The sequence below is a fragment of the Oceanobacter kriegii DSM 6294 genome (assembly GCF_000422845.1).
Classification (GTDB): Bacteria; Pseudomonadota; Gammaproteobacteria; order Pseudomonadales; family Oceanobacteraceae; genus Oceanobacter; species Oceanobacter kriegii.
The window spans coordinates 1-57671 of the sequence record NZ_AUGV01000021.1 but is presented as its reverse complement, the minus strand read 5'-3'; the positions used below and the strand labels follow the sequence as shown (position 1 = coordinate 57671).

Genomic DNA, 57671 nt, shown 5'->3' with positions numbered 1-57671 from the left:
AAGACCTGGCCTCGTTTGCCGGTATCTCCCGCCGCCAGCTGGAGCGCTTGTTCCACAACTATCTGGACTGCACCCCGTCGCGTTACTACCTGAAACTGCGTCTGGAACGCGCCAAGCAGCTGCTGAAGCAAACCACCATGCCGGTGATCGAAATCTCCACCGCTTGTGGCTTTGTATCCACACCGCACTTCAGCCGTTGTTACCGCAAATACATGGGGGTTTCCCCACGTGAAGAACGCATGGGCACCTGGAACGACAACGCCGACAACCGCTTTGCCGCTGCCGCCATGGACCAACAGCCATTTGGCGTACTGGACGACAACCAGGGTCGCAACTCACTGATGGCCGCGCGCTTTGAACCCAGCTTTGGCTCCGTGAAACTGGAGCCATCGCTGAACTGATCGAATTCGATTCTGACACTATCACGGCTTGCCCCCTGGCCTCTGGTCAGGGGGCTTTTTTGTGCTTGCCATCTGATGCTGTGATGTTGAAGCGCTGCGCGTTGACGGCAAGAATATCTGGCGGGAAGGAGCCTACAGCTCCATGACCATCTCGTGCCACGACATTCCCCCATGCTCGGACGGGGAAGGTTTCACGTAGCGATAACCAAAGTGCTTGTACAAGTCGACGTGACGTTCCTTGCACATCAGATGAATGGTTTCTTTACCCAATCCACGCATCTGCTCAATGAACCGACGCATCAGCAAGCTTGAGTAGCCCTTGCCCTGGTGGGCAGGGTCAAGTACCACCGACATGATCACCACGTTCGGGGCGGCCGCGTCGTGGCCGATGAGCTCTTTGAAGTCTTCGTCGGACATCACGACGTCATGGGCACAACCGCTGTTGATGAAACCTGCGATTTGCTGATCCAGCTCCATGATCAGGAAGCCCTCTGGATAGTGCGCGATCCGGGTTGCAATCTTCTCATGGGTTGCTGCCTCGTCGCCCTCATAAGCGTTGGCTTCAATATCAAAGCAGCGATCACAATCGGAGGGTACTGCTTGCCGGAAAGTGGGTACGGTCATATGGATCAATCCTGTTGCTGCGCCATCAGACGGGTGTGGAGGCGCTTTCAGTGTAAGTCTACGGGTATTTAAACGTGCATAATCTGCATTCTTTTCATGGGGGGCTGAATGTTATGCACTTGAATCTACGCCGAATAGATCTGAATTTGCTGCTGGTGTTCGATTCGCTGTATCGGAACCGCAGTGTTACCGCCGCTGCGGAAGAACTCGCAATGAGTCCATCAGCCTGTAGTCATGCACTTTCCAGATTGCGTCAGGCCCTCTCGGATGAATTATTCGTACGCTACGGTAGCGCCATGCAGCCTACCGTTCAGGCAGAGCAGCTGGTGGGGTCTGTAAGCGAAGCGCTGCGGATTCTGTCATCGGGACTGGGGGCATCAGGGCCATTTACCCCTGCTACGAGTAAGCAGACCTTCACATTTGCAGCATCGGACATCACGTCTCTGGCAGTACTGCCGAAACTTACAGCCAGGCTGGAGCAACTGGCTCCTCACCTTCAGCTCAGGGTAATCAGTTCAAGTCATAGGGATTCACTGGATGACCTGGCTTCCGGGCGAGCTCAATTCGTGTTGGGCTTTGCTGATGATTACAGCGGCTCGTATGAGGGAGTCGAGGCTCTGGAAGGGTTTTCAGATGATTATGTAGTCGTCGCGAGCAGCGCCCATCCAGATATAGGGTCAACATTGTCGCTGGAAGAGTACCTTAAATCCCAACATGTCGTTGTTGTTCCTTGGAGTGATGCTGGCAGCGTGATTGATGCGGCGCTAGCCCGGCAAGGGCTAGGCCGCGATGTTGCTGTGCAAGTGCCAGGCCTTGCAGTGGCGCCGCTACTTGTGGACAACTCAAGGCTTCTTCTAACGCTGCCTCGTCTTGTCGCAGCTGTTTCATGATTCACGGTTTGTTACACATGAGACCCCATTTTCATCGCCGGGCTACGTCCTGAAGATATTGTTTCATGCACGTTATGCGAGCTCTCCGGGGCACCGATGGATGCGTGAGCAGCTGGGTATATTGCTCGGGAATATGGACTCCACGAGATCATAAGATCACCCTGCTATCACTGTTTTCACACACTGACCTCTGGGCACTGACCAGAGATCCCGGGAGGGATACAAGGCGGTCAGACGCTGCGATGCTGAGGTGCGGAGTTGGATGGCACTCGCTGCGCTCGTTTATCCAACCTACGATTGTTTTTTTGCATCGTGTCCAAGTGCTCTGAGTAGGGCGATAAAGACGCGAAGCGACTGCCATCTGACGTTGTGGTGTGGAAGGGAATTCAGTCCTGAAGAAGTCCATCGAGAGCAAGCTCTCTCCCACAATGTTGCCCAGGCCTCAGACTTCAGACTTCAGACTTCAGACTTCAGACTTCAGACTCCAGACTCCAGACTCCAGACTCCAGACTCCAGACTCCAGACTCCAGACTCCAGACTCCAGACTCCAGACTTCCCCAACACGCGGCGCAGAGGGTAAGAGACGGGTCGTTATCAGTCATACCGGGTGCGGCCAATGGTCCAGAATGGATGTTGTAGCGGTTGGTCTGGTGGTGGTCACCAGACCCGGTTCTCCAGAGAACCAATCCTGTCCTCCGGCGGCTCTTGCCGGTTGGCAGTTGACTCGTAAGAGTTCATCTTGTCTGTTTGGGGCTCCCTTTGGGAGCCCCTTTTTTATGTTTTTCTTTTGCTCTCTCACTACCCTGAAGACGGCTGGCGGAGCCGGAATGCTGCGAGTCGTAAACAGGCAGTTAGTGTTGGCAGCGGCTCCGTAGACTGGGACGGTATCTTGTACCGCGATCTGCCGGTAAACGACCGGTTCAGAGGGAAATCATCATGAACGAAGCCCAGAAGCTCCACCAAGAATCCATCATTATTGACGGCCTGATCATCGCCAAATGGAATCGCGACCTGTTTGAAGATTTCAAAAAAGGCGGCCTCACCGCGGCCAACTGCACGGTGTCGGTGTGGGAGAACTTCCAGAAAACCGTCGATAACATCGTCGATATGAACAACCTGATCGAAGCCAACAGCGATCTGGTGATGAAGGTAAAAACCACCGACGATATCCTCAAGGCCAAGGAGCTGGGCAAAACCGGCATCATGATGGGTTTCCAGAACGCCCATGCCTACGAAGACCAGATTGGTTACGTGCAGGTGTTCAAGGACCTCGGCGTGGGTGTGGTGCAGATGTGCTACAACACCCAGAATCTGGTGGGCACCGGTTGCTACGAGCGTGACGGCGGTCTGTCCGATTTCGGTCGTGAAATCGTCGCTGAAATGAACCGTGTGGGCGTCATGTGTGACCTGTCCCATGTGGGTTCAAAGACTTCGGAAGAAGTGATTCTGGAATCCAAAAAGCCGGTTTGCTATTCCCACTGTCTGCCGTCGGGCCTGAAAGAACATCCGCGTAACAAGTCGGATGAAGAACTGAAGTTCATCGCCGACCACGGCGGCTTTGTCGGCGTTACCATGTTTGCGCCGTTCCTGAAAAAAGGCATCGAATCCACCGTTGACGATTACGCTGAAGCGATCGAATACATCGTTAACATCTGCGGTATCGACTCGGTGGGTATTGGCACCGACTTCACTCAGGGCCACGACCAGCAGTTCTTTGAATGGCTGACTCACGACAAGGGGTATGCCCGCCGTCTGACCAACTTCGGCAAGATCATCAACCCGGAAGGCATTCGCACCGTGGGTGAATTCCCGAACCTGACCGAAACCCTGCTGAAACGCGGTTTCAGCGCCAACGATGTGTCGAAAATCATGGGCGGCAACTGGGTACGCGTATTGAAGGACGTGTGGGGCGAGTAAAACCGCTGCCATACACCTGAACCCAAAACAAAACGGGCCGCTGATTAGCGGCCCGTTTTGGTTGGTGCTGTATGCGGATTACTTGCCGGCATTCAGGGCCGTTTCAGGTACGTCCGACTCCCATTGCTGGTAAATAGCGGCCAATTCGCCGCTGGCCAGTAGCGCTTTCATGCGCTCGTTATAGAGCTCGATCAGGGTCTTCGATAACTCGCTGTTGGCGAAGGCAACGTACACATCGGTGCCTTCCGGCATTTCATTGGCGTCGTAGTCGTCCTCGGCAAAACCGGTTTCTTCTAACGCCAGTTCAATTTCATCCCACTCGTCGATCAGGTAATCGATCTTGCCTTCGTTCAGGTACTCCAGCCCCTGTGCTGTGGTGCGGAACTCAATCAGCTCGAAGTCGCGGTCTTCAATGGGGATCACCTCGTAATCCTTGATCCAGCCAACCCGGTGGCCGGTCAGACTGGCGCGGCCGTTGAACCCGGGTAGCGACGGGTTCTTGCTGAGCACCCACATGTACTCCACATCGATGGGGTAGTCCGGGAACAGCAGGTCCTCTTCGGTATCCCGGTACTCGCCAACAATGGCGTTGTACATGTTGTACTGGGTCACCATCTTCATGGCCCGGTTCCACGGCACATTGGTGTCTTTTACACGGATATCCAGCGGCTCGTAAATCGCCTTCAGTACCTGCCAATACAGCCCGGTGCCATCGGCGTTGGTGTAATCGGGCCATTCCGGTGCCACCACGGTAAACAGCTTGACGTTCTCCCGACTGAACACGTCCTTGGGTGTATCGGCCTGACTGGTTGCTGCACACAACAGTGATAGCCACAGCGCTGCCATGGGCAGCAGAATCGATCGGGTGTTACGTGTTAACCGCATGATGACGTCCTCTTCGGCGTTCAGTACCAGCTGGAAAAATACGTGATAGTTCAATCATTAATGTCAGCATAAACGGATTTATCCAGCGCAAACAGGGATATACATCCGATCTGTGACAATTGAACCTGTTTTGAGTTTAGGCGTATGTGTGGCGGCTGGTGTGTTTAGTACGCGGCAAAAGAGGCAACAGCTGAAAATGGGGAGGCTGTTGCCGAAGGCCTGACTCATGCAGGCGTAGGGAGGCAGGTTAGTAAGGGACCGCTCAGGCAGGTTTTCGCATGGCAATACCGCGCCCGGCCCGGTCTGGTTTGGGGAACGATTCGTGCCGTTTTTGCAGGGCCTTCACCTGTTCGGCAATCACGTTGTCAAACGGCGCTGGTCGATGGGTCTTCATGTCCATATGCAGTAGCAGGGTTTCAAATTCAGCCAACAGGTCACCGCTGCTGGTGTGTAGCATCTGGAAGAAAACCCGGAGCTTTTTGTTATCGCTGTCCAGTAGTTGGGCGACTACCGTCAAGGGCTCACCCTCGGTAATTTCTTGCAGGTAATGCACCATGCTTTGCAGGGTGTAAACCGACACATCGTGTTGTTCTCTGTAAGAGGCATCCAGGCCCAGATGATCGATCAATGCGTCAATGGCCTGGCTGAAGACCACCACATAACAGGCGTCGTTCATATGTCGGTTATAGTCAACCCATTGCGGGGCAACCTGTGTTTGGATCAGGGGTAGAAGGTGTGTCGTCGCCATGATTAAGTGCCTGTGCAGAGTGATTCAGAGGGTAAGCATGGCAAAGCTGAATCGCTGGAATTTGCACAAATCCGAATATCCTTGGACCGGAGCTTTATGTTTGAAGATATCCCGTTACCCGACCAACCCTACCGGATCTCATTTTTGTTGGTGCCTAATTGCTCGCTGTTTGGTTTAACGGCCATGCTGGCGCCATTGCGTCATGCCAATCGTTTGTCGGGGCGCACGCTTTACTGCTGGGAGTTACTGTCTGAATCCGGTGGCGAAGTGCCAACTGCAGATGGTCTGGCGTTAACCGCGGATCGTGCCATTGGTGAGGTCGAGTCCTGCCGCAATCTGATCGTGTGTTCCGGTGAAAAACCGCAGAACGGCTACTCCAGTGCTGTGTGTGGTTTCTTGCGCCGATTGGCTAATCACGGCACCAGTATCGGCAGTCAGGATACCGGAGCGATTTTGTTGGCAGAGGCGGGTGTGCTGGATGGTTATCAGAGCACGGTTCATTGGGAAAACCTGGATATGGCGCGTGAGCATTATCCCGGCGTAAGTTTTTTGGCAGAACTGTTTGTGATTGATCGCCGACGCTTTGCATGCTCAGGGGCGATGGCCGGGCTGGATATGATGCTGTATCTGGTTGAACGGCAGCACGGCCGGCAATTGGCGACGGCCGTCGCAGATGCCCTGATTTGTTCCCGAGCGCGTCCACACAACGACAGCCAATTGAGCGATTTGCAATATCAGCTCGACAGTCGCAATCCCAACCTGATCAATGCGGTTACCTTGATGCGGGAAAATATTGAAGACCCGCTGACCATTGCCCAATTGGCGTTGTTGGTTGACGTCTCCGAGCGTGAACTGGAACGCCTGTTCAAACGCTATTTGCAGCACACGCCCAATGCTTTTTATCGCAACTTGCGGTTGGAACGAGCGCGCAGCATGTTGCAACAAAGTCGTCTTAGCGTCACGGAGGTTGCCATGGCGTGCGGCTTTGCCTCCCTGTCTCACTTTACCCGCTGTTATCAGAAACAATACCAACGCCGCCCATCGGACGAGCGTTAGTTGCGGTGATTTGCTGTCACTGCTCCTGTCATACGCACACTTTGACTCGATGGTGCCATTTGAGCCAATCCGACGAAATCGCTCATTTCCAATGTGGACAAGTCGGATTTGGGCTAATGGGCATCGGTTAATGCCGAAATCTCCCATGTGTGATGGCGGAAGGTAGAGCTCTGGCCCGATACCGGCCTATCACTATCATCCGTTTGAGAGAGTTCCAGATGAACCCGGAAACCATCATTACCTGTGCTGTTACCGGCGCAGGTGACACCGCCAGCCGCAGTCCTCATGTACCGGTTACGCCACAGCAAATTGCTGATGCGGCGATTGAGGCCTGGAACGCAGGGGCAGCCATTGCTCACATCCATGTTCGAGATCCCGAAACCAGTCAATGCTCCCGACGAGTCGACTTGTATGCCGAAGTGTGTGAAATCCTGCGCGGCTCCAGCTGTGATGTGATCATCAACCTGACCGCGGGCATGGGTGGGGATCTTTATCTGGGCCCGGATCATGCCCCGACAGACTTTAGCGCCGAGACCGATCTGGTGGGCGCTACTGAACGGCTGTTGCATATCGAGGCCCTGAAGCCGGAAATCTGCACGCTGGATTGCGGCTCTCTGAACTTTGGCGACAGCAATCTGGTGTATGTCTCAACGCCGGATATGTTGCGCGCGGGCGCGGCTCGTATTCGGGATCTGGGCGTTACCGTGGAATTGGAAATTTTCGATACCGGCAACCTTTGGTTTGCCCTTCAAATGCGCAAGGAAGGACTGATTGACGACTCTGCCATGTACCAGCTGTGCATGGGCATTCCGTGGGGAGCGCCACCACAACTGAGCCTGCTGAAAGGCATGGTCGATATGCTTCCAGATAACGCGCACTGGACCTCATTTGCATTGGGCCGTCAGCAAATGCCGTGGGCTGCACAATCGATGTTGTTGGGTGGCCATGTGCGGGTTGGCCTTGAGGACAACCTGTACCTAAGTAAGGGTGTACTGGCGACCAACGGTCAGCTGGTGGAGAAGGCCGCTAACGTTGCCCGTGAGTTAGGCAGCAAGGTGCTGTCGCCTGCGGAAGCACGTCAGAAACTCGGTTTGCGAGGAGATCAGTGATGAATATTCAGGTGACTTATCCCGATTTTGCAGACGTAAAAACCGCGGGTGTGATCGGCACCGGGGTGATTGGTGGTGCCTGGGTGTTGCACTTCCTGCGCATGGGGCTCGATGTTGTCGCGTATGACCCGGGCCCGTCGGCGGAGCAAAAGATGTTGGCCATGATCGATAAGATCTGGCCAACCATGATCAAACTGGGTTTGCGCGATGGCGCTCGTCCTGACCGCATACGCTTTGTCGGAAGTCTCGGCGAACTGGCCGACGCTGTGGATTTTATTCAGGAGAGTACCCCGGAGCACCTCGGCCGTAAGCGCGCGTTGTTTGCAGAATTGGACAACTTGCTGGCGCCGGATGTCATTGTTATCTCCAGCACCTCCGGCTTCGCAATGACCGATATGGCGGCGGATGTGAAGGGTCATGCCGAGCGTTTTGTTGTTGGACACCCGTTCAATCCTCCCTATTTGGTGCCTTTCTGCGAAGTCTGTGGTGGAGAACAAACCGCGCAGGCGGTAGTTGACTGGACTGCCGGATTCTATGAATCGATCGGTAAAAAAGTCGCCAAAATGGAGCAAGAGTTGCCCGGCTTTATTGGTAATCGATTGCAAGAGGCACTGTGGCGTGAGGCGCTGCACATGGTCGCCAACAAGGAATGCTCGGTTGAGGATATCGATAAGGCGATTGCTTACGGCCCAGGCTTGCGTTGGGCAATTATGGGCCATTGCCTGACCTATCATCTGGGCGGCGGCCAGGGGGGAATGGCGCATCTGCTGGACCATTTTGAGGAGTCTCTGAAAGAACCCTGGACGCGATTGGAGGCACCGCCACTGACTCAGCAACTGAAGGACGACATGGTGGCTGGCTGCTTGTCGCAGGCCAATGGCGCCAGTATTGATGAATTGGTGCAGGAACGGGACGACTGCCTGATTCGCATCATGCAAACACTGGACGAGTATCGTCAGCAGCACGGTATTCAGCGTTAAACCAATACCCACCCGATGGCTGTCGGCGTGGGTATTTTTTTGACTGTCAGGGTCCCGGGACAGGATCAGGACGGAAGCACCTGAACAACAACGACATAACAGCAGGATGGTAAATACGATGAGGGGAATAGGATGAAAACAGAGAATCGATACGACAGTACCAACAAGGATTACTTGCTGGAGTACGTCAGTGATGAGCCGCTGTTTCGCGGTATGCACAAGGGCATGACGATTACTGCAAGCCTGTTGGTGTTGCTCTTTGTCGGGTTTACCGGCTTTAACTCAGAGCTGGCAGGACAGCTGTTTGGTACCGCTCGCAGCTGGATTGAATCAACCTTCGGTTGGTACTACATGATCACCGTGGTGGGGCTGATCGCCGTTTGTGCTTTCATCGTGGTCAGCCCCAAGGGCAACATCAAACTTGGCAGTAACGACTGCAAGCCGGACTATAGCCTGTTTACCTGGATGGCGATGTTGTTCTCGGCGGGTATCGGTATCGGGGTGCTGTTTTTTGGCGTGGCTGAGCCGATCTTCTATCTCGATAACAGTGGTGCTTTTGGTTACCCGAATAACCCTTATGCGGATATGGATGGCAACGTCGCTATCAATCAGGCGCGCGCCGAAGACGCCCTGAAAGTCGCGTTCTTTCACTGGGGATTTCATGGGTGGGCGGTGTACGTCATCGTTGGATTGGCGCTGGCCTATTTTTCCTTCCGCAAAAACCTGCCGCTGGCCTTGCGCTCAACCCTGTATCCGCTGATCGGAGAGCGTATTTACGGCCCAATTGGCCATGTGGTTGATTTGCTGGGCGTGCTTGGCTGCGTGTTCGGTATCGCCACGTCTCTCGGCCTTGGTGTCAGCCAAATGGCGGTAGGACTTGAGCGTCTGGCCGGTTTCGATCCGGGCCTGACAACACAGTTGACGCTGATATTCCTGATCAGTGTGGTGTCCATCTTGTCGGCGCTGTCGGGTGTTGGCAAAGGCATCAAGATTATTTCGCAGTGGAATATCGTGGTATCTGCACTGGTACTGGCGTTCTTCCTGTTCGCTGGGCCAACCGAGTGGCTGGTAAAAACCATCGCAGTGACCACTGGTGATTATCTGGTGGACTTTATCGGCATGGGACTGTGGTTCCCTGACGAGCAAGGACCCGCTGCCTGGCAAAATGGCTGGACGATTTTCTACTGGGCGTGGTGGCTGGCCTGGGCGCCGTTCGTCGGTTTGTTTATTGCCCATATCTCCCGTGGTCGTACCTTGCGAGAGTTTGTGATTGGTGTACTGATTGCGCCAACCGCCATGATTTTTATCTGGTTGGGCATTTTTGGCGGTGATGCCTTACATCAGGAACTGTTTGCTGAGGCTGGTCCAGGGACTGCGGGCATCATTGAACTGGTGCGCGCCTGGAATCTGCCAGCGGCCTTGTTCGCCAGCTCCGATGGCATTGCCGGTACGGGCGTACTGGGTTGGATCATGTCTGCCATGATGGTGTTCCTGCTGTTCAGCTGGTTTGTCACTTCCTCAGATTCCAGCACATTGGTTCTGACCACCATTTTGTCACTTGGCAATGAAAACCCGCCTCGGGCCTATCGCATTTTCTGGGGGGCGGTGATTGGCATGGTGGCCGCTGTGCTGCTGATGGCAGGTGGCCTTAAGGCACTACAAACCGCATTGATGGCAGCGGCGCTGCCGCTCAGTGTGCTGATCATTGTGATGACCATCGGTACGCTGAAATCGTTGTGGCAGGACAGCCGCTATGGTTACCCGCGTCACGGTCGTCACCGGATTGCTGAAGATGATGTGTCTGAACGGGCAAAACAGCCCGCCAGCAGCCAATCCTGACGTTGCATGAGCTTGCTCAAGATTAACCCCACTGGGCAAGTTCATCTGGACTTCCTGCTGCTGGAGCAATATGGCTTGATCACCCTTATGTCGATGATTGAGCCCATGCGAATTGCCAATCGGCTTAACGGCGATGCGTTGTTCAGTTGGCAGTGTTTGACGCCAACCGGTCAGCCCGTCGCTGCCAGTAATGGCATGACCCTGAATGACGTGGTGCATTACCGGCAACCGCTGCCTCTACGGAGTGATCCCGGTTGGCCGGACAACCTGGTCGTCGTCAGTAGCTTCAATCCCACCGGGCAGGTGGATCGGCCTTTGCGTCACTGGCTAAAACACCTGTCGGCACGCTCGGTGCCACTGGTATCAGTGGATACTGCGGCGATCGTGCTGGCCGACTCCGGAGTGGTGGGCGGACGCCGAATAACCGGACACTGGGAGTACTTCGCGGCGTTCCGGGCGTTGGGGCTGGATGTTGTCGACAGTCGGGTCGAAATGGACCGGGGCTTATTCTCGTGTGCCGGTGTGCAAGCCGCGATGGAGTTGATGCTGTTTTTGATTGAATCCCATGGCGGTGCTGCGCTGGCAGCCCAGGTAGCCGAGCAGCTGGTCGTCAACGGCACCCGCCACGGGCACGAATCCCAACGCAGCCCGCTGGCCAGCCGACGCAGTATTTTTCACCCCAGGCTGGCAAGAGCGGTCAATCTGATGGAAGCCGGTCTTGCAACTCCTTTACCCATCCAACAGATCGCGGCCCAGTGTCATGTGTCGACACGTCAATTGGAGCGCTTGTTTCAAACTGTCTTACAGACGTCGCCATCGGCATTTTTACTGCTGTTGCGGTTGCAAAATGGCCAGCGATTGCTGCTGGAAACAGACCTGTCGATACAGCGTATCGCGGAACAGTGCGGGCTCGGCTCCGGCTCCTATTTTGCGAGGCTGTATCGGCGTCAGTTTGGCTTGTCGCCGTCGATGCAACGGCAACAAGTCCGGCATCGACTGGCCGCGGGTCAGGGGCTTTGAAATCCCGGGATTCCCTAACCTCTCACCTTGGATGTTTCATTCCACTGTTTGCTGGCGTTGCAGGATGCGAATGCGCGACAGCAGCTCATCGCGATCGACATAGCATCCTTGTAGATGGCGTCCGCCAGATTTCAGGTCAAAGGCGTTGCGGGCATGCAATACCCGACGGTTGTCGAACACCAGGGTGTCGCCTGCATCGAGCCGGAAGTACAGCTGATAGCGGCTGTCCCGGGTTTTTTCAATAAAGCGTCGGTAAGCCCGATAGAACAGCTCAACATCGTTTGCAGAGACATCCAGCGGGCCCCGTAGAAAGTTGGCGACGCGAACTTCTGTCAGTTCGCCATCGGCATCGGTCTGTAGGATAGGGGCCCGGAATCGATAGTCTGAATGTCGATCCTTGTTGTAAAAATCGGCCGGGATTCGGGTCAGGGCCTGATACAACTCGGGGCTTTCCTGACGCAGGTCGGCAGCGACCCGAAAACCATCGACCAGAATCGACTCGCCCCCTTCGGCATCGTTGCGAAGGCAATGCAGAAACTGCAACCCGGGCTGCAGCTCCCGGGTCGGCAGGTCGGTGTGCAGCGGCAGTCGCACGGTGGTGTACGCCGCTGAATTGGCATCAGATCGGGATATCACATCGAACAAACGGCCAAAGTTTGTCTCCCGAATCATCCCGATCCGTTGTGCCAGATGATTCAGGCTGCCTACCTCTGTCGGGCTGTTGCGAATCATCGCAATCCCCCATTGATGCTGTGTTTGCAGCCATGTCAGTAGTGCATTGTTGTTTGTCATAACCTGCTGATAGTCGTGCTGAGGCAGATGCCGGTTGATGACCTGCCGATCCCATGTGTGCTGGACGCTGACGCGTTGTTGGCGAGCAGCGTCGGCGTAGCAATGGGCTCGTAACCAGCCCGGGTGCATCCTGCTGACATGACCATCCGACCAGCAAATAGTGAGCCGCTGTTGTTCTGCAACCGCGGTCAGGGAAACATCACGGATATGCAGGTCAGCGGGGGCGTCGCAAATTTCAAACAGCTGCTCACGGGTAACGGGTGATACACACTCACTGCACGGGCAGTTGTCCCTCAACCAGAACGTATGAAGCAGGCTGACATGCTGATCGTCCCAAATCAGGCGGACGCCTTCGGCTTCGATATGCCATTCCACGGGTAAGGACGTGATGGGATAGCTGGCAAAACTGGCCAGTTCGGAATAGGAGTTCATGGAGGCTGCTCTCGTCTGGGGGGTGAATGAACCACAAGTGTCTGTGTTTCAGGCCACGCAAGCCGCGCAGACATACGACGGATGTGCGCACAGATCCGACCTCGCCGCTGCCTGTATAAAACCCGTCGTCAGGGTTCGTACGCAGGTCTGTCATTTAGTGTTAGCTAGTCAGATACTCTGGGAGAATGCGGATGGAAGATCTTGCCGGAATTCTGATTGCCTCCGGCCAGTCGGCGGTGGAAGTCTCGTTGTTTATTTTGCTGCCGATCATGGTAGTGATGCTGAGTCTGATGCTGTGGCTGGAAAGCCGCGGTGTGGTTGCGCTGGTGGTGCGTTGGGTGTCGCCGTTGTTGTTGCCACTGGGGATTACCGGACTGGCGCTGTTTGCCATGATTCAGGAGGTGCTGGTCAGTTCAGCGGCGCCGTTGGCGACACTGGCCTTGATGGCCCGCAGCGGCGTCGCGCCACGTTATCTGGCGGCCACAACGGCGATGGTGATGGCGTTGGCGCAGGCCAATGTGGTATTCCCGCTGGCGGCTATTGGTCTGGATTTGGGTGTCACCATGGCGCTGTCGATCAGTGGCGGTGTGGTGGCTGCGATGGTGACCTATCACTTGTTAGGTCGGCATTTGAGTAACGCCGAAGCCGCGCTGTTGCCCGAGGTGAATGAACCACAGGAGCAGAACCTGATGGCGCTGATCCGTCGTGCCGGTCAGGATGCCTGGCAAATCACCATGGGCGCCATGCCTTTGCTGATTGTGACGCTGGTGGCGGTGAACCTGTTTCGTGCCACCGGTGCCATCGATTGGCTTGAGGGCCAAACCGCCTTCCTGTTTGAAGCCATCGGCTTCCCCCGCGAAACCTTGCTGCTGACCATTACCCGCTTTGTTGCTGGCGGTACCGCCATGATGGGTCTGATGATCGAGCAAGTGCAGGCCGGCGTGTTGAGCGTCCGCGACGTGAATCTGTTGGCGGGTTTGATGATTTCGCCGCTGGATCTGGCCGGGGTCGCCATCTTTGCCACGGCTGGCAAGGAAGTGGCCAAGGTGATGAAAATTGCCGTGCTTGGTGCGTTGGTGGGGGTGATCTTCCGCAGCGTTTGCCACTTCTATCTGTACTTGTGAGGGGATGTTATGGGGTCAGTTAGCTGACCCTATAACAAGCAGAAGAGAATGGTTAGCGGTCGTGGATGGCGGTTTGTTCGCTTTCTATATGAGTCATCAGCCAATCGCGGAAACGCTTGAAGGTGTCGTCGTTGGCTTTGCTGGTCAGGTGGCTCATGTAGTGGCGCTTTTGTTTCAGCACGACTTCATGGGGCACCGGACGAATCAGCTCGCCGCTGGCGATTTTGGGTGCCACGAGATGGTGCCAGCCAATGCCAATGCCCTGATGTTGCAGCACCATATTCATCAGGGTGCTGTAGTCGTTCACGTGGAACAGGTGCGGCTGGCTGCTGTTGAGGCTGGACGGCATTTCGAAAAACGAGAACCACAAATCCCAGTCGAGGTGCTCGGCTACTTGCGCCCGGCCATAAGGGCTTAGGTTTAACCGGGCGGCTTTGTAGAGTCCTTCCAGTTCGGCAATTTGCGGGTGCAGTTCAAGGTACTGTGGGGTGCACACCGGGTAGATCAGGTCGTGAAATAGCGGTACCGACTGGTAGCCATCGCGCGGGTCGGCGGACTTGTAGATAAACACGTCCGGGTACACACCGGGTTCCAGTTGCAGGAAGTCTTCGGTGGCCACCACGCTGATGTCGATGTCGGGGTGTTGCTCGAAGAAATCGGGCAATCGGGGGGCCAGCCAGAAGTTGGCAAACGCCGGGCTGCAGCAAATGGTCAGCAGCTGTTTTTTCTCATCGACGTTCTGAATTCGTTCTGCCGCCTGGGCAATATTCACAAACGACAGATAAGCGGCGTCGTAGAACAGCCGACCGGCTTTGGTCAGCTGCACGGTGCGGCCTTCGCGTTTGAACAGTTGCACGCCCAGCTGACCTTCCAGCTCCCGAATTTGCCTGCTTATTGCCGCTTGCGTCACGCACAGGGCTTCCGCCGCACGGGTGAAGCTCTGGTATTTGGCCGCTGCGGTGAAGGACTTGATCGCGCGCAGCGACGGCATTTTCAGGAAAACCTGATCGGGTTCAACGTGACGTGACATAGCCGCCTGAGAGTCAGTAACACTGCCATAAAAGGGAGAATTTCCCTGTACGCTAGTGCTGGCGGCCTTGGGCGTCAACTTTTCTGTCATGCCGACAGGTTCCTGTGGCTTGGCCAACGCAGGTGGCTGGGGGCGACACCAAAGTGCAGTTTGAAGCTGCGGCTGAAGTGTGTGGTGCTGCTGAAGCCACTGGCAACGGCAATTTCGCTGACGCTGTAGTTGGTTTTGGTCAGCAGTTGGCGAGCCCGTGCCAAACGCAGTTCCAGATAGTATTTGGCCGGACTGGTGTTCAGGTAGCGGTTGAACAGGCGTTCGACCTGACGACGGGACATGCCGGTATAACGACTGATTTCAGTCAGCTCCAGCACTTCTTCAATGTTGTTTTCCATCAGTTCGATCACCTGAATCAGCGCTTGTGGCAGTACGCCTCGGGCACCGCGCAATGGCAGATCGTTGTGTTCGATGTTGGACAGCAAAATCTCATTCACCGCGTGTTTCAGCGGTCGGCTGTGCAGCTGCTCCAGCAACTCCAGGGTAGCGTGGATCGCGGCGTCCGGGCTGATGCAGCTGAAGCTGCGATCGGCGACGGTGAAGGATTTTTGCGACAGTTGGCAGGCGGGCAGCTGTTCTTGCAGCAGCACCCGGCTGTCGGGATGAATGGCAAAGGGTTCATCGCCAAATACACCGGCATCGGCAAGGTAAAACGCGCCGTTCCAGAGGCCGCCGGTCCAGATACCTTCCAGCTGGCACTGTTGCAGCAGTTTGCGTAACCCTTCGTGGCTTCGCATCGGTGTGCGATAGCCGCCGCACACCACCAACAGGTCGACGTTATTCAGGTCGAGGCCATAGATGCTGCGATCAACCGCCAGCTCGACACCGAGGTCGCTGCATACTTTCTGGCCGTTGAGGCTGCAGGTTTCTACCTTGAACAGCTCGCGGGTGCGAGTCAGGTTGGCGGTGACCAGAACGTCGGCCGCGCCGGTAAAAGACACCATGGAAAAGTTATCCAGCAGCACAAAAACAGCCCGCGCAGGGACGTCGGCTTTGGTGTTCAGCGGCGGCGCCATGGCCGCATTGCGGTTGAATGGCACGGTCGTTGGCAGGGGTGTAGCTACCTGTGTAGCCACCTGTGTAGCTACTTGTGTATGTGTTTGCACAGGTACTTGTGTTGGGCTGGTGGTGAATGGTGGTCGGTTCATCATGGCAAATCCCATCCGCGGTTAACGGGCTGACCTGTTGTGAGTAGCGGTTATTGGTCAGCCTACAAAAAAGGGCGGCTACTGCCGCCCCTGTCAGTTGCAGGTGTGTTCTTAGTCGATGTAGCCAAACAGGCGTGGCAGGTACAGTGCCATTGGTGACCAGTAAGTGGTTACCAACATCACCGGCAATGCAGCCCAGATCATAAAGAACATGGCAGGGCGCATGACTTTGGAAATACCCACTTCACCAACCCGGCAGGTCATGAACAGGATTGGTGCCATCGGCGGGCTGTTACAGCCAATCACCACGCTGGTACCAACAATGGCAGCGAACTGCACCGGGTGAATGCCGATGTCGACCATCACAGGCAGCAGCAGTGGGCTGATGATGGCGACGACGGATACGTCATCCATAAACATGCCCAGCAGGATCAGGAACACGTTCACAATCAACAGAATCAGCAGCGGGCTGTGGAAGGTTTCCATCAGGATTTCGGTCAGTTCCTGAGGTACGCGCTCCAGTGTGAAAATGCGGCTGGCAACGAACGAGAACACCAGAATCACCATAATCACACCGGTGGTGGCGGCGGCCTGCAGCAAGCAGCGCACAGTGGTTTTCCAGTCCAGCTCACGGTACACAAAAAAGCCCACCGGGATGGCATACACAACGGCAATCGCTGCCGCTTCGGTTGGGGTGAACACACCGCCGTAAATACCGCCCAGAATAATGAATGGCAGCATCAGCGCGGGCAGGGCTTTCCAGCCGGTTTGGCCAATATCGTTAAGACGTTCGGTCAGCGACAGCTTCACCACCGCAGTGTCTTCCTGCTTGCGGATTTTCAGCCAGTTCAGCAAGCACAGCATGATGATCAGCAAAATACCCGGGCCAATGGTGGCGAGGAAGCAGGCAGCTACCGACTGACGGGTCACCACCGCGTACAGAATCATGGTGATGCTGGGTGGAATCAGTAGCCCCAGCAGCGACGAAATACCCAGCAGGGCACTGGTGTATTCACGTGGGTAGCCGTGCTTTTCCATCGGTTTGATCATGATGGTGCCGACCGAGGCAACGGCCGCAGAGGCGGTACCGGAAATGGCACCAAACACACCACAGGCGACGACCATGGAGGAGCCCATGCCGGCTTTGGATCGGCCAACCAGTGCTTCAACGAAGTTCACCAGACGGGCGGCCATGCCACCGGCTTGCATCAGGTAGCCGGTCATGACGAACAGTGGCAGAGCCAGCAGAATCAGTGAGTTGATGGACCAGAAACCGGTGGTCATCAGGGACGATACGTCCACATCGTAGACAAATGACAAAATCAGCGTCATTGCCGCAAAAGAAAATACAACGGGAACGCCGATCATCATCAGCAATACAACCGCCGCAATCGCGAGTAAGGCACCCATAACTTAACCTTCGTTCTGTACGTCGTCAGCCGCAGGGCTGTGTTGTTGGTGATTACCCTGGAAGAACTCCAGCAGCTCGGTCAGCAGGTCGCGCAGCAGGTACAGAATGAACATCAGGCTGCCGGCAAACAGGCTTGCTTGCGAGAGGTAAAGGGGAATCTGGAATACGGTTGTGGCTTGACCTTTTTTCAGGCCCCAGGCCAGCAGGTCCCACGCCCAGGTGGCAAAGAAGACCGCCATGGTGAGAGAGATCACCACTGCCAGCAGGTGAAAACCGTGAATGACTTTCGGGTTGCTGAAAATGATTTGAGTGAAGTCGGCCGACAAGTGAGAACGCTCGCGGGAGGCCAATACAGCACCCAGCATGTAGAGCCATACAGCGGCCAGCAGTACCAGTTCTTCAAGACCGAATACCGGCTGGTCGAGGACTGTACGACTGAATACACCCCATGACACCATGCTGGCAATTAACAGGCTGAATAACACCACCAAAGGGTATATCACAGCATATAAAATCCGGTCGATGGCGGATAACAGGGTCAGTAAAGCTGACATATAAATCTCCTGTTGCAGATTAAAAAGGATATCCGACTGACTTAAACGACTGATGAAATGTCAGCCGGATATCAAACTCCCGCCTGTTGGTGTTACCCGGCAATTGCCGGGGACAGGTCAGGCACCGTGAATAACCGGTTACTCGGGTACAGAGGCATTGGCGCGGATTTTATCCATCAGCTCCTTGCCCAGTTTTTCTTCCGCTTGTGGCCATACGTCGGTACGTACGCGGTCAACCCAGGCTCGCAGCTGTTCGTTGCTTGGCACGATGTATTCCATGCCTTCTTTCTGGGCCGCTGCAATCCACTTGTCGTCTTCGGCCTTGGCGTTACGGAATTGGGTTTCAATCACCTGGGACGCGGCATCGGAAATGATCTTGCGATCTTCGTCGTCCAGCTCTTCCCACTGATCCCAGTTCATCAACAAAGCGTAGGATGAGAAGTTGTGGGAGGTTTGTACAAAGTAGTCCAGCTGGTCGCGGAAGTACTCGTAGTCCCAGTAAATAACGTTGGAAGAGTCACCATCGACAACGCCGGTCTGGATCGAGGTGTATACCTCAGCCCAATCGATCGGCACTGCCTGGAAGCCCATGGCGTTCATGGTTTGTGGCAGTGGGAATACTGGCTGGGAGCGTACTTTCATGCCCTGGGCATCTTCGTAGCTGAGCGCGTACTTGCCCTTGGTGGCGACGCCGCCAAAACCTTCCGGATAAGGACCGAAGTACTTCAGGCCGATGTCCTTGTAGACAGGGCCCAGAATATTTTTCAGCCAGCCACCATCGGTGTAGGCTGCCAGAGCATCTTTCCAGCCCAGCGTCAGGTAAGGGATGTAGTTCACTGCCAGGCGCTCGTCGTAGGACGTTTGTGGCCAGGTCAGCATCATATCGATGTTACCCTTCACCAGCTGGTCGAACAGTTCCTGCTGACCGCCCAACTCTCCCTGATAGAAGATGTTGACCTTCATACGGCCGTCGGAAGCTTCCTTGATCAGGTCAGCCCACATTTGCATGGATTTGCCGGAGGCGGAATCGCGGTCGCCAGATTCCAGTGCCAGGGTGAACTTGTGCTTGTCATCACTGGCCTGGGCGTTGAAAGAAACGCTGAAACCGGCCATGGCGGCGAGCGCGATAATGCCAGCTTTTTTAGTCATTGAGTGTTTTACGATATTCATCTGCTTACCTACCATCTGGTGATTTATTATCGAGGGTGCTGATTTTAAAAATCGAATAACGAGTTTTAAAATCGGGTTTCGATTTTTATATCGTGCTTCAGGAATTAATTATTCTTGTAGTTCTTCTTTAATGTTTTTCGAGTATATGAATCTGCCCTTTGAACATCTAATAACCTTTATTTCAGGTAATTGATAACCTCAGGTTATCCATCTGTTCAGGCCAGAAAACACGCGCTTTTCAGGACGGTTATTTATTGATCGGTTGTTGTTTCATGTCTCGTATTGTCCTGAATGTCTGTTGTTCCCGTCTTGTTGGGCTGCTCCGCATCAGAGCAGCGACAAAACGCCCTGGAGATCACGTTGGGATAACGTTTACAACTCCAGCCCAGCTTGCCATTCCTTGAAGCGCATAACGCTGTTGGCGCCAACGGAAAGGAAGGGTTCTGGCGGTAAACGCTTGGGTTGTTCTACCTGCATAAAGTCGCGCAGGTAGTCGGAATTGGGCTGCCCCGAGGCCAGTTCGGCGGCCATCATGCCAGCGAGGGTGCCTTTTACGGTGCCCAAACCGTTCTGGCAACAAGCCGACCACAGTCGCTCGCGCAGCTCGCCAAAAGCGGGTACCGAATTAAGCGACAGACACAGCCGGCCACCCCACAGGTATTCCATCTCAACCCCTTTCAGCATTGGAAAACGGGCATCAAAGGATTTCTGCTGCAACCGTTTGGCGCGCGCCATATTGGCCGGGTTGGCTTCCAGTGACTGGTTCAGCGTAGCGTGATTGCGAATGATCAGGCGGTCGCCGCTGCCCTGAAAATCCGACACCTTGCGCACGGTGGTGCCAATCGGGTCGGCAGGTAAAATCCCCCAGTCGGCACTGCCACCCAGCCGCTGCAGCTCTTCTGCGCTCAGCTTGCGAGTCATGGAGGCGTAGGTGAACACGTGCATCAGCTTGCTTTTGAAGAAGCCGAACGACTCGATATGGCCGTTGACGGTCATGATGACGTTACGTGCCCGAACCCGCCCATTGGGGGTTTTCAGTACATGGGTACTGCTGCCCAGATCGATTTGCAGCACCGGCGAGTTTTCAAAAATGCGCACGCCTTTTTTGTTCACCAAACCGTCGGCCGCCTGACGAATAAAAGCAGCAGGCTGGATCATCACTGCGCCAGGAGTAAATAGGCCAGTGTGGTAGAAATTGGTACCGGTGTAGCTGTGCATCTGTTTGTGATCCATCAGCTCGAACGACTCGCCAATGGCTTCCAGATGCTGCTTGTAGTCCATCACGTGGCGCAGACCTTTCTCGGTCGACGCGGCGGTTACCTTGCCGGTTGGGGCGACGGTGCCCGGGGCAAAGTCGTACTCCTTCGCCATCTCGCAGGCAAACCGGATCGCCATGCGATTAAGGCGGATGTTCTTCATGTCTTCGTCATGGCCACCGGTATAGCTTTCAGCGGTCAGCTCATGGGGCAGGTCGATCATAAAGCCGCTGTTGCGTCCGGCTGGGCCTTTGGCCAGTTCGGAGGCTTCCAGAATCACGATGGAATCGTCGTTGACCAGTTGGCTCAGGCGATGGGCTGCGGCCATGCCTGCAAAGCCACCACCGACGATGGCCCAGTCGACCGTCAGGTCGGTGTCCAGTGCCGGATAGGGGCTGCGCTGTGGCAGCAGGCTGTTCCATCCCGCAGGGCCGGGATCTTTTGGCAAACGGCGGGCCTTGATTGTTGTTTTGTTCATCTTCAGTTGGCCAGAAAGGGTTGCTGCCGAACTGGCGTTCGGCAGCAACAAACCGCGGTTCAGAGTGGTTGTGATAAGCGGCGGCTTAGCCTTCGCTCAGGTCCACCCAGATGGTTTTCAGCTCGGTGTATTGGTCGTGGGCGTGAATGGAGTTGTCACGACCGCCAAAACCGGACTGCTTGTAACCGCCGAATGGCGTGGTGATGTCGCCTTCGCCGAAGCAGTTAACCGTCACAGTGCCAGCACGAACAGCTTGCGCTGCACGCAGCGACTTACGAGCGTTAGCGGTAAACACAGAAGCTGCCAAACCGTATTCGGTGTCGTTGGCGACAGCGATGGCTTCGTCGTAGTCCTTGACGCTGATAACGGACAGAATTGGGCCGAAGATTTCTTCCTGGGCAATCTTGTCGCTGTTGTTCACGCCAGCCACAACGGTCGGCTGGATGTAGCAGCCTTCGGAAGTGTCACCACCCAGAACGATGTCGTAGCCTTCTTCACGGGCCAGATCCAGATAGCTGGCAACCTTGGTGAAGTGGCCTTTGTCGACCATCGCACCCAGGGCATTTTCCGGGTTCAGTGGGTCGCCGACGGTCCAGTCTTTGGCGAAGTGTTTGATGCGCTCCAGCAGTTCGTCCTTGATGCCTTCCTGAACGATCAGGCGGGAACCGGCAGAGCAGTTTTCACCCATGTTCCAGAACGCGGCGGCACACACTTGCTCGGCCACTTCGTCCAGACGCTCGGCGTCGTCCAGGACGATGCACGGGTTTTTACCACCCAGCTCCAGTACCACTTTTTTCAGGTTGGATTCGGCGGCGTAGTTGAGGAAACGACGGCCTGTGGCGGTAGAGCCAGTGAAGGTCACCATGTCGACGTCCATGTGCAGGCCAATCGGCTCACCGACTTCACGGCCGCTGCCGGAAACTACGTTGAAGACGCCCGCTGGTACGCCGGCTTCGGCTGCCAGTTCGGCAATTTTCAGGGTGGTCAGGGTGGTTTGAGCGGCAGGTTTCAGTACCAGAGTACAGCCCGCAGCCAGACACGGTGCCATCTTCCAGGCCAGCATCAGCAGTGGGAAGTTCCATGGCAGCACCGCGCCAACCACACCAATCGGTTCACGTACGATCATCGACATGGCGTCGGAGCCAACCGGGGCAGTCTGGTCGTAGATTTTGTCGACCAGTTCGGCATGCCACTTCAGGGTGTGAACAAATTCAGGAATGTCGATGGTTTCGCAGTCGGTAATCGGCTTACCGGAATCCAGGCTTTCCATTACGGCCAGTTCGTGGGCGTTGGCTTCAACCAGATCGCACAGCTTCAGCAAAATAGCCTTACGCTCGTTCGGGTGCAGCTTGCTCCAGCGACCGTCTTCGAATGCTTCACGGGCAGCGCTAACGGCGACGTTGACGTCGTCGGCGTTACAGGCAGCGATATCGGCCAGATGGGCACCGGTCGCGGGGTTGGTGCTGGCAAAGGTTTTGCCACTGGCAGCCGGGCGGAATTCGCCGTTGATGTAGGCCAGTGATGGCAGTTGGATGTCGGCGGCCAGCGCCTTGTATTCGTCGTACGTCAGCATATCAGACATGGAAGTTATCCTTTTTCAGTGCGAGTGAGCGCCTGCACCGGCGCGATCGTGCATAACGTGAATCTTGCGAAATGGTAATTTTGTACACAGCAAGCCAGCTGAGACGCCTGTGTTGTCAGGCGGGGGAGCTCAGGCTGGCGTCAGAGGCAGACCGCGACAGGGGACGCAGTCTGCTCCGGCATCAACATCAGCCAGCGATGACCTTGGCAACGTCGGCTTTCAGCTGCTTGATGACGTCGGCCATCACTTGTTTTTCACTGTCTTGCAGACCTTGCAGAGGTGCGCGTACGGCACCGCCGTTGCGGCCATCGATGGTGACGCCACACTTGACGCTCTGGATGAACTTGCCGCCCTGCTCCAGCACGTGCATCAGCGGCATCATGGCGGCCATGATCTTGCGGCCCTTGTTGAAGTCGTTTTCAACAACACAAGCCTGATACAGGGCAACGTGTTCTTTTGGCAGGAAGTTGGAACCGGCACATACCCAGCTCTGTGCGCCCCAGGCGAAGAATTCCAGTGCCTGATCGTCCATGCCACAAGCGGTTTGCAGTTGCGGGTAATCGTTCAGCAGCATGTGCATGCGGTTGATGTCGCCGGAGCTTTCCTTGATGCCCTGGAAGTTGTCGGATTTCTCGAACACGCGTTCGAAGAACTCGGCTTCCATGTTCACACCCATGCGATCCGGGTAGTTGTACAGCATGATTGGCAGACCACCGGCGTTATCGATGCTGAGGGCAACGTCGGCCAGTTCCTGCTGGGTTGGCAAGGAGTACGGTGGCGTACCAATCAGCAGGCTGTCGGCACCATTGGCGGCACCGGCTTCGGCCAGCTTGATGGACGCACGAGGGTCCATGGAGCCAGTACCAAAGATGATTTGCAGGTCTTTGCCTACGGTTTCGCGGGCGACTTTCAGCAGCTCAACGCGTTCTTCGTGGCTTTCAACGTAGTATTCACCGGTGGTGCCACCGATCATCAGGCCGTGTACGCCGGACTCTTTCAGGTAGGCAACGTTCGCTGCGTAGGCGTCCATATCAATGGACAAATCGTCGGCGAAAGGAGTAATAACAGGAGTATAAATGCCTTTGAATAACATGCTGGCTACCTTGGTTTTATTCGAATTAATAAGGCATATCGATATGCCGGTATTTGTTCGGGCATGTTAATTACGAGCAAATGACCGCGACAAACAACTTTTTATTCGTGGAAATGACAACCTCAGGTTATGAATTGTTGGGCGGCGTGAAAAACCCCGAAAAACCGCGTGGTTACGGGACTGTTTTCGGGTTTCTGGCGCGCTGTGGTTATGCGAGTTCGGCCTGTTTTGGCTTGAATTGACCCAGTTGAGACTACCAATGTGGCCAATCGACAGATGCGCTTCAACGATTGCATTCAACATCGACGATATTGGCCTGCGCTGAGAAAAATCGATATGGGGCTGGATTTGGTCGTTAACTTGTATATGTCGATTTCTTTCTATTCCGTGTTTTTCTCAGGTATTTCTATTTCGTGTTTATAGCGCATTATATCGAGGGAGCTTGGGGCAAAAGTAGGGGCCGAAGCAGGGAGTAGTGGTGATGCCGAGTAGACGGCGTTGGGTAGAAGACGTTGATGGGAGTATTAGCTGACCTCAGCTGCGTTTGAAATTAAATCAATTTTCTTCAACAAGCGGTGCGTATATAACGTACGCCAGTTACCGGGCGCAGCTGTACACCCGGTGTTGATACTTCACAACAATACGACCAAGCATGATTGAACTGATAACGCAGAACCTTCCAACTCTTCTGGCCCTGATCGCAACGGGCATCTTCGCTGGCATTCTGGCCGGACTGCTGGGCGTGGGGGGCGGCATTGTTATCGTCCCTGTGCTGTTTTTCCTGTTCCAGGGATTCGGCGTGTCGCCGGAGTCCGCCATGGTGATTGCAACCGCCACCTCGTTGGCCACCATTGTACCGACCTCGGTCAGCTCGATTCGCTCGCACCATAAAAAGGGCAACGTCGATTTTGATCTGCTGAAGCGCTGGGCGCCGCTGATTCTGGTGGGGGTACTGGTGGGCAGCTGGCTGGTTACCCGGGTGGACGGCCACTGGTTCACGCTGCTGTTTGGTGTAATTGCGACGCTGTCGGCGCTGAATATGTTGTTTCGTACCGGTAAGGCGGCGCTGTTTCAGCAACTGCCAGGTCGTGTTGGACAAGGCGTAATGGGCACCTGTATCGGTTTCTTCAGCTCCATGGTGGGCATTGGTGGCGGTACCATTTCGGTGCCTTTGCTGACCTTGTACAACTACCCGGCGCACCGCGCCGTGGGCACAGCGGCGGCCATTGGTTTGATTATTTCCCTGCCCGGCGCATTGACCATGCTGGCGGTCGGCACAACGCCGGCAGATGCTCCGGCCGGAACCTTCGGCCTGGTTAACCTGATTGGCTTTGTCTGCATCGTACCGCTGACCACCTTGTTCGCGCCGGTGGGTGCCTCGCTGGCGGCCAGGCTGGACGCCGCCAAACTGAAAAAAGTGTTTGCCGTCGTGCTGCTGATTACCGGCGTGCGAATGCTGGCGCAGCTGGCGTTCTAAGCTCAAACCCATTGAACCCGCACCTCTAACAAGGGTTCGGGTTGCAGAACAAGCTGTCGCAACGGCAGCTATGTTCTTTTGCAGTGGTCGCTGGCATGGTTTCCTTTTGATTTGGCTACATCAGGAACCTGCATGAGCGACTACTATCTTGAAGACTTCAGCGTGGGTCAGCGTTTCGTTACCGACGCCCACCACCTCACCGAAGCCGACATCAAACGCTTCGCCAGTGAATTCGATCCGCAACCCTTTCATCTTGACGATAACGCCGCCAAGGATTCCTTGTTCGGCGGATTGGCCGCCAGTGGCTGGCACACCGCCGCACTGACCATGAAGCTGATGGTAGAGGGACCGTTCAAACCGGTGGGCGGACTGATTGGCGCGGGTGTTGAAGAAATCCGCTGGGTAAAACCCGTGCGTCCCGGCGACCAGCTAACGGTAACCACTGAAGTCATCGACATCCGCCGCTCGCGCTCCAACCCTCAACGGGGCATCCTCAAAATACGCACCACCACGCTTAATCAGCATGGCGACACGGTGCAGGAGTTCGTTGGCAATATGGTGGCGCAAAGCCGCAATGAGTAACCGTGCGGTGCTTTAATACTCTGGTAAGGCCCTGGCCAAGGGCCTTTCTGTCAAATCGTTCTCCCTGATCGAGCTGTACTCGAATAGCTGTTTTCTGCAATTGCTTCTAACAGACCTGTAATCCGCTCCCATGCTGCGGTGAACACATCACCCGCCGATGCTGCCAATTCGCTTCCGGTTCCGGCGCTGTCGTTTTTGGTAACTTCCAAAAATCCGCCCCTTCTTAGACTGCTCGCATACCCCATTCCCCCGGCACGACGCCGCGGGGTTGGTCATTGCTTACTCATTGATGCAAATGCGAGTACCGAACATGAGCTATCACGCCCCAGAAATGCCGATCCAGGTAGACGACGAAACCGGTGTATGGACGACCGACGCGTTGCCGATGCTGTACGTGCCACGTCATTTCTTCGTTAACAACCACATGGCGATTGAAGCCGAGTTGGGTGCTGAGAAGTACGCCGAGGTTCTGTACCGCGCCGGTTACAAGTCGGCCTATTACTGGTGTGAGAAAGAAGCCGAATGCCATGGCCTGAGCGGCGATGCGGTATTCGAGCATTACATGAAGCGTCTGTCCCAGCGTGGTTGGGGCCTGTTCATCACCGAAGCGCTGAATATCGAAGCCGGTACCTGCAAGGTGCGTCTGGAAAACTCCGCCTTTGTATACCAGTACGGCAAGGTTAATCGCATGGTCGATTACATGTTCACCGGCTGGTTCTCCGGTGCCATCGACCAGATCGCCAAGGCCCAGGGCTTTGCCACCAAAACCCTGTCTGCGCAAACCCAGTGCGGCGCTCAGGAAGGTTTTGAGGTGGGTTACTTCGAGAGCCGTCCGGTAGTGACTGAAGAAGATGCCGCCCTGTGGGAATCCCTGCAACCTGGCTTCTGATAACGCGCCGGTTAACCGCCCGGCCCACAAGACAAGGTAGGTTGGGCCGCGCCCAACAGTGATGGGCAAAGCCCATCCTACCCTCTCCGCGGTGATTACAGCGGAGATAAAAGAATTCAAAACCCCCGGCGTTATTAACCGTGATGGCCGGGGTCAGACGAGAGAGACGAACCCATGTCCCAGTTTGATATTTTGTTCCAGCCGCTGAACATTAATAAGCTGACCATCCGTAACCGTGTGGTATCAACCGCTCATGCCGAGGTGTACGCCACCGATGGCGGTATGACCACCGACCGTTACGTGAAGTATTACGAAGAAAAAGCCAAGGGTGGCTGTGGCTTGTGTATTTGTGGTGGTTCGTCTGTTGTGTCGATTGACAGCCCACAAAGCTGGTGGAGCTCGGTCAACCTGTCTACCGACCGTATCATTCCGCATTTCCAGAATCTGGCCGACGCTGTGCACAAGCACGGCGGCAAGATCATGATCCAGATTACCCACATGGGTCGTCGTTCCCGTTGGGACGGTGGTGACTGGCCGAACCTGATGTCGCCATCCGGCATTCGTGAGCCGGTTCACCGCGCGACCTGTAAGACCATCGAAGTGGAGGAGATCTGGCGCATCATTGGCGACTTCGCCAAGGCTGCGGTACGCGCCAAAGAAGGCGGTCTGGACGGTGTGGAACTGTCTGCCGTTCACCAGCACATGATCGACCAGTTCTGGTCCCCACGGGTGAACAAGCGTACTGACGAGTGGGGTGGTTCCTTTGAAGGCCGCATGAAGTTCGGTATGGAAGTGCTGAAAGCCGTGCGTGAAGCGGTCGGCCCGGACTTCGTTGTCGGTATGCGTATCACCGGTGATGAATTCCACCCGGACGGTCTGAACCACGAAGAAATGAAGAAAATCGCCGCCTACTACGATGCCACTGGCATGGTGGATTACTTCGGCGTGGTTGGCTCCGGTTGTGACACACACAACACCCTGGCCAACGTGATTCCGAACATGAGCTTCCCGCCAGAGCCTTTCTTGCATCTGGCCGCTGGCATCAAGGAAGTGGTGTCTGTGCCGGTGATTCACGCCCAGAACATCAAGGACCCGAACCAGGCCAAGCGGATTCTGGAAGAAGGCTACGTCGATTTTGTCGGTATGACCCGTGCGCACATTGCCGACCCGCACCTGATCGCCAAGATCAAGATGGATCAGGTGGACCAGATTCGTCAGTGCGTGGGTGCCAACTACTGCATCGACCGTCAGTACATGGGTCTGGACGTGCTGTGCATCCAGAACGCGGCGACTTCCCGTGAATACATGGGGCTGCCACACATCATTGAAAAGACCTCCGGCCCGGTGCGGAACGTGGTGATTGTTGGCGGTGGTCCGGCTGGCCTTGAGTCGGCTCGGGTTGCGGCGGAACGTGGCCACAAAGTGACCTTGCTGGAAAAAGCCGACGAGCTGGGTGGTCAGGTGACCATTGCTGCCAAGGCGCCTCAGCGTGACCAGATGGCGGGCATCACCCGTTGGCTGGCGATGGAACTGGATCGTCTGGGCGTTGATGTGCGTCTGGGCACCGCAGCGGATGCGGAACTGATTCGTAGCCTGAACCCGGACGTTTGTATTCTGGCCACTGGCGGTACGCCGTTCATCGAGCAGAACCCGCACTGGGGTGCCAAAGACGGCATGGTGGTATCGAGCTGGGACATCCTCAACGGCACCGTTGAGCCGGGCAAAAACGTCCTGATCTACGACACCATCTGTGAATTCTCCGGTATGTCTGCTGCGGATTACCTGTTGTCGAAAGGCTCCATGGTTGAGCTGGTGACAGACGACATCAAACCAGGCGTTGGCATCGGTGGTACCACCTTCCCGACTTATTACCGCTCCCTGTATGAGAAGGAAGTCATCATGACCTCCGACCTGATGCTGGAAAAGGTTTACAAGGAAGGCGACAAGTACATCGCCGTGCTGGAAAACGAATACACCGGCCAGCAGGAAGAGCGCGTGGTGGATCAAATTGTGGTCGAAAACGGCACTCGTCCAAACGAAGCCCTGTACTACGAACTGAAAGCCGAATCCCGCAACAAGGGCCAGATTGATAACGAAACCCTGTTCGCGATTCAGCCTCAGCCAGTGCTTGCTGAAGATACGTCCGACGGCAAGGGCATGGTGCTGTGGCGTCTGGGTGACTGTGTTTCCCAGCGCAATACTCACGCAGCCATCTACGACGCCCTGCGTCTGTGCATGCACCTGTAAGCCGATAACAGCGAGGATCTCAGGATGCTGGAGTCTGTCATCCCCTGGCTGTTGGCCGGGTTCATAGCCGTACTGCTGGCAGGCATGCTGCGTCGCATTCGTTTGTGGCGCGCTGGCCAGCCGGAAAAAGTCGATCTGGTGGCGGGCCTGATGGCCATGCCACGCCGCTACCTTGTTGACCTGCACCACGTAGTAGAGCGCGACAAGGTCATGTCCAACACCCACGTTGCCACCGCTGGCGGCTTCGTGGCATCCATGATCCTCATCATTCTGGTGCACGGCTTTGGCCTCGACAGCACCATTCTGGCGTGGGCACTGTTGGCGACCACCGCAATGATGTTTGTCGGTGCCACCTTTGTGTACCGTCGTCGTGTTAACCCGCCATCCCGCCTGTCCAAAGGGCCGTGGATGCGTCTGCCAAAGAGTCTGCTGACCTTTGCCGCCACCTTCTTCATTGTGACCCTGCCGGCTGCTGGTGTGCTGCCTGAAGGTTTTGGTTCCGGCGTACTGGCGTTCATTCTGCTGGCGGGCATCGTTGCCGGTCTGGGTGAAATGCTGTTCGGCATGGGTTGGGCTGGCCCAATGAAACACGCGTTCGCCGGCGCCTTGCATCTGGCGTTCCACCGTCGTTCCGAGCGCTTCGGCGGCGGCCGTTCGACTGGTCTGAAACTGCTGGATCTGGATATTTCCAAAGGTCAGACCCTGGGTGTCGCCAAGCCTGCGGACTTCAAATGGAATCAGCTGCTGGGTTTTGACGCCTGTGTACAGTGCGGTCGTTGTGAAGCCATGTGTCCGGCCTTTGCTGCCGGTCAGCCGCTGAACCCGAAAAAACTGATTCAGGATATGGTTGTCGGTCTGGCGGGCGGGACTGACGCCAAGTACGCCGGTTCTCCTTATCCCGGTAAAGACGTGGGCAACGCCACAGGCTCGCCGGTAGAAGTGATTACCGAAGGTCTGGTTAGCCAGGAAACCCTCTGGTCCTGCACCACCTGTCGCGCTTGTGTGGAAGAGTGTCCGATGATGATCGAACACGTGGATGCCATCGTCGACATGCGCCGTTTCCTGACACTGGAGCAAGGCTCTACCCCGGGCAAGGGTTCCGAAACCCTGCAAAACCTGATTGCTACCGACAACCCGAACGGCAACGATCCGCAGGCGCGTGGCTGGTGGGCGGCTGACCAGAACATTCCGCTGATGTCTGAAAAGAAAGAAGCTGATGTGTTGTTCTGGGTATCCGACGGTGCTTTCGATATGCGTAGCCAGCGCATCCTGCGTTCGTTCGTGAAGATCCTCAAAGCCGCCAACGTCGACTTCGCATTCCTTGGTGACGAAGAGCGTGACTGTGGTGACGTCGCCCGTCGTCTGGGTGATGACGCCACCTTCCAGAGCCTGGCCAAACGCAATATTGCGACCCTGAGCCAGTACAAGTTCAAGCGCATTGTGACCACCGACCCGCACGCGTTCCATTGTTTGAAGAACGAGTATCCGGACCTGATGGAAGACAGTGGGCTGCTCAAAAACGGCTGGGAAGTTCTGCACCACACCCGCTTGATCAACGAACTGGTGGCCGAAGGCAAGATCCAGCTCGACGCTCTCACTTCAGCAGGCACCGTGACTTATCACGATCCGTGCTATCTGGGCCGTTACAACGGCGAGTACGACGCCCCGCGTGACGTCCTGAAAGCCATGGGTATTGAACTGGCTGAAATGGAACGATCCGGCTTCCGCTCCCGCTGCTGCGGTGGTGGTGGTGCGGCTCCGATCACGGATATTCCGGGTGAGCGTCGTATCGCCGACATGCGGATGGACGACATTCGCGAAACCGGCGCTGATCTGGTAGCGGTTGGCTGTCAGCAGTGTACTGCGATGCTGGAAGGGGTGGTTGAACCTCGTCCAGAGGTGCAGGACATCGCCGAAATCGTGGCCGCTCAGCTGGTTGAAATCGAACAGCCGTCCGAATCGATTGCGAAGGAGGTGGCGTAATGTCTGATTTGATCAGAAAGGACCCACGTAAGGACTGGATTCTGCGTAACCGTCTGCACCCGCTGCACGAACAGGTTGCTGCCGAAATGAATGGCCCCGCAGCGGAAGTGCGTGGGCCATCGGGTCTGATCCGTCGCAACCCCCATGCGGTTGGTTTTATTGGCCCGAATGGCATCAAGCGCATCGACCGTCTGGGTGGCTCTGCTGCCGCGGCGGCCGGTGCCAAGCGTGAACAGAAAGAAGAACAGCTGCCAATTATTGCCATCGACGCACCGCAGGCTTATGTGGCTGTGGTTGTGGACATGCCAAACGGTGAACTGTCTGCCCACGATAAAGACGTGCTCGGACAGGCACGGGCATTGGCCGATGCCGCAGAAGACACCGCGGTATTGGCGGTGGTGTTCGGCCCCGTGAAAGCGGCGCTGGGTACAGAAGCCAACCCGGATCATCCATTGGGTTTGGCGGGTGTCGACCGCGTGGTGGTGTTCGACAGCGAGGCTTATCAGGGCTTTGCACCAGAACAGCAACTGGAAGCCATGCTGGCGGTAGAACGCACACTGGAACCGGCGCAATGGCTGTTCCCGGATACGCACTTGAGTGGCAACGACCGTGCTCTGCGTCTGGCGGCACGTTTGGGTGAACGCCCGATCATGCACGCCTGGCAGATCAAGAACGGCAAGGTCACCAGCCGGGGCGGCAGCGAACTGACCGACATTACTCGCGAACTGGCTTCAGCCCGCATTCTGGCACTGGCGTCTGAATGCGCCATGCCGGTTGACGAAGCCCGCTATGAAGCGCGTGTTATAGCCTCGCCTGCAGTGCCTGATGTGTTAACGCGCATTAAGGATGCAGGAGCGGTGGCCGTTGACCCAAATCAGATCAGTCTGGGCGAAGCCGAGTTTATTCTGTCGGCGGGTAACGGCATTCACGATTGGGATCAGTTCCATGAAGCAGCACGAGTGTTAGGGGCTACCGAAGGCGCCAGCCGTGTGGCGGTGGACGATGGCTTTATGCCGCGCTTCCGCCAGGTGGGTGCTACCGGAACCTGGGTAACTGCCAGAGTGTACATTGCGGTGGGCATCTCCGGTGCGGTACAGCACCTGCAAGGTATTGGCAGCTGTGAAAAAGTCATCGCCATTAACACCGATGCCGGTTGTGACATGGTGAAACGGGCGGACCTGAGCGTGATAGGCGACAGCCAGGAAATTCTGGCGGCGCTGATGGCCAAGGTACAGGCTGACGGCGCTGCCGACGGTGATGAGGGCAAGCATGATGTTGCATAGCAAGCTGAGTAGTAACCCTGCCAAAAACTACACTGTGGCGACCCTGGTGTCGGTTGGTAAACACCCGAAGTCCGGTCGTCCACGGCGCTCTGATCAGGACAGCAAAGCGCTCGAACTGGCGCTCAATATGGACAACCGTTCGGTGCACGTGATTCATGCTGGCGACAGCAGTGACCCGCTGCGCCAGTCGGTTCTGCGCGAATACCTGGGCATGGGGCTGGAGCGTATTGATGTGACCCGTCAAAACGCCAACAGCGATGCGGTACCGGCGCTGGTGGAGCGGCTCAAGATGCTGCAAGCCGATGTGGTGCTGACGGGTAGCCGGGCAGAATCCGGCGAAGGTTCGGGCATGGTGCCGTACCTGATTGCACAGGCGTTAGGTTGGCCAATGGTGCCTGCCGCTGTGGAGGTCACCGCGGCTGGCGATGGTGAGTTTGAAATTCTGCAGGCGTTGCCGCGAGGTCAGCGTCGGCTGTTAAAGGTTCGTGCGCCTTTTGTTGCCAGTGTTGATAGTGCCGCAGCGGAATCGCGTCAAACCGCCTGGGCCAGCGGTCAACGTGGTCAGTTGCAGGAAATGGCCATTGGCAGCAATCCCGATGAGGTGATGAGTCAGGTTACGGTTGAGCCAGCTCGCAAACGTCCTAAACGTATCGCCTCCGCGAAAAAGGCCAAAACTGCAGCCGATCGCTTCAAGGCGGCAACGGCCAAGTCGGCCTCCAAGGGGGGCGCGATTTTGGTGAAAGAGAGCGCAGAAGAAAAAGCGCAGGTTATTTATGATCTACTCGTAAGTCAGGGAGTTATCAACAAGAAGAAATAGTGCTCCGTGAACCTCTTCATAGAAAATGTGCGATTTATCAACACGGAAGTCACGGCTTAATAAATGGAGGAGTCCACCAAACGATCATTGATATCGGGAGTTATCACAGATGAGATTGAAGTCATTGCTGTTGGGGTTGTGCTTGTTGCCAGTCAGTTGGCTGGCCAGTGCTGATCCGGCCAGTTGCAAGACCGTACGCATGGGCATGGTTGAATGGACTGACCTGGAAGTAACCACCACAACAGCACAGGTCATGCTGGAAACCCTGGGCTACGACGTCACCATCACCACCGGCAGTGTGGGCGGTGTGTATGAAGAAATGGCCCAGAACAACGTGGATGCGTTTTTGGGGAACTGGATGCCAGCCAACGCCGGGGTGATCGGCCCGTATCTGGAATCCGGCAAGCTGGAAGTGTTGGACACCAATCTTAACGGTGCCCTGTACACGCTGGCAGTGCCCAAATACGTATACGATCAGGGGGTGACCACAGTTGCCGATATTGCCAAACACGCCGATGAGTTCGGTTACCGTATCTACGGTTTGGAAAAGGGCAACGGCGGTAACCTGTTGATTCAGGACATGATCGACAAGAACGACTTTGGCCTCGGCAAGTTTAGCGTGCTGGAAACCTCCGAGCGACTGATGCTGGCTCAGGTGAAAGGCAAAACCAAGAAAGGCCAGTGGATTGCGTTTCTGGCCTGGGCGCCACACCCGATGAACGTTAATTACGACATCGAATACCTCGATGGTGCCGATGCGTACTTTGGCCCGGACAAGGGCGCGGCCCACGTTCGAACGGTCGTTCGCAGCGGCTACACCGAGCAGTGCCCGAACGTGAATCAGCTGTTGAAAAACATGACCTTCTCTCTCGAAATGGAAGAGAAAGTGATGGATCAGGTGATGAACGGCTTTGTGCCGACCAAGCGTGCTGTCCGTATCTGGATGAACGACAACGCGGCAACGCTGACTCGTTGGCTGGATGGTGTGAAAACCTTTGATGGTCAAACGCCAAACGGCACCGAAATGGCTGAAGCACTGGCCGTTGGCTGGGGTCGTTTAAAAGATTGATCCTGTGCGGTGGACTTGTATCCACCGCTTTTATTCCCTTCTCTTTAACGTCGTTTCTTAACGTCCTGTTCTTCATCTTGTTCTTTTGGCGCCGTTTTCGGCAGGGCAGCTTCTGGCTGTTTAAGCTCATAAAAACCGGCGGCTGCCTGACTGCGACGATGCCGGGCGCAATATGTCAGCTGCGTTGCGCGTAAGTGATAAATTACGTCGTTGTATGAATACGGTGTTGCGGTAATCCCCATAGGCTGGATGGCAAACTCTGCTGCCTGAGGTAAGCCTATGAAAATCCGTGTATGGACGTTGTTGTGCGCACTGCTTCTGGCCAATACCAGTCAGGCACAAGACGACGCCAGCTGTAACACCATCCGCTTTGCCATGCTGGACTGGGCGGATCTGAAAGTAACGTCAACGGCCTCCCGAGTGTTGCTGGAAAAACTCGGCTATCAGGTTGAGCTGGATGTAAAAACCAGCATTGGTGAAGTGTATGAGTCGCTGGCCAATGATCAGAATGACCTGTTCCTGGGCAATTGGATGCCAGCGAATACCGATATGATCACGCCGTATCTGGAACAGGGCCAGCTGGAGGTGTTGCAAACCAACCTCAAACGCGGTCTCTATACCATTGCGGTACCGGAATACGTCTACGACCAGGGCGTCACCCGGGTGCAGGATCTGGGCAAGTATGCTGCGCAATTTGGCGGTCGGGTGTACGGCCTTGAGAAAGGCAATACCGGTAATGCTTTGGTTAAAAAGATGATTGCCAATCCGGCGATGGGCATGAGTCAGCTTGAGCTGATTCCGACCTCTGAGCGGCTGATGCTGGCACAAGCCAATGGGCGGATTCGCAAAGGGCAGTGGGTGGCCTTTCTGGGCTGGATTCCGCACCCGATGAATCGCAATTTTGAACTTCGCTATCTGGATGGTGCGGATGACTATTTTGGCCCGGACAAAGGCGCATCCTACGTACGTACCGTGGCACAGGATGGCTTTTCCCAACGTTGCCCAAATGCTGCTCGGCTGATGAAAAATATGGTGTTCAGCCAGGACATGGAAGAGCTGTTGATGGATCAGATCATGAATGGCTTTGTGCCACCACTACGGGCGGTGCGTATCTGGATGCACGACAACGAAGCCACCGTGACCGGCTGGCTGCAAGGTGTGGCTACTCGCACCGGAGGTCAACCAGACAGCCGCCAGATTGTGGCGGACCTGGAAGTGGGCTGGGGACGACTGACGGACTAACCGTTAACGCTGGTTCACAAAAAAGCCGCACTCGATTGCGGCTTTTTCTTTGCTGGAATTTATTTGAATAGTGAACAATTCTGTTGCGCGTTATTAAATCGGCAATTGCACACTGGTCAGCGAAACTTTTCAGGAGTAACGTGACTCATATCAGTTACACAGATTAAAAATCCCTTGCTGTTGAATGCCGGAATCTGAATCACAGAAACCCGTCCTCCAACAGCCTCAACGTCAGGAGGCGCCCATGACTCGAGTGATTCTAATGCTCAGTTTGTTACTGGGCTTCATGCTGCTTCCTGATACCAGCCCCGCAGGCTTCAACTCCGCATCCACACTGGATCTTTCCGACTACCCGATCGACCTGGCCACCGGCGAGGCCGACAAGGTACAAGGGATTGTTCCTGACGATGCGTTTGTGCCTCTGGTTATTCCACAGCACTGGCAGCCTGCGCTGGTCAGCAACACCCAGGTACTGGACACCCGTCCGGAAGCCCGACGTGCCCGTAGTCCTCCGCTGGTTTGATTCACTCCGTTTTTAACACAATCAAACCTTTAAAAATTTAACTGTTGTCGTTGGCCCTTTACTGACTTTGGCTGACAGCAGTTCTGTGAGGAGTACTCCCTATGCACAAGCTGAAACTGCACACCGTATCCAGCATCGACGAATTGGTTCAACCAGCAAAACCGATCCATATTTCCCTGCGTAGCCCGGCGCTGGCGTTCTTTACCGACTTCCTCGACAACGAGCCGCTGGTGATCGAATCGTCTGTGACTGCGGATAACGCCCGCCGCATCATGATTCGTACGCATGTCCGTCTGAAGCTGGTGCTCGATAACGACAACCGCTTTGCCGGTGTGATTACCGCGGAAGATTTGGCCGAGCAAAACGTGATTCAGAAAGCCGTCAACAACGGTAGCCTGCGAAGCGATGTGCTGGTGTCTGATCTGATGACTCGTAAAAGCGACCTGAGCGCCTTTGACATCAGCGAAGTTGAAAAATCCACCATCGGTGATGTGGTCAACTTCCTGCGCGAAGTGCACCAGCAACACTGCCTGGTGCTGGACGCCGAGAATCATCAGATTCGCGGCATCTTTTCCGCCAGTGATATTTCCCGCAAGCTGCGCCTGCCGCTGAATATTCAGGAGCAATCCAGCTTTGCGCGAGTCTTCAGCGCGGTGTCCTGAGTCAGCTGAATCGATAGCGTTGCAATTGGCAACAACACAAGCCGGGCATGTCCCGGCTTTTATGTGACTGCAATAGCAGAATAAGGATTCGTTTGAACCAAGCGACGTTAATTGTCGCATTGGCTTGTCACTATGCCGTCCGAGTCAGGATGACTCACAGGAACAAGGACGATAAGAGCAAGACGCTCTTGTGACGGACCACGCTCAGGGAGGCGGGATTCAGGAAGAAGTTGAGCAGCAAGGAAGCTGCTCTCGTTTCAAACGCCTGCGCTAATCACACTAGGGACCCTCTGAATAACTCGGTGCCCGCTCTGGATGACAGGGCGACGCTGAATCACGAAGCTGATTTGCAGGCCTGACGAGTCAAGTCAAAAATCAGCGACACAGAGTCAGCGATGCCCTGCCATCCCCGTAGGGCGCGGTCTGCAGGCCGCCAGAACGGTGTTGGCGAATTTGGAAAGGGCCAGCCATTCCGCTGCATTCGCCGCCTTGTTCTGACAACCTGCAGTACTCGCGCAGAGCTGTGCAGAGTTATTCAGAGGGTCCCTAGGGATGCAGGAGCGGCCCGACGCCTGGTCAGGCCTTTGATTGGTGATTCGACAAGGTTATTTGACTGGTTATTCGACTGGTTAGACGACAGGGCTTTCTGCGTTGTTATCACTTTGGCTGTCAGCTGCTTCTGAATCATCTGGTATCACGCCGTACAGTTTCGCCATGGTTTGCGCCTTGCTGGCGAACTCTTCTACCCAGTGCTCTGGGGCTTCAACCCGAATGTGTTCATTGAGCCCATAAACCCACCAACGGGTTTCCTGATCGTCAGGCACAATCGCTGTCAGACGGTAGCGGCCATTGTCGGCTGGCCCGTGAATTTCCTGCTGATGACTGATTGGCGTTTCCTGCAAGCGTGAGGCAATACTCTCTGAAATATCGGCGATCAGCTCGATATCACCGCTGTGCCCCCAACCAAAATTACGCAGGAAATCATCAATATCAAAGTTGCTGTTGTCCGGGCAAAGGGCGTCGGTCAAGCGTACATCGGCGATGCGGTGCAAGGCATAGATGTAAGGGGTGGTGTAGTCGTTGGCAGTGGCGACCAGATAGTGGGTGGCGCCTTTTGCAACCAGAGCCAGCGGTGTCAGATTCAGCTGTTTGGTGTCCTGATGGCTACGGCTGGCGTAGGACACCGCCAGTTGTTTGTTCTGCAACAAGGCTTCGGTAATGATCTCCCAGGTGGCTTCGCACTGTTCGGGAGGCAGCAGCTGTTTGGTTTCCGGCAAAACCCGAATGCGATCTGGCCACACTGACATGGTGCCGCTGAATTTTTTCAGGCTGCTCTTGGCTTCTTCAAACTGCGGTTTGATTTGTCGGAAGGCATGGCTGGGCAACACCTGTTTCAGATACGGCTCTGCCAAAATGAAAGACAATGCGGCAGCCGAGTTGGAGCGATGCAGAAGCTGTTTACCACCGGCGACAAACCCCCACGAGTTGCTTCGGCCGTTGGTCTCGGTGTAAAGCTGGTAAGCAACAGAAAGAGATTCCAGATCCCGTTCCACTGTGCGTTTGGTGCAGCGGTAATCCCGCTCCAGCTTTTTGTGCAGCAACGTGGTGCTGATTGGGTCGGATGGCTTTTCTGGAATCAGACGCAACATTTCCATTCGTCGGGCAAACGTCAGGTAGTCATTCGGCATGATGAGCAATTTCCTTATGCTTCCTTGAATAAGGGGCCAATTATAAGCACAAAAAATGAGACACGGTTCTCGTTTTACAAAAATTGTCAGATTGTCTGCGAAAGTGTCTGGTTGCAGGATAAATCTTCAGTTTGGTCGCATCAGGTGCAGAAAATGGCCAATTTCAGGCTACTGGCACGGTGGTCATCTGGATCGTCTTGATGGTGTTTGGCTGGCGTTTGGATTGTATTTGGCTTGTGCTTGGTTGGGGGATTCGTGGCTGGATGAGCAGTTAACGCGAGAGGTTGGCAGTATTTGGCAAAGCGGTTCTGGTTGGATGAAATTCGGACTCGCTGTCATTCATTTTCCTCCAATTCTTCTTCCGGAGGTGCGGATGATGAGGCAATGGGGTCAATATGCAGAGCGATTGCCTGGCACATTGGGCAACAGTCCGGCAGGGCGCTCAATTCCGAATAGTGATAATTCCAGTTACACATAGAGCAGTGAGCGTGATAACCAAATGTGGTTTGTGGCTCTTTCACTTTCATGGCGTTCTCCATCGTCCATAACAAAACAATGAAGGCATGGTGATGGTTGCTCGCGTCAGCTTACGTCGCGTTGAAAAAAGATTTCTGAAGCCGTGTTCTTTAAACGGCTGGTGGAATACGGCTTGCCTGGTACGGAGTGTCAGAGGTCTGAAAGATGCCGTTTAGGAGCATTGGATAGACGGAAAAACAGAAATTCAGCCAGTGGCTGTATCGATCAAAACAAGAATAGATTGGGAGGTAAAACAAGGAAGAGTTAATGGCTGAGGTGGCAGGACTCGAACCTGCGAATGACGGGATCAAAACCCGTTGCCTTACCACTTGGCGACACCCCAGCAGATGAAAAAGCAAGGAAGCTTTCTCGAAGAAGTTCAAGCTGTGCCTCAACTTCAGGACGCGCATATTATCAGGAGAAAAAATTCCTGCAACATCAAATGCTTAGAAAATTTAAAAAAATCTGAAATTTTTTCTGAATTGGTGGTTTTTTAGTCATAAGGTTTTGTTTTTGCGGCAAAATCGGTAAATTAACTGGATGTTTGAACAGTATCTGGATTTCTTCCATGCGATTGATCATCGCTGAAAAGCCATCACTTGGCCGGGCCATTGCCGCGGTATTGCCAAAACCCCATCAAAAAGGGGAAGGGTTTGTACGGGCGGCCAACGGCGATGTGGTCAGCTGGTGCATTGGTCACTTGCTGGAACAGGCCGAGCCGGATGCCTACAACCCGGTTTTCAAACAGTGGAAGCTGGATCACCTGCCCATCGTGCCGGAACAGTGGCAATTGCAGCCGAAGCCGAAAACCCGCAAGCAGCTGTCGGTGCTGCGCAAACTGGTGAAAGAAGCCAGTCAGCTGGTACATGCCGGCGACCCTGACCGCGAAGGGCAGTTGTTGGTCGATGAGGTGATCAGCTATCTGAAGACCCCGGCGAACAAGAAGCAGGCCATGCAGCGTTTGTTGGTCAGCGATCTGAACCCGGCGGCGGTGAAAAAAGCGTTGAACCAGTTACGACCCAACAGCGAGTTTGTGCCGCTGTCGGTATCGGCCCTGGCGCGCAGTCGGGCCGACTGGCTGTACGGTATTAACCTGACCCGTGCCTGTACCATCAAAGGGCAGCAAGGCGGTTTGAAGCAGGTGCTGTCGGTGGGGCGGGTGCAAACCCCCGTGCTGGGGCTTGTGGTGAAGCGAGATCAGGCCATCGAGCAATTTGTCTCTCGGCCTTTTTACGAAGTGCGTGCTGCTATTCATATGTCCGAAGAACAGCCGTTGGCGTTTTATGCCAAATGGCAGCCCAGTGAAGCCTGCGCTGCCCATCAGGATGAAGACGGCCGGGTGCTGAACCCCAAGCTGGCACAAAACGTTGCCGAGCGTATCCGTCACCAGGCCGCCAGGGTGCTGTCCAGCAACAAGAAGGAAAAGCAGCAAGCCGCGCCTTTGCCTTACAACCTGTCAGCCCTGCAAATTGATGCGGCCAAGGCCTTTGGTCTGAGTGCCAAGGCGGCACTGGACGCCTGTCAGAACCTGTACGAGAAGCATCAGCTGATTACTTATCCACGTTCTGACTGCCGGTATTTGCCGATGGAACATTATGGCCAGCGCCAGTCGGTGGTGGCGGCGATTGGCAATAACGTCGCCGATGCCAGCCTTGGTAAAGCTGTGGCTGGGGTGAATCTGAGCCTGAAATCGAAAGCCTGGAACGACAGCAAGGTGGGGGCGCATCACGCCATTATTCCAACCGAAAAGCGCAGCGACATCAGTAAACTGGGTCGCGCTGAGCAGCAAATTTACGGGCTGGTCGCACGTCAGTACCTGTTGCAGTTTTATCCGCCCTATCGTTATGCGGACCATAAAATCGAACTCGATATTGCCGGCGGGCTGTTTGTTGCCAGCCAGCGCAGCGCTTTGGATTTGGGCTGGAAAGCCATTATGCCGGTACGCAAACCTGCTGCTGGCGAAGAACCTTCCGACGAGCAGCGCCCGCCGTTGCCTGATGTCAGTGCCGGGCAGCTGCTGTTCAGCGGCGAACCCAAAATTGACGAAAAGCATACCCAGCCGCCGGAGTCCTTTACCGACGCCACCCTGTTGGCGGCGATGACGGGCATCAACCGTTATGTGCAAAGCAAGGAACTGAAAAAAATTCTCAAGGACACCGATGGCCTGGGGACTGAAGCGACCCGTGCATCCATCATCGAACTGCTGTTCAAACGGCAGTTCTTGCAACGTCAGGGCAAGCAGATCAAGTCGACGCCGTTGGGACGAGCGTTGATCAATGCCTTACCGGAACAAACCACCGTGCCGGACATGACCGCCCATTGGGAGCGGCAGCTGAATGACATCAGTGAGCGGGCGCTGAAATACGACGGCTTTATGCAGCCGATGCTGAACGAGTTGGGGTTGCTGGTGGGCCAAGCTGGCAAGTTGGATATTGGGGCGTTTCAGGGGCTGCCTGCGCCTGCCAAAACGCCGTATCGACGTGGCCGTCGTGCTGGTTCAAGCACCACCCGTTCTCGTAGCAGTGCCAGTAAAAGCTCCGGCAGCCGTTCTGGTACTGGCCGGCGTAAAACGTCTGGGCGTCAGGCTTCCGGCAGTACGTAATAGCTCCAGCGGCGTTCGCCCTGTTTGCTCAATTTGCCTTCTTTATGCAGTTTTTTTAGCAAGTACGACGCGCGGCCGTGGTCAACGTCCAGCAGTTGCTGCGCGGTGGCGTTGTTGATGCGGTCGTTGTGACGAACAAAGTCCAGCAGCATGGCCTCGTCGTTATCCATTTGTGTCCCCAGCGGGGAAAAAGCAGAACCAGAACCCGGGCCCTGGCCTGAGACAGGGTGTGCTCTGCGGGGCGACGCCGCTGTTTGGACGGAACGTACATCAATTGCGCTTTCCTGAGCATCACCTTGCGTCACGGCCTCGCTTGGCGCTTCGACAAAGTTCAGATGGCGGCGAGTGATGCACTGGCCGCGACTGGCGATCAGCGCAAATTCAATCATGTTACGCAGCTCACGCACGTTGCCCGGAAAACCGTAGCTCTGGATAGCCTGCATGGCCTCAGGGCTGATCGCAGATGACGGAGTGTCGGCCTGCTCTCGCTGGCGGCCCATTTGACGGCCCAGAGTGCTGATAAAGTGGTTCACCAGCAATGGAATGTCGTTCATTCGCTCGCGCAGGGGCGGCAATTCCATGCGGTAGCCTGCCAGTCGGAAGTACAGGTCCTGACGGAATTCCTGGCGGTTGACCCGTTGTTGCAGGTTGACGTTGGTAGCTGCTACTACCCGAACGTTTACCTGCTTTTGTTTGTTGCTACCAATCGGCGTCAGCAAACCATCTTCCAGCACGCGCAGTAGCTTGGTTTGTAGCCCTAATGGCATGTCGCCAATTTCATCCAGAAACAGGGTGCCGCCGTTGGCTTGTTCAAAATAGCCGGTACGGTCGTTGATGGCGCCAGTGAAGGCCCCACGGGTGTGGCCAAAAAACTCGGCGTCGGCCAGTTCGGCCGGGATCGCGGCACAGTTCACTGCAATAAAAGGTTTTGCCGAACGCTGGCTGCCGTAGTGAATGGCCCGCGAAACCAGCTCTTTGCCGGTGCCGCTTTCGCCCAGTACCAACACGTTGGTATCCGGTGCTTGTTGCAGGCTTCTGAGCTGTTCCAGAAGCTCCAGCATGCGTTGGCTTTGGCCGACAAACGCATCCAGCCCCCAGCGTTCTGCCTCCTGACGAGTCAGGGCTGACAATGTGTTCTGGCTGGTGTTAAGAGCCGCTTCTGCTTGCTGGCGCTTGTCGATCTGGGCCTGCAGCTCCTGATTCAGTGCTTGCAGCTGTTGGTTGCGTTGCAGCAGTTCCCGTTGCTGTTGCTGGATGGTCAGCTGGGCCTGAATACGCGCCAGCACTTCCTGTCGATGCAGTGGCTTGGTGACGTAGTCGATGGCACCGGCCTGAAAGCCTTTGACCCGATGTTGCGGGTCGGACAGCGCACTCATGAAAATCACCGGGGTTTTGCTGCCCTGCGGTAACTGCTTCAGGCGACGGCAGGTTTCGTAGCCGTCGATGCCGGGCATCATCACATCCAGCAGAATCAGGTCTGGTTGATGCTGGCTGGCCAGTTGCAGGGCATCCTCGCCGCAGGTGGCTACTGACAGTTGCAGGTTGGCTTCGGCCAGATAGCTGACCAGCACATCAAGGTTGTCGGGCTGGTCGTCAACGATCAGCAATTTGGGCAGTTGGGTCATGGAGTCGGGTGTCTGCTAGCCAGGGAACGTCAGTAATCTATAAGAGTTTTATAAGAAAATCCTGTCGATTCTATCGCGAATCTATGAGGTTTCTATAAGCGTCAGCATGAAATCCTATAAGGTTTTTTGCTTATAAAATCACGAGTATTTTTATAAGTTATTGATTTTAAATTAAATTATTTTTTGGCCCGTAACCTGCTATGTCAGCTGCAACGAAGATAAAAACGATTTGGGGGTTACTTATGATGCCGGCGCAAAATTACAACGAATCCTTGCCGATGGTACTGGTGATCGACGACAACCCGACCAACCTGGATGTGGTTATCGAGCACCTGGGCAAAGAAGCCATTGATGTTCGTGCGGCAACGTCCGGTATGGAAGGGCTGGAACTGGCACGTTTTCTGGAACCGGATTTGATCCTGCTGGATGTGCTGATGCCGGATATGAACGGTTATGAGGTGTGTCGTCGCATCAAGCGCGATCCTCAGCTGGCCAATATTCCGGTGGTGTTCCTGTCGGCGCTGGGCGAACAGGTACGTCGTGATCATGGTTTCCGGGTTGGTGGGGCCGATTATCTGCAAAAGCCGTTCGTGGCAGAAGAATTGAAAAGCAGTGTCTGGAATAATCTGGCCGTAGCCTAATCCACCCTCAACACCGGAAACACCACCACCATGATGGCTTTTGATGGCGGCGACTCAAGTCGTTCAGGACATAACTCCAACACCCCTGCACGACGATCACTTCCTTTAGCAGCTCCATTGCATGCCCTGTGCCGTGGACTGATGCTGGCAACAACAACCATGGCGACAATAACCATGGCAACCGCGGCGATGGCGAATGCTTCGGCCAGCCAGGATGAGCTGGGCGAGTTGATGGCCTTGCTGCAACAGGAAACCGAGCTGGCAACCCAAACCCGTATGAACGCTGACTACGTGCCAGGCATGGTGTCGGTGTTGTACGCCGAAGACGCGCTGGTTTCCGGCAAGCATACGGTGGCGGATGTGTTGTCGGATGTGGCCGGGTTTATGGTTAATGAAACCAACAGCGGCGACAAGCGCGTGATTGTGCGTGGTGTCGGCGCGACCCAGAACGCCAGTAACCTGAAGCTGATGCTGGATGGAGTGGCGGTCAATCGGCCAACCGATGGCTCTGCCGACTGGCTATTCCGCATGCCCTTGACCATGGTCGATCGGGTGGAGGTGATTCGTGGGCCGGGTTCGTCGGTGCATGGTGGCTTTGCCTTTTCCGGCGTGGTGAACGTGATCCCGCGAACCGAAAATTCCGTTGGCGCCTTCAGCGGCAGCCAACAGCAGCGCCGGTTGGCTCTGAACCTCAGTGAGTCGACCGACGCTGGCGTGAACACCCGTCTGCTGGCTTCGTTCTGGCGCAAGGGCAACTCCGGTCTTGAAACCGGCCCGGATAATTTCCGGCCGTCGGCAACGCATTCGCCGGGGCGGGTTTACGACCATGAACAGGGCGCCATGATGGTGGCCGGTATCGACTGGCAGGGCTATCGTTTTGACATCAGCATGGTGTCGACCGAGCGTGGCCCAGGTCATGGTGAATCCGCCGCGTTGCCGTATGAATCTGATCCTCGAATTGAACAATCGGTAGCGGCCAGACTGGCTAAGCAGTGGCGGTTAGCAGAAGGCGTGACTCTGAATAGCGAATTCAGCTATCTCAATACCGGCTTGAACAAGGCGCTGTCGTTGCCGTTGCCTGCGGGCATTACGCCGCCGGGCCGTACTCAGCCACTTCGTAATGACGTGTTCCGCTCTTCGGGCAGTCAGGATCACGCCTACGCCTTGCGCACGGATCTGACCTGGCAATGGTCGGATGCTCACTTGTTGCATGGGGAGCTATCCAGCCAGCATTTGAAAGTCGATTCTTCTTACACTTTGCGGTCGGTGAATGGCGAGAACCATGAGTATATTGCCGACGGCGGCGACCCGGTGATTGAAGGCAGCAGCCGTTACGTGAATGCGTTTGGCCTGCAAGACCAGTGGCAGGTTACGGAAGCTCTGGCCGTTACCACCGGCATACGTGTCGACCAATACACCGACTGGGGCAACCATGTTTCGCCACGTCTGGCGGCAGTATGGCAACTGGACGGTGGCCACATTCTCAAGCTGCAATACGCCGAAGCATTCCGACCGCCATCGCTGGAAGAGGCGAATCCCGGGCCGGATTCCAATCTTGCTGGCAGCGGTTCCCTGAATGAAGAAATCATCAAATCCTGGGAAGCAGCATGGGTGTTCCGTGGCGATGACCAGCGCCTGTCGGCGACGGTGTTCCGCACCAAGGTGCAGGACCTGATCGAGTTCTACATCAATCCGGGTTTGCCACCGGTGTGGCGCAATCGCGGCGATATCATGACTGTGGGCGCTGAACTGGAGTGGCAACAGCAAGTCAGTCGTTCACTGGAGTGGAGTGGTAACCTCAGCTACGCCAATGCCAAGGATTACTTCGACCCGGATCAGCGTTTGTTGGGAGCTGTTGACTGGATGGCGAACATCAAGGGCCGCTGGTATCTCAGTGATGGCGTCAGCACCAACCTGAACGTACGTTACATTGGCCAGCAGGAAGGTTGGGAAGTGGGTCGTCGGGTGCCCCATGAACGTCGTTTCCCGGCCTACTGGTTGTTCGATGTGTCGCTTGAATGGCGTCATGCCTTCGCGATTGACGACCTCTACATGCTGGCCAGCTGCCAGAACCTGACCGACCGGCAATATCGCTCGGTACCTTCCCCCAGTCAGTATCCGGAAGGTTTGAACAACGGCTACCGCCAACTGGGAGTTGGCGTTAAATATGAATTCTGATCAGAGCATTTATTGTTAATGAACCCCCTGACGCTGCGGCCGGGCATGGATGCCTGCCTGCGCTGGGTCAGCCGTTTGATGCTAGTCACACTGCTGATGTCCACGCCCACACACAGCCTGTTTGCGGACGCTGCCAGCGACCGCCGGGCTCGTGTTGGCCTCAATTTGTTTCGTACCTTCGTTAATGCCGATCTGACCCTCGACAGCCATGTGCAAAACAACCGTATTCCGGTGGCCATGCTGTATCTGACCTCCAACCTTCAGGCGCGTGAATTTCGCGACCAGCTAGAGCAAACCTGGCCGTCGGTGCAGGGCTATGAAACAGAGATTCAGGTGGTGTCGTTGCAGCAGCTATTGGCACAACCGAATGCAAACATGCCTGCGGCTGTGTTTGTCACAGAACGACTCAATGCGCAGGAGCGTCAGCAGCTGGTTGAGCTGACCATCAAGCATCAGGTGGCGGTATTCTCGCCGTTTGAAGGGGATGTGGAGGCCGGTATTCTGGGGGGACTGTCGGTTACCTCAAGCGTGAAACCCACCGTCAATCTGACCACCTTGCAGCTCAGCAAGCTGTCGATCAAATCGTTTTACCTGAGTGTGGCGCGTACTTATGAATAGAGGGGCTAAAGGGAATAGAGGGGATAAAGGGAACAACGGCCAATCCTTCTGGCAGCGTTGTCTGAACCGGTTGTTCAATTGCGTCGACTGCGCCAAACGGCGGTTCCGTGAACTGCGTCAGCACCTGCTGATTACCGCCGTCTTTGTGGGGCTGGTAGCGGCACAATTCAATTCCCTCGACAGCTACTGGAAAAACACCCTCGAGCCCCGCTTGCGCAGCACCACGGGCGCACAGGCCCACATCATTGCACAGTCGCAAACTTCGGTGTTGGTCGAGATTCTGGAGCACGGCAACCCCGATACCATGGCCCGGCAGTTGTACGATGCGGTGCAGGAAATGCTGGTGGTGGAAGACCCGGCGACGGGCGCTGCCATGGTCAAAGGCGTAGGCTTGCTGGTTGACTATGACACTCTCGGTATTCCTGTCGGAACCCTTGATCTGGCCGAAGGAGACCTGGTATGTGGCGAATGCTTCAAGGCCTCCCTGCCGCTGATCAACGAGGCTGGTGTGCTGCTCGGTTTGGTCGACTTTAACCTCAGTGATGCCAATTATCGGCAGTTGGCTGAAGACATGCGCGAACGACTGTTTCGGGAATCGGCCCTGGTCGTGGCGCTGCTGGTGGTGGTGTGGATGTTGATGCTGGCAGTGTTTCACCGGCTGCATTTGGCCAAACGCCAGATCGAAGAATCCGACCGTGCCAAAACCCGCTTTATGGCCAACGTGACTCATGAACTGCGTACGCCATTGAACGGCATTCTGGGCTACAGCCAGCTGATGAAAGCCGATGAATCGCTGGCGGCCCAGCATGGCAAAGGCATCAAAACCATTGACCGCTGTGCCCGTCACTTGCTGTTGCTGATTAACGATATTCTCGACTTTTCAAAAGCCGATGAAGAAAAGCTGGTGCTTCATCCCGGTGAACTGCACCTGCCATCTTTCCTGCTCACCATCATGCAAATGACCGAAGTTCGGGCCCGTGAAAAAGGCCTGAAGCTGGCGTTTATTGGCCCGGAAAAGATACCCAGCCACGTGCTGGTGGACGAAAAACGCTTGCGTCAGGTTGCCCTGAACCTGTGCAGTAATGCGCTGAAGTTTACTTCTGAAGGCGGCGTTACCGTGTTCATGGAGGTGCTCAAACGGAACGACAAAACGGCGACCTTCCGCTGGCGGGTGGTTGATACCGGTATCGGCATTGCCCAGCAGGATATGAAGAAAATCTTTGTGCCATTTCAGCAGTTGGACAATGAAATTACCCGCGCTGAGGGCTCCGGTCTGGGGCTCAGTATTTGCCAGCGCATCCTGCAACAAATGGGCTCGCGACTGCACGTGGACAGTGAGGTTGGTAAAGGTTCGGAATTCTGGTTCGACCTGACCCTGCCGCTGCTGAGCCAGGAAATGACTTCCACCATCAAACCCGTGCCAGAGCCTCAAGCCGACGAGGCGGATACCGCCGCTGCCGAGCTGGTGTTACCGCCGGATGAACTGCTGATGGAGCTGAAAGAGGCGGCCATGCAGCACAATATTCTGCGGGTGCGGCAACTGCTCACCGAGCTGGAATCCGAGCCTGACTATCAGGTGTTCTGTGATCAGGCTCAGGAGCTGGTGGGGCAGTACCGTTTCAAGGCGCTGGGGGAGTGGTTGGCCTCTCTGTCAGATGCCTGATCCGACGATGTCAGTCACAGCCTCAGATATCGAAAAAGAGCATGCCGAGGAGTGATCATTTTCCGGCGAAATGCCGTCATTTCTCCGTCATTTTGTTGATAGTTTGTACAAAAGCGCAACCGCCGGTTACTTAACACTCACATCATTATTGCGCTCAGGAACCTACGCTAATACCTGACTTAAAAGGTATGAATTACCGTGTAGAGGTTTCTGATGGCTCGCAAAATTCACAAAAACCCCCCTCGTTTGGCTCTTGAGCGTCGCCGCATGTTTGACGGCGCTGGGCTGATTACATCGCTGGATGCGTTGAGTGGCAGTGGTGAGCCAGCCGAGCCAACGGCTGACAAAAACAGCGGCCCGCTGGTACAACCGCAGCTGCTGGGTGGTTTGATCGGTGGTGTCACCCAAACGTTGGGTGGTGTGGTTGAAACCACTAACGAGGTGGTCAACAGCCTGTTAACGCTACCAACCTTGCCGCTGTTGCCGGAAGACGAATCGCTGGTGTTTCTGGACGTCGGCTTGATCCAGCTGGATCTGGTCAACATCAACGCCAGTCTGGTCGATCTGGCGCTGGATGTCCCTGTGGGAGGCTTCACTATAGACCCTTCAGCAGATGTGTCGGTATCGCAAACCTCTCCGGGCAGCCTGGTGCTGAGTGGTGACCCGGGCGATATCAACGTGCTGCTGGAAAGTCTGGTGTATGTCCCCGGTGATGACTACAACGGCCCGGTAACCATTAATCTGGCATTGACCGACAGCTTGTTGGGTTTGCCACTGGTGAGCCTCGAACTGCCGGTGACCGTCGCCGCGACCGCGGACATCGTCGCCGATACCGTCAACGTCAATGGTACCGATCCGGTGGCCTTTAACGTCATGGCCAACGACACCTTTGAGAACAGCGGTGCAGCCATCGACAGCTACACCCAGCCAACCAACGGTTCCGTGACCATCGATGCCAACGGCAATGCGGTGTACCAGGCCAATAACGGCTATACCGGCAGTGACAGTTTCACCTACACTGTGCTGTCGAATGGCACCACAGAAACCACCACGGTGACCATTAACACCAATGGTGTTCCGGAAACTACCGGTATCTCCGACAGCAATACCACCCGTGGCGAAGCCGTGTTGATCGACCTGAGTGGCGCTTTCAGCGACCCGGATGGTGACTCGCTGATCTATACCTGCGTCGATCTGCCGACCGGTTTGTCGCTGGACCCGAATACCGGCATTTTGTCGGGCACCGTGGCAGAAGCTGAGTTGCAAGCCTCCGCAGATGGCACTTTCCCACTGACCATTACCGCCACCGACCCGCAAGGTGCACAGGTTTCCAGCAGCTTCGACCTCAACGTCGACCTGAGTGTATCGGCGCTGGTGAACCTGCCAACGATTCCGCTACTGGCGGAAGACCAATCGCTGATTTTTGCTGATGTGGGTCTGATTGAACTGCAAGCGGGCAACATCAACGCCAGCCTGGTCGACCTGACGCTGGACGTGCCGCTGGGTGCATTGTCGGTTGATCAAACCGCCGGTGTGTCGCTGTCGCAAACCGAACCCGGCACCGTCACGCTCAGCGGCAACGTTGCCGATATCAATCTGGCGTTGCAAAGCCTGGTGTACACCCCGGGAGCGGATTACCACGGCCCGGTAACCATCGATCTGGCATTGACCGACAGCCTGCTTGGTTTGCCGCTGGTGAGCCTGGAACTGCCGATTACCATTACTCCTGTGGTGGATATCGTTGACGACACCGTTAATGTGAACGGCACAGATCCCGTGCTGTTCAATGTCATGGGCAATGACACCTTCGAGAACAGCGGCGCGGCCATCGACAGCTACACCCAGCCAGCCAACGGCACGGTCACGATTGATGCCAACGGTAACGCGACCTATCAGGCTAACAACGGCTTTACCGGTAGCGACAGCTTTACCTATACCGTGATTTCCAACGGCACCACCGAGACGGCGACGGTCACCATCAACACCAATGGTATTCCGGAAACCACCGGTATCTCCGACAGCAATACTACCCGTGGTGAAGCGGTGTTGATCGACCTGAGTGGCGCTTTCAGTGACCCGGATGGTGATCCGCTGATTTACACTTGCGTCGATCTGCCAGATGGCCTGTCGCTGGACCCGAACACCGGCATTTTGTCCGGCACCGTGGCAGAGGCTGAACTGCAAGCCTCCGCAGATGGCACCTTCCCGCTGACCATCACCGCCACCGATCCGGAAGGCGCTCAGATTTCCAGCAGCTTCGATCTAAACGTCGACCTGAGTGTGTCGGCGCTGGTGAACCTGCCAACAATTCCATTGCTGGCGGAAGACCAATCGCTGATTTTTGCCGACGTGGGCCTGATTGAACTGCAAGCGGGCAACATCAACGCCAGCCTGGTTGATGTGACGCTGGATGTACCTTTGGGTGCGCTGTCTGTGGATCAAACCGCCGGTGTGTCACTGTCACAAACCGAACCCGGTACTGTGACCCTGACCGGCAACGTTGCTGATATTAATCTGGCACTGCAAAGTCTGGTGTACACCCCGGGCGCGGATTACAACGGCCCGGTAACCATCGATCTGGCATTGACTGACAGCCTGCTTGGTTTGCCTCTGGTGAGCCTGGAACTGCCGATTACCATTACCCCTGTGGTCGATATTGAGGCCGACACGGTCTACACCAACGGCAGTGATCCGGTCGGCTTCAACGTGATGGCCAACGATACCTTTGAGAACCCGGCAGCGGCGGTGACTTCGTACACCCAGCCGGCCAACGGCACGGTCACGATTGATGCCAACGGCAACGCGACCTATCAGGCTAACAACGGCTTTAGCGGCAGCGATACTTTCACCTATACGGTCACATCCAGCGGCACCACAGAAACCACCACCGTTACGGTGAACGTTAACGCGGTACCTACGACCACCGGCATTCCAGACCTCAACGCACAGGACAGCGGTACGGTATCGCTGGATGTCAGTGGCCAATTTGCCGACAGTGATTCCGCCAGCCTGACGTTCTCAGCAACCGGGCTGCCGAACGGCCTGAGTATTGATCCCAATACCGGCGTGATCAGTGGTAGCCTGGATGCCGATGCATCCACCCAACTGGCCAACGGTGAATACAGCATTACCGTCACCGCGACAGACACCGAGGGTGCCTCCGTGGCGGCCAGTTTCACCATGACGGTTCTGAACCCTGCCCCGACTGCGGTGGACGACAGTGCCAGCGGCAATGAAGACACCAGTATCAGCGGCAACGTACTGACCAACGATTCAGACCCGGATGGCGACACCCTGTCAGTGAACACCACACCGGTAACCGGCCCAGCCAACGGCAGCGTTGTACTGCAACCCGATGGTGGCTTCGTTTACACCCCAAATGCTGACTTTGCCGGAACAGACTCCTTCGTTTACGAAGTAACCGACTCGGATGGCGGCACCTCAACAGCCACTGTTACCCTGACGGTGAACAACGTCAACGACGCGCCGACCACGCCAAGTGGCCGTACTGAAACCACCGCTGAAGACACCCCAGCTTCCATTGATCTGCTGGCAGGTTCTGCTGATGCGGATGGCGACACCGTAGTTGTGGATAGCGCCAGTGCGCTGAACGGTACTGTTACCGTCGACGCTAACGGCGTTGCTACCTACACGCCTAACGCCGATTTCAATGGCACGGATACCATCACCTACACCCTGAGTGACGGTAATGGCGGCACGGTAACCGAGACCATCACGGTAACCGTTACTGCTGAAAACGACGCTCCGACTACACCGTCTGGCCGTACGGAAACCACCGCTGAAGACACTCCTGCAAGCATTGATTTGCTGGCAGGCTCTGCTGATGTGGATGGCGATACGGTTGTTGTGGATAATGCATCCGCGCTGAACGGCACGGTATCTGTCGACGCTAACGGCGTTGCTACCTACACACCTAACCCGGACTTCAACGGCACCGACACCATCACCTACACCTTGAGTGACGGTAATGGCGGCACCGTGACTGAAACAATCACAGTCACTGTTACTGCTGAAAACGACGCTCCGACTACACCGTCTGGCCGCACTGAAACTACGGCTGAAGACACTCCAGCTTCCATTGATCTGCTGGCAGGTTCTGCTGATGTGGATGGTGATACGGTCACTGTCGATTCAGCATCCGCTCTGAACGGTACTATCACCGTCGACGCTAACGGCGTAGCGACTTACACGCCGAACCAGGACTTCAACGGTACCGACACTATTACTTACACCTTGAGTGACGGTAACGGCGGCACGGTGACGGAAACCATCACGGTAACGGTTACTGCCGAAAACGACGCACCAACGACACCGTCTGGCCGTACGGAAACGACTGCGGAAGATACTCCAGCGAGTATTGATTTGTTGGCAGGCTCTGCTGATGTGGATGGCGATACGGTTACCGTGGACTCTGCATCCGCGCTGAACGGTACGGTATCCGTGGACGCTAACGGCGTTGCTACCTACACACCGAACGCTGATTTCAACGGCACGGACACCATTACCTACACCCTGAGTGATGGAAACGGTGGCACGGTTACCGAGACCATCACGGTAACCGTTACTGCTGAAAACGATGCACCGACTACGCCATCTGGCCGCACTGAAACGACTGCCGAAGATACTCCAGCGAGTATTGATTTGTTGGCAGGCTCTGCGGATGTGGATGGCGACACGGTTGTTGTGGATAGCGCCAGCGCGCTGAACGGTACGGTATCCGTCGACGCTAACGGCGTAGCGACCTATACGCCTAACGCTGATTTCAACGGCACCGACACCATCACCTATACCCTGAGCGATGGTAACGGCGGCACAGTTACGGAAACCATCACAGTCACTGTCACGGCTGAAAACGACGCACCAACCACTCCTAGTGGCCGAACTGAAACCACCGCTGAAGACACTCCAGCGAGTATTGATTTGTTGGCAGGCTCTGCGGATGTGGATGGCGACACGGTTGTTGTGGATAGTGCATCCGCGCTGAACGGCACGGTATCTGTCGACGCTAACGGCGTTGCTACCTACACACCTAACCCGGACTTCAACGGCACGGATACCATCACCTACACATTGAGTGACGGTAACGGCGGCACCGTAACTGAAACCATCACAGTCACCGTCACTGCTGAAAACGATGCGCCAACCACTCCAAGTGGCCGTACTGAAACGACTGCTGAAGATACTCCGGCGAGTATTGATCTGCTGGCAGGTTCTGCCGACGTTGATGGCGATACTGTGATTGTGGATAGTGCGTCGGCTCTTAACGGCACTATTACCGTTGATGCAAACGGCGTTGCTACCTACACGCCGAATGCCGACTTCAATGGCACCGACACCATCACCTACACACTGAGTGATGGAAACGGCGGCACAGTTACGGAAACCATTACAGTCACTGTTACTGCTGAAAACGACGCACCAACCACTCCAAGCGGTCGTACTGAAACTACCGCTGAAGACACTCCAGCTTCCATTGATCTGCTGGCAGGTTCTGCCGATGTGGATGGCGACACCGTAGTTGTGGATAGCGCCAGCGCCCTGAACGGTACTGTTACCGTCGATGCCAACGGTGTAGCGACTTATACGCCTAACGCTGATTTCAATGGCACGGATACCATCACCTACACCCTGAGTGATGGAAACGGCGGCACCGTGACCGAAACCATTACAGTCACCGTAACCGCTGAAAACGATGCACCGACTACGCCGTCTGGCCGTACTGAAACGACTGCCGAGGACACTCCTGCAAGCATTGATTTGTTGGCAGGCTCTGCGGATGTGGATGGCGATACGGTTACCATCGACTCCGCTTCTGCGCTGAACGGTACCGTCTCTGTCGACGCTAACGGCGTTGCAACCTACACACCGAATGCTGATTTCAACGGCACTGACACCATCACCTACACACTGAGTGATGGAAACGGCGGCACGGTTACCGAGACGATTACTGTCACCGTTACCGCTGAAAACGACGCGCCAACCACGCCAAGTGGCCGTACTGAAACAACCGCTGAAGATACCCCGGCGTCTATTGATCTGCTGGCAGGCTCTGCTGATGTGGATGGCGATACGGTTACCGTGGACTCTGCATCCGCGCTGAACGGTACGGTATCCGTGGACGCTAACGGCGTAGCAACTTACACGCCAAATGCGGACTTCAACGGCACCGACACCATCACCTACACGCTGAGTGACGGTAACGGCGGCACGGTTACCGAGACGATTACAGTCACCGTAACCGCTGAAAACGATGCACCAACGACTCCAAGTGGCCGCACTGAAACCACCGCTGAAGACACTCCAGCTTCCATTGATCTGCTGGCAGGTTCTGCTGATGTGGATGGTGATACGGTTGTTGTAGATAGCGCCAGTGCTCTGAATGGCACGGTATCCGTGGATGCCAACGGCGTTGCTACCTACACACCGAACGCCGATTTCAACGGCACCGACACCATCACCTACACCCTGAGTGATGGAAACGGCGGCACGGTTACCGAGACGATTACTGTCACCGTTACCTCTGAAAATGACGCTCCGACTACGCCGTCTGGTCGTACGGAAACTACCGCCGAGGACACTCCTACAAGCATTGATTTGCTGGCAGGCAGTAATGATGTAGACGGCGATACGGTTACCGTGGACTCCGCATCCGCGCTGAACGGTACGGTATCTGTGGACGCTAACGGCGTTGCAACTTATACCCCGAACCAGGACTTCAACGGCACCGACACCATCACCTACACATTGAGTGATGGTAATGGTGGCACCGTGACCGAGACGATTACAGTCACTGTCACTGCTGAAAACGACGCACCGACAACGCCAAGCGGTCGCACTGAAACCACCGCCGAAGACACCCCAGCGAGCATTGATCTGCTGGCAGGCTCTGCGGATGTGGATGGCGACACGGTTGTTGTGGATAGCGCCAGCGCGCTGAACGGTACGGTATCCGTCGACGCTAACGGCGTAGCGACCTATACGCCTAACGCTGACTTCAACGGCACGGACACCATCACCTACACACTGAGTGATGGAAACGGCGGCACGGTTACCGAGACGATTACAGTCACCGTCACTGCTGAAAACGATGCACCAACCACTCCAAGTGGCCGTACTGAAACTACCGCTGAAGACACTCCAGCAAGTATTGATCTGCTGGCGGGCAGCAATGATGCGGATGGCGATACGGTTACCGTGGAGTCCGCATCCGCGCTGAACGGCACTGTCTCTGTTGATGCCAACGGAGTGGCAACCTACACGCCGAATCAGGACTTCAACGGTACCGATACCATCACCTACACATTGAGTGACGGTAACGGCGGCACGGTAACTGAAACCATCACAGTCACTGTCACGGCTGAAAACGACGCACCAACCACTCCAAGTGGCCGTACTGAAACCACTGCTGAAGATACTCCTGCGAGCATTGATCTGCTGGCAGGCTCTTCTGACGTAGACGGTGACACCGTAGTTGTAGATAGCGCCAGCGCCTTGAACGGTACTGTCTCTGTCGACGCCAATGGCGTTGCCACTTACACCCCGAATCAGGACTTCAACGGCACTGATACCATTACCTACACGCTGCGTGATGGTAACGGTGGCACTGTGACCGAGACCATCACGGTAACCGTCACTGCTGAAAACGACGCACCAACCACGCCAAGCGGCCGCACTGAAACCACCGCTGAAGATACTCCAGCGTCTATCGATCTGTTGGCAGGCTCTGCTGATGTTGATGGCGACACGGTCACCGTCGATTCAGCATCCGCTCTGAACGGCACGATCACCGTGGACGCCAACGGCGTTGCCACTTACACCCCGAACCAGGACTTCAACGGCACGGACACCATTACCTACACGCTGAGTGACGGTAACGGCGGTACGGTAACTGAAACCATTACGGTAACCGTTACTGCTGAAAACGACGCTCCGACTACACCGTCTGGCCGTACGGAAACGACTGCGGAAGATACTCCGGCGAGTATTGATCTGCTGGCAGGTTCTGCCGACGTTGATGGCGACACGGTCGTTGTGGATAGCGCCAGTGCTCTGAATGGTACGGTATCTGTCGACGCTAACGGCGTAGCAACCTACACGCCTAACGCCGACTTCAACGGCACGGATACCATCACCTACACATTGAGTGATGGAAACGGTGGCACGGTTACCGAGACCATCACGGTAACCGTTACTGCTGAAAACGACGCTCCGACTACACCGTCTGGCCGTACTGAAACTACCGCCGAAGATACTCCAGCATCTATTGACCTGTTGGCCGGTTCCGGTGATGTTGATGGTGATACCGTGGTTGTGGATAGCGCATCCGCTCTGAACGGCACGATCACCGTGGACGCCAACGGCGTAGCAACCTACACACCGAATGCTGATTTCAACGGCACTGACACCATCACCTACACCCTGAGTGACGGTAACGGCGGTACGGTAACCGAGACGATTACAGTCACTGTCACCGCTGAAAACGACGCACCAACAGCAGGATCGCAGTCCGCATCTACGAAGGAAGATATAGCGATCAATATCGATGTGCTGTCTCAAGCCAATGATGTTGACGGTGATGCTATTTCGGTCACATCGGCAACCGCTGCGAACGGCACGGTTATTGTTGAACCTGATGGCTCTCTTACCTACACGCCAAACAATGGATTTACTGGCAGTGACACCATTACCTACGACATTGCAGATGGTAATGGTGGTACGGCAACAGGATCTGTCAGCGTGTCTGTCGATCCAGCAGGCTCGAACAGTAACCCTTATTCAACCGGTGCCCAGCCTGAAACCGTTGCTGAGGATGGTCAGGCAAATATTGATTTGCTAGCAAGCATGGCAGACCCGGATGGTGACTCCCTAACAGTTGATAGTGCATCGGCTAACAATGGTTCGGTTGTTGTTGATGTAAATGGCATCGCTACTTACACACCCAACCCGGACTTTAACGGTACTGACACCATTACGTTCACCGTTAGCGATGGCAATGGCGGTTCTACAACCGAAACCATCACGGTAACCGTTACTGCTGAAAACGATGCACCAACTTCGCCAAGCGGTCGTACTGAAACCACCGCTGAAGACACTCCAGCGAGCATTGATCTGCTGGCAGGTTCTGCCGATGTGGATGGCGACACCGTGGTTGTGGATAGCGCCAGCGCCCTGAACGGTACTGTTACCGTCGACGCCAACGGCGTTGCGACCTACACGCCGAACCAGGACTTCAACGGTACCGATACCATTACCTATACCCTGAGTGATGGAAACGGTGGTACCGTGACTGAAACCATTACGGTAACGGTCACCGCTGAAAACGACGCTCCGACAACTCCAAGTGGCCGCACTGAAACCACTGCGGAAGACACTCCTGCCAGCATTGATCTGCTTGCGGGTAGCAATGATGCAGAGGGCGACACCGTAGTTGTGGATAGTGCCAGTGCCCTGAACGGTACTGTTACCGTCGACGCCAACGGCGTTGCAACCTACACGCCGAACGCTGACTTCAACGGCACCGATACCATTACCTACACATTGAGTGACGGTAATGGTGGCACTGTGACCGAGACCATCACGGTAACTGTTACTGCTGAAAACGATGCGCCAACCACTCCAAGTGGCCGTACTGAAACTACTGCTGAAGATACTCCTGCGAGCATTGATCTGCTGGCGGGTAGCAATGATGCAGATGGCGATACGGTCACTGTCGACTCAGCTTCTGCCCTGAACGGCACGATCACCGTCGACGCCAA

41 protein-coding genes and 1 tRNA gene (1 of these 42 running past the window's edge) are annotated in these 57671 nt (G+C 55.5%); 26 read left to right on the top strand and 16 right to left on the bottom strand.

The genetic code is table 11. The features are described 5' to 3' along the window. Positions 1-401, top strand: the final stretch of a protein-coding gene (gene gbdR, locus G516_RS0111765) for a choline metabolism transcriptional regulator GbdR (protein WP_028293830.1). It extends 742 nt beyond the left edge of the window; only the last 401 of its 1143 coding nucleotides appear in the window; its start codon lies off the left edge, out of view; it ends in the stop codon at positions 399-401. Between the two features lie 132 nt (positions 402-533). On the opposite strand, the gene G516_RS0111760 is transcribed toward gbdR, so the two are convergent. Then, positions 534-1025, bottom strand: a complete 492-nt coding sequence (locus G516_RS0111760; RefSeq protein WP_028293829.1) for a GNAT family N-acetyltransferase — start codon at positions 1023-1025, stop codon at positions 534-536. Between the two features lie 113 nt (positions 1026-1138). On the opposite strand from G516_RS0111760, the gene G516_RS22195 reads away from it, so the two are divergent. After that, the gene (locus G516_RS22195; RefSeq protein WP_211225103.1) at positions 1139-1915 is read left to right on the top strand and encodes a LysR family transcriptional regulator; all 777 of its coding nucleotides are present in this window, start codon (positions 1139-1141) and stop codon (positions 1913-1915) included. A gap of 936 nt (positions 1916-2851) precedes the next feature. Continuing rightward, complete coding sequence (locus G516_RS0111750) at positions 2852-3832, top strand: dipeptidase (RefSeq protein ID WP_028293828.1); 981 nt, start codon at positions 2852-2854, stop codon at positions 3830-3832. Positions 3833-3910: 78 nt separating this feature from the next. Here the strand turns inward: G516_RS0111750 and G516_RS0111745 are convergent, their stop codons facing one another. Both G516_RS0111745 and G516_RS0111740 read right to left on the bottom strand, forming a co-directional pair. Further along, positions 3911-4771, bottom strand: coding sequence for a substrate-binding periplasmic protein (locus G516_RS0111745; RefSeq protein ID WP_051219347.1), 861 nt, complete (start codon positions 4769-4771; stop codon positions 3911-3913). 208 nt (positions 4772-4979) lie between these two features. After that, positions 4980-5465, bottom strand: coding sequence for a thioesterase family protein (locus G516_RS0111740; RefSeq protein ID WP_036536114.1), 486 nt, complete (start codon positions 5463-5465; stop codon positions 4980-4982). Positions 5466-5561: 96 nt separating this feature from the next. Between G516_RS0111740 and G516_RS0111735 the strand changes: the two genes are divergently transcribed. The 5 genes from G516_RS0111735 to G516_RS22185 all read left to right on the top strand — a co-directional run bounded on the left by G516_RS0111735 (position 5562) and on the right by G516_RS22185 (position 11469). After that, positions 5562-6521 (top strand): GlxA family transcriptional regulator, encoded by a 960-nt coding sequence (locus G516_RS0111735; RefSeq protein WP_036536112.1) that lies wholly within the window; start codon positions 5562-5564, stop codon positions 6519-6521. Between the two features lie 218 nt (positions 6522-6739). Then, positions 6740-7630, top strand: a complete 891-nt coding sequence (locus G516_RS0111730; protein ID WP_028293824.1) for a BKACE family enzyme — start codon at positions 6740-6742, stop codon at positions 7628-7630. Next, the gene (locus G516_RS0111725) at positions 7630-8610 is read left to right on the top strand and encodes a 3-hydroxyacyl-CoA dehydrogenase NAD-binding domain-containing protein (protein WP_028293823.1); all 981 of its coding nucleotides are present in this window, start codon (positions 7630-7632) and stop codon (positions 8608-8610) included. The genes G516_RS0111730 and G516_RS0111725 overlap by 1 nt, the downstream gene beginning before the upstream one ends. 132 nt (positions 8611-8742) lie before the next feature. Next, positions 8743-10449 carry a BCCT family transporter gene (locus G516_RS22190; protein ID WP_084645018.1) on the top strand — a complete coding sequence of 569 codons (1707 nt, stop codon included), beginning with the start codon at positions 8743-8745 and terminating at the stop codon, positions 10447-10449. A gap of 6 nt (positions 10450-10455) precedes the next feature. Further along, entirely contained in the window at positions 10456-11469 is a 1014-nt protein-coding gene (locus G516_RS22185) for a GlxA family transcriptional regulator (RefSeq protein WP_051219344.1), read from the top strand. Positions 11470-11505: 36 nt separating this feature from the next. Here the strand turns inward: G516_RS22185 and G516_RS0111710 are convergent, their stop codons facing one another. Further along, positions 11506-12693: a TauD/TfdA family dioxygenase gene (locus G516_RS0111710; RefSeq protein WP_028293822.1), complete on the bottom strand. Its 1188-nt coding sequence runs from the start codon at positions 12691-12693 to the stop codon at positions 11506-11508. Positions 12694-12884: 191 nt separating this feature from the next. Between G516_RS0111710 and G516_RS0111705 the strand changes: the two genes are divergently transcribed. Beyond that, positions 12885-13817: a hypothetical protein gene (locus tag G516_RS0111705; protein WP_028293821.1), complete on the top strand. Its 933-nt coding sequence runs from the start codon at positions 12885-12887 to the stop codon at positions 13815-13817. A gap of 52 nt (positions 13818-13869) precedes the next feature. On the opposite strand, the gene G516_RS0111700 is transcribed toward G516_RS0111705, so the two are convergent. From G516_RS0111700 to G516_RS0111665, 8 genes are all read right to left on the bottom strand, one after another. After that, positions 13870-14937 (bottom strand): LysR substrate-binding domain-containing protein, encoded by a 1068-nt coding sequence (locus tag G516_RS0111700; protein WP_245582664.1) that lies wholly within the window; start codon positions 14935-14937, stop codon positions 13870-13872. Further along, positions 14934-16049 (bottom strand): GlxA family transcriptional regulator, encoded by a 1116-nt coding sequence (locus G516_RS22180; protein ID WP_169449532.1) that lies wholly within the window; start codon positions 16047-16049, stop codon positions 14934-14936. Before G516_RS22180 ends, G516_RS0111700 begins: the two co-directional genes overlap by 4 nt. A gap of 108 nt (positions 16050-16157) precedes the next feature. After that, complete coding sequence (locus G516_RS0111690) at positions 16158-17456, bottom strand: TRAP transporter large permease (RefSeq protein WP_028293819.1); 1299 nt, start codon at positions 17454-17456, stop codon at positions 16158-16160. 3 nt (positions 17457-17459) lie between these two features. After that, complete coding sequence (locus G516_RS0111685) at positions 17460-18011, bottom strand: TRAP transporter small permease (protein ID WP_028293818.1); 552 nt, start codon at positions 18009-18011, stop codon at positions 17460-17462. A 138-nt stretch (positions 18012-18149) separates the two neighbouring features. Beyond that, the gene (dctP, locus tag G516_RS0111680) at positions 18150-19181 is read right to left on the bottom strand and encodes a TRAP transporter substrate-binding protein DctP (RefSeq protein WP_245582663.1); all 1032 of its coding nucleotides are present in this window, start codon (positions 19179-19181) and stop codon (positions 18150-18152) included. 372 nt (positions 19182-19553) lie between these two features. After that, the gene (locus tag G516_RS0111675) at positions 19554-20915 is read right to left on the bottom strand and encodes an NAD(P)/FAD-dependent oxidoreductase (protein WP_028293816.1); all 1362 of its coding nucleotides are present in this window, start codon (positions 20913-20915) and stop codon (positions 19554-19556) included. 85 nt (positions 20916-21000) lie between these two features. Beyond that, positions 21001-22497 (bottom strand): aldehyde dehydrogenase, encoded by a 1497-nt coding sequence (locus tag G516_RS0111670; protein WP_028293815.1) that lies wholly within the window; start codon positions 22495-22497, stop codon positions 21001-21003. A gap of 187 nt (positions 22498-22684) precedes the next feature. Next, positions 22685-23590: a dihydrodipicolinate synthase family protein gene (locus G516_RS0111665; RefSeq protein ID WP_028293814.1), complete on the bottom strand. Its 906-nt coding sequence runs from the start codon at positions 23588-23590 to the stop codon at positions 22685-22687. Positions 23591-24242: 652 nt separating this feature from the next. On the opposite strand from G516_RS0111665, the gene G516_RS0111660 reads away from it, so the two are divergent. From G516_RS0111660 to G516_RS0111605, 11 genes are all read left to right on the top strand, one after another. Further along, positions 24243-25067: a sulfite exporter TauE/SafE family protein gene (locus tag G516_RS0111660; RefSeq protein ID WP_036536105.1), complete on the top strand. Its 825-nt coding sequence runs from the start codon at positions 24243-24245 to the stop codon at positions 25065-25067. A gap of 132 nt (positions 25068-25199) precedes the next feature. Continuing rightward, entirely contained in the window at positions 25200-25649 is a 450-nt protein-coding gene (locus tag G516_RS0111655) for a MaoC family dehydratase (RefSeq protein WP_028293812.1), read from the top strand. Positions 25650-25959: 310 nt separating this feature from the next. Beyond that, positions 25960-26538, top strand: coding sequence for a DUF5943 domain-containing protein (locus G516_RS22175; protein WP_051219340.1), 579 nt, complete (start codon positions 25960-25962; stop codon positions 26536-26538). 174 nt (positions 26539-26712) lie between these two features. Beyond that, entirely contained in the window at positions 26713-28785 is a 2073-nt protein-coding gene (dgcA, locus tag G516_RS0111645) for a dimethylglycine demethylation protein DgcA (protein ID WP_028293811.1), read from the top strand. A 24-nt stretch (positions 28786-28809) separates the two neighbouring features. Next, positions 28810-30768: a (Fe-S)-binding protein gene (locus tag G516_RS0111640; protein WP_028293810.1), complete on the top strand. Its 1959-nt coding sequence runs from the start codon at positions 28810-28812 to the stop codon at positions 30766-30768. After that, on the top strand, positions 30768-32051 hold the full coding sequence (locus G516_RS0111635; protein ID WP_028293809.1) for an electron transfer flavoprotein subunit alpha/FixB family protein: 1284 nt from the start codon (positions 30768-30770) through the stop codon (positions 32049-32051). The genes G516_RS0111640 and G516_RS0111635 overlap by 1 nt, the downstream gene beginning before the upstream one ends. Then, complete coding sequence (locus G516_RS0111630; RefSeq protein ID WP_245582662.1) at positions 32038-32868, top strand: adenine nucleotide alpha hydrolase family protein; 831 nt, start codon at positions 32038-32040, stop codon at positions 32866-32868. Before G516_RS0111635 ends, G516_RS0111630 begins: the two co-directional genes overlap by 14 nt. A gap of 109 nt (positions 32869-32977) precedes the next feature. Continuing rightward, positions 32978-33937, top strand: coding sequence for a choline ABC transporter substrate-binding protein (choX, locus tag G516_RS0111625; RefSeq protein WP_028293807.1), 960 nt, complete (start codon positions 32978-32980; stop codon positions 33935-33937). 279 nt (positions 33938-34216) lie between these two features. Continuing rightward, positions 34217-35179: a glycine betaine ABC transporter substrate-binding protein gene (locus G516_RS0111615; RefSeq protein WP_028293805.1), complete on the top strand. Its 963-nt coding sequence runs from the start codon at positions 34217-34219 to the stop codon at positions 35177-35179. Positions 35180-35423: 244 nt separating this feature from the next. Next, entirely contained in the window at positions 35424-35702 is a 279-nt protein-coding gene (locus G516_RS0111610; protein WP_156879026.1) for a hypothetical protein, read from the top strand. A gap of 101 nt (positions 35703-35803) precedes the next feature. Next, positions 35804-36364: a CBS domain-containing protein gene (locus G516_RS0111605; RefSeq protein WP_028293803.1), complete on the top strand. Its 561-nt coding sequence runs from the start codon at positions 35804-35806 to the stop codon at positions 36362-36364. A 629-nt stretch (positions 36365-36993) separates the two neighbouring features. Here G516_RS0111605 and G516_RS23955 read toward each other — a convergent pair. From G516_RS23955 to G516_RS0111590, 3 genes are all read right to left on the bottom strand, one after another. Further along, positions 36994-38052 (bottom strand): helix-turn-helix transcriptional regulator, encoded by a 1059-nt coding sequence (locus G516_RS23955; protein WP_051219338.1) that lies wholly within the window; start codon positions 38050-38052, stop codon positions 36994-36996. A gap of 335 nt (positions 38053-38387) precedes the next feature. Then, the gene (locus tag G516_RS0111595; RefSeq protein WP_028293802.1) at positions 38388-38579 is read right to left on the bottom strand and encodes a hypothetical protein; all 192 of its coding nucleotides are present in this window, start codon (positions 38577-38579) and stop codon (positions 38388-38390) included. Between the two features lie 257 nt (positions 38580-38836). Then, a tRNA-Gln gene (locus G516_RS0111590) sits at positions 38837-38911 on the bottom strand. A gap of 225 nt (positions 38912-39136) precedes the next feature. Between G516_RS0111590 and G516_RS0111585 the strand changes: the two genes are divergently transcribed. Then, positions 39137-41170 carry a DNA topoisomerase III gene (locus G516_RS0111585; protein ID WP_028293801.1) on the top strand — a complete coding sequence of 678 codons (2034 nt, stop codon included), beginning with the start codon at positions 39137-39139 and terminating at the stop codon, positions 41168-41170. Here G516_RS0111585 and G516_RS22165 read toward each other — a convergent pair. After that, entirely contained in the window at positions 41149-42795 is a 1647-nt protein-coding gene (locus G516_RS22165) for a sigma-54-dependent transcriptional regulator (RefSeq protein WP_051219336.1), read from the bottom strand. The genes G516_RS0111585 and G516_RS22165 overlap by 22 nt on opposite strands. 242 nt (positions 42796-43037) lie before the next feature. On the opposite strand from G516_RS22165, the gene G516_RS22160 reads away from it, so the two are divergent. From G516_RS22160 to G516_RS24690, 5 genes are all read left to right on the top strand, one after another. Then, a complete protein-coding gene (locus tag G516_RS22160) occupies positions 43038-43436 on the top strand; it encodes a response regulator (RefSeq protein WP_051219334.1) in 399 nt (132 codons plus the stop codon). Positions 43437-43595: 159 nt separating this feature from the next. Further along, on the top strand, positions 43596-45614 hold the full coding sequence (locus G516_RS0111570; protein ID WP_169449531.1) for a TonB-dependent receptor plug domain-containing protein: 2019 nt from the start codon (positions 43596-43598) through the stop codon (positions 45612-45614). An 18-nt stretch (positions 45615-45632) separates the two neighbouring features. After that, positions 45633-46232 carry a type 1 periplasmic-binding domain-containing protein gene (locus tag G516_RS0111565; protein WP_028293799.1) on the top strand — a complete coding sequence of 200 codons (600 nt, stop codon included), beginning with the start codon at positions 45633-45635 and terminating at the stop codon, positions 46230-46232. Beyond that, positions 46225-47895, top strand: a complete 1671-nt coding sequence (locus tag G516_RS23950) for a sensor histidine kinase (RefSeq protein WP_084645014.1) — start codon at positions 46225-46227, stop codon at positions 47893-47895. Before G516_RS0111565 ends, G516_RS23950 begins: the two co-directional genes overlap by 8 nt. 213 nt (positions 47896-48108) lie before the next feature. After that, on the top strand, positions 48109-57671 hold a 9563-nt coding region (locus tag G516_RS24690; RefSeq protein WP_028293797.1), incomplete at its 3' end, for an Ig-like domain-containing protein.

Coding starts and splice junctions, on each gene's coding strand:
- G516_RS0111760 (WP_028293829.1), bottom strand. CDS start 1,025: ATGACCGTACCCACTTTCCGGCAAGCAGTACCCTCCGATTGTGATCGC.
- G516_RS22195 (WP_211225103.1), top strand. CDS start 1,139: ATGCACTTGAATCTACGCCGAATAGATCTGAATTTGCTGCTGGTGTTC.
- G516_RS0111750 (WP_028293828.1), top strand. CDS start 2,852: ATGAACGAAGCCCAGAAGCTCCACCAAGAATCCATCATTATTGACGGC.
- G516_RS0111740 (WP_036536114.1), bottom strand. CDS start 5,465: ATGGCGACGACACACCTTCTACCCCTGATCCAAACACAGGTTGCCCCG.
- G516_RS0111735 (WP_036536112.1), top strand. CDS start 5,562: ATGTTTGAAGATATCCCGTTACCCGACCAACCCTACCGGATCTCATTT.
- G516_RS0111730 (WP_028293824.1), top strand. CDS start 6,740: ATGAACCCGGAAACCATCATTACCTGTGCTGTTACCGGCGCAGGTGAC.
- G516_RS0111725 (WP_028293823.1), top strand. CDS start 7,630: ATGAATATTCAGGTGACTTATCCCGATTTTGCAGACGTAAAAACCGCG.
- G516_RS22190 (WP_084645018.1), top strand. CDS start 8,743: ATGAAAACAGAGAATCGATACGACAGTACCAACAAGGATTACTTGCTG.
- G516_RS22185 (WP_051219344.1), top strand. CDS start 10,456: ATGAGCTTGCTCAAGATTAACCCCACTGGGCAAGTTCATCTGGACTTC.
- G516_RS0111710 (WP_028293822.1), bottom strand. CDS start 12,693: ATGAACTCCTATTCCGAACTGGCCAGTTTTGCCAGCTATCCCATCACG.
- G516_RS0111705 (WP_028293821.1), top strand. CDS start 12,885: ATGGAAGATCTTGCCGGAATTCTGATTGCCTCCGGCCAGTCGGCGGTG.
- G516_RS0111700 (WP_245582664.1), bottom strand. CDS start 14,937: ATGACAGAAAAGTTGACGCCCAAGGCCGCCAGCACTAGCGTACAGGGA.
- G516_RS22180 (WP_169449532.1), bottom strand. CDS start 16,049: ATGATGAACCGACCACCATTCACCACCAGCCCAACACAAGTACCTGTG.
- G516_RS0111690 (WP_028293819.1), bottom strand. CDS start 17,456: ATGGGTGCCTTACTCGCGATTGCGGCGGTTGTATTGCTGATGATGATC.
- G516_RS0111685 (WP_028293818.1), bottom strand. CDS start 18,011: ATGTCAGCTTTACTGACCCTGTTATCCGCCATCGACCGGATTTTATAT.
- dctP (WP_245582663.1), bottom strand. CDS start 19,181: ATGAATATCGTAAAACACTCAATGACTAAAAAAGCTGGCATTATCGCG.
- G516_RS0111675 (WP_028293816.1), bottom strand. CDS start 20,915: ATGAACAAAACAACAATCAAGGCCCGCCGTTTGCCAAAAGATCCCGGC.
- G516_RS0111670 (WP_028293815.1), bottom strand. CDS start 22,497: ATGTCTGATATGCTGACGTACGACGAATACAAGGCGCTGGCCGCCGAC.
- G516_RS0111665 (WP_028293814.1), bottom strand. CDS start 23,590: ATGTTATTCAAAGGCATTTATACTCCTGTTATTACTCCTTTCGCCGAC.
- G516_RS0111660 (WP_036536105.1), top strand. CDS start 24,243: ATGATTGAACTGATAACGCAGAACCTTCCAACTCTTCTGGCCCTGATC.
- G516_RS0111655 (WP_028293812.1), top strand. CDS start 25,200: ATGAGCGACTACTATCTTGAAGACTTCAGCGTGGGTCAGCGTTTCGTT.
- G516_RS22175 (WP_051219340.1), top strand. CDS start 25,960: ATGAGCTATCACGCCCCAGAAATGCCGATCCAGGTAGACGACGAAACC.
- dgcA (WP_028293811.1), top strand. CDS start 26,713: ATGTCCCAGTTTGATATTTTGTTCCAGCCGCTGAACATTAATAAGCTG.
- G516_RS0111640 (WP_028293810.1), top strand. CDS start 28,810: ATGCTGGAGTCTGTCATCCCCTGGCTGTTGGCCGGGTTCATAGCCGTA.
- G516_RS0111635 (WP_028293809.1), top strand. CDS start 30,768: ATGTCTGATTTGATCAGAAAGGACCCACGTAAGGACTGGATTCTGCGT.
- G516_RS0111630 (WP_245582662.1), top strand. CDS start 32,038: ATGATGTTGCATAGCAAGCTGAGTAGTAACCCTGCCAAAAACTACACT.
- choX (WP_028293807.1), top strand. CDS start 32,978: ATGAGATTGAAGTCATTGCTGTTGGGGTTGTGCTTGTTGCCAGTCAGT.
- G516_RS0111615 (WP_028293805.1), top strand. CDS start 34,217: ATGAAAATCCGTGTATGGACGTTGTTGTGCGCACTGCTTCTGGCCAAT.
- G516_RS0111610 (WP_156879026.1), top strand. CDS start 35,424: ATGACTCGAGTGATTCTAATGCTCAGTTTGTTACTGGGCTTCATGCTG.
- G516_RS0111605 (WP_028293803.1), top strand. CDS start 35,804: ATGCACAAGCTGAAACTGCACACCGTATCCAGCATCGACGAATTGGTT.
- G516_RS23955 (WP_051219338.1), bottom strand. CDS start 38,052: ATGCCGAATGACTACCTGACGTTTGCCCGACGAATGGAAATGTTGCGT.
- G516_RS0111595 (WP_028293802.1), bottom strand. CDS start 38,579: ATGAAAGTGAAAGAGCCACAAACCACATTTGGTTATCACGCTCACTGC.
- G516_RS0111585 (WP_028293801.1), top strand. CDS start 39,137: ATGCGATTGATCATCGCTGAAAAGCCATCACTTGGCCGGGCCATTGCC.
- G516_RS22165 (WP_051219336.1), bottom strand. CDS start 42,795: ATGACCCAACTGCCCAAATTGCTGATCGTTGACGACCAGCCCGACAAC.
- G516_RS22160 (WP_051219334.1), top strand. CDS start 43,038: ATGATGCCGGCGCAAAATTACAACGAATCCTTGCCGATGGTACTGGTG.
- G516_RS0111570 (WP_169449531.1), top strand. CDS start 43,596: ATGGCGACAATAACCATGGCAACCGCGGCGATGGCGAATGCTTCGGCC.
- G516_RS0111565 (WP_028293799.1), top strand. CDS start 45,633: ATGAACCCCCTGACGCTGCGGCCGGGCATGGATGCCTGCCTGCGCTGG.
- G516_RS23950 (WP_084645014.1), top strand. CDS start 46,225: ATGAATAGAGGGGCTAAAGGGAATAGAGGGGATAAAGGGAACAACGGC.